Annotated in this window: 54 protein-coding genes; 15 read left to right on the top strand and 39 right to left on the bottom strand. The window is 55.0% G+C overall.

Annotated elements, in window-relative coordinates; genetic code table 11:
- The first annotated feature begins 147 nt into the window (after positions 1–147).
- Complete coding sequence (locus APU11_RS26205; protein ID WP_013097103.1) at positions 148–789, top strand: TetR/AcrR family transcriptional regulator; 642 nt, start codon at positions 148–150, stop codon at positions 787–789.
- A gap of 53 nt (positions 790–842) precedes the next feature.
- Here the strand turns inward: APU11_RS26205 and APU11_RS26200 are convergent, their stop codons facing one another.
- The 8 genes from APU11_RS26200 to hinT all read right to left on the bottom strand — a co-directional run bounded on the left by APU11_RS26200 (position 843) and on the right by hinT (position 6931).
- Positions 843–1382 (bottom strand): glycine zipper 2TM domain-containing protein, encoded by a 540-nt coding sequence (locus APU11_RS26200; protein WP_013097104.1) that lies wholly within the window; start codon positions 1380–1382, stop codon positions 843–845.
- Positions 1383–1575: 193 nt separating this feature from the next.
- On the bottom strand, positions 1576–2880 hold the full coding sequence (locus APU11_RS26195; RefSeq protein ID WP_038419114.1) for an NAD(P)/FAD-dependent oxidoreductase: 1305 nt from the start codon (positions 2878–2880) through the stop codon (positions 1576–1578).
- A gap of 238 nt (positions 2881–3118) precedes the next feature.
- Positions 3119–3661 (bottom strand): alpha/beta hydrolase YcfP, encoded by a 543-nt coding sequence (gene ycfP / locus APU11_RS26190; RefSeq protein WP_020689592.1) that lies wholly within the window; start codon positions 3659–3661, stop codon positions 3119–3121.
- Between the two features lie 34 nt (positions 3662–3695).
- Positions 3696–4721 carry a beta-N-acetylhexosaminidase gene (gene nagZ / locus APU11_RS26185; RefSeq protein ID WP_038979819.1) on the bottom strand — a complete coding sequence of 342 codons (1026 nt, stop codon included), beginning with the start codon at positions 4719–4721 and terminating at the stop codon, positions 3696–3698.
- An 11-nt stretch (positions 4722–4732) separates the two neighbouring features.
- On the bottom strand, positions 4733–5557 hold the full coding sequence (gene thiK / locus APU11_RS26180; RefSeq protein ID WP_058651567.1) for a thiamine kinase: 825 nt from the start codon (positions 5555–5557) through the stop codon (positions 4733–4735).
- Positions 5538–6185, bottom strand: coding sequence for a penicillin-binding protein activator LpoB (gene lpoB / locus APU11_RS26175; RefSeq protein ID WP_013097109.1), 648 nt, complete (start codon positions 6183–6185; stop codon positions 5538–5540). Before lpoB ends, thiK begins: the two co-directional genes overlap by 20 nt.
- Before the next feature lie 10 nt (positions 6186–6195).
- Positions 6196–6570, bottom strand: coding sequence for a YcfL family protein (locus APU11_RS26170; RefSeq protein WP_023621894.1), 375 nt, complete (start codon positions 6568–6570; stop codon positions 6196–6198).
- Position 6571: 1 nt separating this feature from the next.
- A complete protein-coding gene (gene hinT / locus APU11_RS26165; protein WP_013097111.1) occupies positions 6572–6931 on the bottom strand; it encodes a purine nucleoside phosphoramidase in 360 nt (119 codons plus the stop codon).
- Between the two features lie 351 nt (positions 6932–7282).
- Between hinT and fhuE the strand changes: the two genes are divergently transcribed.
- The gene (gene fhuE, locus APU11_RS26160) at positions 7283–9472 is read left to right on the top strand and encodes a ferric-rhodotorulic acid/ferric-coprogen receptor FhuE (protein ID WP_058651568.1); all 2190 of its coding nucleotides are present in this window, start codon (positions 7283–7285) and stop codon (positions 9470–9472) included.
- Positions 9473–9556: 84 nt separating this feature from the next.
- Here fhuE and ptsG read toward each other — a convergent pair whose 3' ends face one another.
- The 14 genes from ptsG to yceD all read right to left on the bottom strand — a co-directional run bounded on the left by ptsG (position 9557) and on the right by yceD (position 21883).
- Complete coding sequence (ptsG, locus tag APU11_RS26155) at positions 9557–10990, bottom strand: PTS glucose transporter subunit IIBC (protein ID WP_029881962.1); 1434 nt, start codon at positions 10988–10990, stop codon at positions 9557–9559.
- A gap of 297 nt (positions 10991–11287) precedes the next feature.
- A complete protein-coding gene (locus tag APU11_RS26150; protein ID WP_020689599.1) occupies positions 11288–12082 on the bottom strand; it encodes a metal-dependent hydrolase in 795 nt (264 codons plus the stop codon).
- 10 nt (positions 12083–12092) lie between these two features.
- Positions 12093–13097 (bottom strand): DNA polymerase III subunit delta', encoded by a 1005-nt coding sequence (gene holB, locus APU11_RS26145; protein WP_023621897.1) that lies wholly within the window; start codon positions 13095–13097, stop codon positions 12093–12095.
- Entirely contained in the window at positions 13094–13735 is a 642-nt protein-coding gene (tmk, locus tag APU11_RS26140) for a dTMP kinase (protein WP_013097116.1), read from the bottom strand. Before tmk ends, holB begins: the two co-directional genes overlap by 4 nt.
- Complete coding sequence (gene yceG / locus APU11_RS26135; RefSeq protein ID WP_023621898.1) at positions 13725–14747, bottom strand: cell division protein YceG; 1023 nt, start codon at positions 14745–14747, stop codon at positions 13725–13727. The genes tmk and yceG overlap by 11 nt, the downstream gene beginning before the upstream one ends.
- A 2-nt stretch (positions 14748–14749) precedes the next feature.
- Entirely contained in the window at positions 14750–15559 is an 810-nt protein-coding gene (pabC, locus tag APU11_RS26130; protein WP_029881960.1) for an aminodeoxychorismate lyase, read from the bottom strand.
- 121 nt (positions 15560–15680) lie between these two features.
- Positions 15681–16922: a beta-ketoacyl-ACP synthase II gene (gene fabF / locus APU11_RS26125; protein ID WP_028028098.1), complete on the bottom strand. Its 1242-nt coding sequence runs from the start codon at positions 16920–16922 to the stop codon at positions 15681–15683.
- A 91-nt stretch (positions 16923–17013) separates the two neighbouring features.
- A complete protein-coding gene (gene acpP / locus APU11_RS26120; RefSeq protein ID WP_003857954.1) occupies positions 17014–17250 on the bottom strand; it encodes an acyl carrier protein in 237 nt (78 codons plus the stop codon).
- Between the two features lie 154 nt (positions 17251–17404).
- The gene (gene fabG / locus APU11_RS26115; protein WP_013097120.1) at positions 17405–18139 is read right to left on the bottom strand and encodes a 3-oxoacyl-ACP reductase FabG; all 735 of its coding nucleotides are present in this window, start codon (positions 18137–18139) and stop codon (positions 17405–17407) included.
- Positions 18140–18151: 12 nt separating this feature from the next.
- The gene (gene fabD, locus APU11_RS26110; RefSeq protein WP_058651569.1) at positions 18152–19081 is read right to left on the bottom strand and encodes an ACP S-malonyltransferase; all 930 of its coding nucleotides are present in this window, start codon (positions 19079–19081) and stop codon (positions 18152–18154) included.
- Positions 19082–19096: 15 nt separating this feature from the next.
- A complete protein-coding gene (locus tag APU11_RS26105; protein ID WP_013097122.1) occupies positions 19097–20050 on the bottom strand; it encodes a beta-ketoacyl-ACP synthase III in 954 nt (317 codons plus the stop codon).
- A gap of 6 nt (positions 20051–20056) precedes the next feature.
- Positions 20057–21091 (bottom strand): phosphate acyltransferase PlsX, encoded by a 1035-nt coding sequence (gene plsX, locus APU11_RS26100; protein WP_060578773.1) that lies wholly within the window; start codon positions 21089–21091, stop codon positions 20057–20059.
- 80 nt (positions 21092–21171) lie between these two features.
- Positions 21172–21345 carry a 50S ribosomal protein L32 gene (rpmF, locus tag APU11_RS26095; protein WP_003857964.1) on the bottom strand — a complete coding sequence of 58 codons (174 nt, stop codon included), beginning with the start codon at positions 21343–21345 and terminating at the stop codon, positions 21172–21174.
- Between the two features lie 16 nt (positions 21346–21361).
- A complete protein-coding gene (gene yceD / locus APU11_RS26090; protein WP_013097124.1) occupies positions 21362–21883 on the bottom strand; it encodes a 23S rRNA accumulation protein YceD in 522 nt (173 codons plus the stop codon).
- A gap of 140 nt (positions 21884–22023) precedes the next feature.
- Here yceD and APU11_RS26085 point away from each other — a divergent pair, with 140 nt between their 5' ends.
- Entirely contained in the window at positions 22024–22608 is a 585-nt protein-coding gene (locus tag APU11_RS26085) for a nucleoside triphosphate pyrophosphatase (protein WP_028028074.1), read from the top strand.
- A 94-nt stretch (positions 22609–22702) separates the two neighbouring features.
- Here the strand turns inward: APU11_RS26085 and rluC are convergent, their stop codons facing one another.
- Positions 22703–23650 (bottom strand): 23S rRNA pseudouridine(955/2504/2580) synthase RluC, encoded by a 948-nt coding sequence (gene rluC, locus APU11_RS26080; protein WP_028028073.1) that lies wholly within the window; start codon positions 23648–23650, stop codon positions 22703–22705.
- A gap of 571 nt (positions 23651–24221) precedes the next feature.
- Here rluC and rne point away from each other — a divergent pair.
- Positions 24222–27326 (top strand): ribonuclease E, encoded by a 3105-nt coding sequence (gene rne / locus APU11_RS26075; RefSeq protein ID WP_040019482.1) that lies wholly within the window; start codon positions 24222–24224, stop codon positions 27324–27326.
- Between the two features lie 40 nt (positions 27327–27366).
- Here rne and APU11_RS26070 read toward each other — a convergent pair whose 3' ends face one another.
- A complete protein-coding gene (locus APU11_RS26070; RefSeq protein ID WP_058651580.1) occupies positions 27367–28305 on the bottom strand; it encodes a LysR family transcriptional regulator in 939 nt (312 codons plus the stop codon).
- A gap of 109 nt (positions 28306–28414) precedes the next feature.
- Between APU11_RS26070 and APU11_RS26065 the strand changes: the two genes are divergently transcribed.
- Positions 28415–29629, top strand: a complete 1215-nt coding sequence (locus tag APU11_RS26065) for an MFS transporter (RefSeq protein WP_013097130.1) — start codon at positions 28415–28417, stop codon at positions 29627–29629.
- 76 nt (positions 29630–29705) lie between these two features.
- Here the strand turns inward: APU11_RS26065 and flgL are convergent, their stop codons facing one another.
- The 11 genes from flgL to flgB form a co-directional block, all read right to left on the bottom strand.
- A complete protein-coding gene (gene flgL / locus APU11_RS26060; RefSeq protein WP_013097131.1) occupies positions 29706–30659 on the bottom strand; it encodes a flagellar hook-associated protein FlgL in 954 nt (317 codons plus the stop codon).
- Positions 30660–30673: 14 nt separating this feature from the next.
- Positions 30674–32311 carry a flagellar hook-associated protein FlgK gene (flgK, locus tag APU11_RS26055; RefSeq protein ID WP_058651570.1) on the bottom strand — a complete coding sequence of 546 codons (1638 nt, stop codon included), beginning with the start codon at positions 32309–32311 and terminating at the stop codon, positions 30674–30676.
- A gap of 75 nt (positions 32312–32386) precedes the next feature.
- A complete protein-coding gene (flgJ, locus tag APU11_RS26050) occupies positions 32387–33340 on the bottom strand; it encodes a flagellar assembly peptidoglycan hydrolase FlgJ (protein WP_020689612.1) in 954 nt (317 codons plus the stop codon).
- Positions 33340–34437, bottom strand: coding sequence for a flagellar basal body P-ring protein FlgI (locus APU11_RS26045; protein ID WP_060578772.1), 1098 nt, complete (start codon positions 34435–34437; stop codon positions 33340–33342). Before APU11_RS26045 ends, flgJ begins: the two co-directional genes overlap by 1 nt.
- A gap of 12 nt (positions 34438–34449) precedes the next feature.
- Positions 34450–35148, bottom strand: coding sequence for a flagellar basal body L-ring protein FlgH (gene flgH, locus APU11_RS26040; RefSeq protein WP_003857987.1), 699 nt, complete (start codon positions 35146–35148; stop codon positions 34450–34452).
- Between the two features lie 57 nt (positions 35149–35205).
- The gene (gene flgG, locus APU11_RS26035; RefSeq protein ID WP_008500810.1) at positions 35206–35988 is read right to left on the bottom strand and encodes a flagellar basal-body rod protein FlgG; all 783 of its coding nucleotides are present in this window, start codon (positions 35986–35988) and stop codon (positions 35206–35208) included.
- Positions 35989–35999: 11 nt separating this feature from the next.
- Complete coding sequence (locus APU11_RS26030; protein ID WP_013097135.1) at positions 36000–36755, bottom strand: flagellar basal body rod protein FlgF; 756 nt, start codon at positions 36753–36755, stop codon at positions 36000–36002.
- Between the two features lie 20 nt (positions 36756–36775).
- Complete coding sequence (gene flgE / locus APU11_RS26025) at positions 36776–37984, bottom strand: flagellar hook protein FlgE (RefSeq protein WP_013097136.1); 1209 nt, start codon at positions 37982–37984, stop codon at positions 36776–36778.
- Positions 37985–38010: 26 nt separating this feature from the next.
- Positions 38011–38721, bottom strand: coding sequence for a flagellar hook assembly protein FlgD (flgD, locus tag APU11_RS26020; protein WP_013097137.1), 711 nt, complete (start codon positions 38719–38721; stop codon positions 38011–38013).
- 11 nt (positions 38722–38732) lie between these two features.
- The gene (gene flgC, locus APU11_RS26015; RefSeq protein WP_013097138.1) at positions 38733–39137 is read right to left on the bottom strand and encodes a flagellar basal body rod protein FlgC; all 405 of its coding nucleotides are present in this window, start codon (positions 39135–39137) and stop codon (positions 38733–38735) included.
- Positions 39138–39557 (bottom strand): flagellar basal body rod protein FlgB, encoded by a 420-nt coding sequence (gene flgB, locus APU11_RS26010; RefSeq protein WP_013097139.1) that lies wholly within the window; start codon positions 39555–39557, stop codon positions 39138–39140. It lies immediately after the preceding gene.
- A 157-nt stretch (positions 39558–39714) separates the two neighbouring features.
- Between flgB and flgA the strand changes: the two genes are divergently transcribed.
- From flgA to flgN, 3 genes are all read left to right on the top strand, one after another.
- Positions 39715–40371 carry a flagellar basal body P-ring formation chaperone FlgA gene (flgA, locus tag APU11_RS26005; protein ID WP_013097140.1) on the top strand — a complete coding sequence of 219 codons (657 nt, stop codon included), beginning with the start codon at positions 39715–39717 and terminating at the stop codon, positions 40369–40371.
- 93 nt (positions 40372–40464) lie between these two features.
- The gene (flgM, locus tag APU11_RS26000) at positions 40465–40758 is read left to right on the top strand and encodes a flagellar biosynthesis anti-sigma factor FlgM (RefSeq protein ID WP_013097141.1); all 294 of its coding nucleotides are present in this window, start codon (positions 40465–40467) and stop codon (positions 40756–40758) included.
- A 4-nt stretch (positions 40759–40762) separates the two neighbouring features.
- Positions 40763–41188: a flagella biosynthesis chaperone FlgN gene (flgN, locus tag APU11_RS25995; RefSeq protein WP_028027944.1), complete on the top strand. Its 426-nt coding sequence runs from the start codon at positions 40763–40765 to the stop codon at positions 41186–41188.
- Positions 41189–41247: 59 nt separating this feature from the next.
- Here the strand turns inward: flgN and murJ are convergent, their stop codons facing one another.
- From murJ to rimJ, 4 genes are all read right to left on the bottom strand, one after another.
- A complete protein-coding gene (gene murJ / locus APU11_RS25990) occupies positions 41248–42783 on the bottom strand; it encodes a murein biosynthesis integral membrane protein MurJ (RefSeq protein WP_023620179.1) in 1536 nt (511 codons plus the stop codon).
- A 129-nt stretch (positions 42784–42912) separates the two neighbouring features.
- Positions 42913–43836: a Gfo/Idh/MocA family oxidoreductase gene (locus APU11_RS25985; RefSeq protein WP_029881953.1), complete on the bottom strand. Its 924-nt coding sequence runs from the start codon at positions 43834–43836 to the stop codon at positions 42913–42915.
- Between the two features lie 2 nt (positions 43837–43838).
- Complete coding sequence (locus tag APU11_RS25980) at positions 43839–44489, bottom strand: YceH family protein (RefSeq protein ID WP_058651571.1); 651 nt, start codon at positions 44487–44489, stop codon at positions 43839–43841.
- 9 nt (positions 44490–44498) lie between these two features.
- A complete protein-coding gene (gene rimJ / locus APU11_RS25975; RefSeq protein ID WP_013097146.1) occupies positions 44499–45083 on the bottom strand; it encodes a ribosomal protein S5-alanine N-acetyltransferase in 585 nt (194 codons plus the stop codon).
- A gap of 236 nt (positions 45084–45319) precedes the next feature.
- On the opposite strand from rimJ, the gene mdtH reads away from it, so the two are divergent.
- From mdtH to APU11_RS25940, 7 genes are all read left to right on the top strand, one after another.
- Complete coding sequence (gene mdtH, locus APU11_RS25970; RefSeq protein WP_023620180.1) at positions 45320–46528, top strand: multidrug efflux MFS transporter MdtH; 1209 nt, start codon at positions 45320–45322, stop codon at positions 46526–46528.
- A gap of 121 nt (positions 46529–46649) precedes the next feature.
- Positions 46650–47210: a lipoprotein gene (locus tag APU11_RS25965; RefSeq protein ID WP_058651572.1), complete on the top strand. Its 561-nt coding sequence runs from the start codon at positions 46650–46652 to the stop codon at positions 47208–47210.
- A 127-nt stretch (positions 47211–47337) separates the two neighbouring features.
- Positions 47338–48384 (top strand): dihydroorotase, encoded by a 1047-nt coding sequence (gene pyrC / locus APU11_RS25960; RefSeq protein WP_020689622.1) that lies wholly within the window; start codon positions 47338–47340, stop codon positions 48382–48384.
- A gap of 74 nt (positions 48385–48458) precedes the next feature.
- The gene (gene dinI / locus APU11_RS25955; protein WP_013097151.1) at positions 48459–48704 is read left to right on the top strand and encodes a DNA damage-inducible protein I; all 246 of its coding nucleotides are present in this window, start codon (positions 48459–48461) and stop codon (positions 48702–48704) included.
- A 272-nt stretch (positions 48705–48976) separates the two neighbouring features.
- A complete protein-coding gene (bssS, locus tag APU11_RS25950) occupies positions 48977–49231 on the top strand; it encodes a biofilm formation regulator BssS (RefSeq protein WP_008500827.1) in 255 nt (84 codons plus the stop codon).
- Between the two features lie 116 nt (positions 49232–49347).
- Positions 49348–50466, top strand: coding sequence for an N-methyl-L-tryptophan oxidase (gene solA, locus APU11_RS25945; RefSeq protein WP_044158660.1), 1119 nt, complete (start codon positions 49348–49350; stop codon positions 50464–50466).
- Positions 50467–50522: 56 nt separating this feature from the next.
- On the top strand, positions 50523–50636 hold the full coding sequence (locus tag APU11_RS25940) for a YceO family protein (protein ID WP_058651573.1): 114 nt from the start codon (positions 50523–50525) through the stop codon (positions 50634–50636).
- The last annotated feature ends 131 nt before the right edge of the window (positions 50637–50767 follow it).

The following is a 50767-nucleotide window of genomic DNA, read 5'->3' as shown; positions in this document are numbered from 1 at the left end:
GTTTTTATAACGACCATTAAATTAATTTTAATTCCGTTATTTTTCATGCCCATATGATTAATTTATTTTTCAGAAAACAGCACTGGTGGTTAAATGCGTTTATTTTTATAATGGTTATTCAACAAACCAACAGAGGACCAACGGCAAATGACAACCGATGTCACGAGTTGTGCGAAGAAAAGCCGTGGCCGACCAAAAGTGTTCGACAGGGATGCAGCGCTTGATAAGGCCATGACTCTCTTCTGGCAACATGGGTATGAAGCGACTTCGCTTTCCGATCTGGTAGAAGCCACCGGAGCCAAAGCGCCGACGCTGTATGCGGAATTCACGAATAAAGAGGGGTTGTTCAGGGCGGTACTGGACCGATACATCTCTCGCTTCGCATCGCGATACGAAGCACAGCTGTTTTGTGAAGAGAAAACGGTTGAGCAGGCACTTCATGACTATTTCACCGCCATCGCCACCTGCTTCACCAGCAAAGAGACGCCCGCGGGCTGTTTTATGATTAACACCTCCGCGACGCTTGCGGCCTCCTCGAAAGAGATCGCCAACACGGTGAAATCGCGTCATGCCATGCAGGAGGAGACGCTCAGCACCTTCCTGGCCCAGCGCCAGCAGCGTGGTGAAATTCCGGCGCATTGCCGCCCTCAGGAATTAGCACAATACCTGAGCTGTATTTTACAGGGGATGTCGATTAGCGCCCGAGAAGGGGCGACGCTGGAAAAACTGCAGCATATCACCGAGACCACCCTGCGACTGTGGCCCGAACTGCTTAAAATACAGGGCTAAAAAAAGCTCCTCAGCCTGAGCGCTTGAGGAGCTAAGTTCAGAGAACATCTTTTTTACGCTTTGTTATTCAGTACCAGCTGGCCATTTCCATCCAGCGGAATTTGTGTGCCAGGGTCTCTGTCCATACGGATTTTGCCCTGCTGGTCACCAATTTTGTACGTCACGTCATAACCCAGCATTTTTTCCGACTTGTCATAGACGGTTTTGCAGCGCTGCTGTGTCGTGGTGTACGTATCATTATCCTGCATTGCGCCCTGCACCTGGTTACCGGCATAGCCGCCACCCAGCGCACCGACCACGGTCGCCACATCTTTACCACGGCCGCCACCAAACTGGTGACCAATCACCCCGCCAGCTACCGCGCCCAGCACAGAGCCGGCAATACGGTTTTCATCCTGAACCGGACGACGATGGGTGACAGAGACGTTACGGCACTCCTGACGAGGCGTTTTAACTGTTTCTTTAATGGGGGTTGCAGAAACCACCTGCGCATACTGTGGGCCGCGATTCAGTACGTTGAGACTGGCAACGGCAGCCACACCTAACGCAGCAGCGACGCCAATCCCTATACCCGCCAACATTGATTTATTCACGGGACTTCCTCCTTTGTTGCTATTGGTAACAATTTTGCAATGCAGGCTACGCTTCGCCAATAAGACAAAGGCTCAAAAAAATAGCTTTCAGGAGAGTGACAGGGCGTTTAGGAGAACTCTTAAGCACTCAATCTGTGATGAGCAGCATGATATGCTAAAAAATCCCTCCGGAGGGCCCGGAGGGAGAGAAAAATTAGTGCAGCTTCAGACGTGGACGGATTACGCGGTTGATTCGTCCTACCAGCATCATCAACCCGGTTTTGAAGTAGCCGTGCAGCGCAATCTGGTGCATACGGTACAGGGATATATAGACAAAGCGTGCGATGCGCCCTTCTACCATCATCGAGCCGCGCATCAGGTTCCCCATCAGGCTGCCTACGGTAGAGAAGTTCGACAGCGAAACCAGAGAGCCGTGGTCTTTGTAGACGTAGGCCTTCATTGGCTTGCCTTTGCGCTGTGCCAGAATATTGTGCAGCACCAGGCTTGCCATCTGATGCGCTGCCTGGGCGCGAGGAGGCACGAAACCGCCTTCAGGACGCGCGCATGACGCACAGTCACCAATCGCGAAAATCTCTGGATCGCGCGTGGTTTGCAGCGTCGGCTCGGTCACCAGCTGATTAATACGGTTGGTTTCCAGCCCGCCAATGTCTTTCATGAAATCAGGTGCTTTGATACCCGCCGCCCAGACCATCAGATCCGCTTTGATGTACTCGCCATCTTTGGTGTGCAGGCCACCTTCGTCTGCGCTGGTCACCATCGTCTGGGTGAGAACACGTACGCCCAGTTTGGTCAGTTCGTTATGCGCCGCGCCAGAAATACGTGGAGGCAGCGCAGGCAGAATACGCTCACCTGCCTCAACCAGCGTTACGTTCAGCGCTTCATTGGTTAACCCTTTATACCCGTAGCTGTGCAGCTGTTTTACCGCATTGTGCAGCTCAGCGGAGAGCTCAACGCCCGTTGCGCCACCGCCTACAATGGCGATATTCACCTTGCCATTCGCACCCATGTTATTGGTGTACTTCAGGAACAGGTTCAGCATTTCCTGGTGGAAACGACGCGCCTGGTGCGGGTTATCCAGGAAAATGCAGTGCTCTTTCACACCCGGGGTGTTGAAATCGTTGGAGGTACTGCCCAGCGCCATCACCAGTGTGTCATAGGCAAGCTTGCGCTCCGGGACCAGCAACTCCCCTTTTTCGTCACGCAGCTCGGCCAGGGTAATGGTTTTGTTCTCACGGTTGATATCCACCACGGAACCCAGCTGGAACTGGAAATGGTGGTTACGTGCGTGCGCCAGATAGCTCAGCGCGTCCACGCCCTCATCCAGTGAACCGGTCGCCACTTCGTGCAGCAACGGTTTCCACAGGTGGCTGTGGTTACGATCCACCAGCGTGATTTTGGCTTTTTTGCCGCGACCCAGCTTCTTACCCAACTGTGTCGCCAGCTCCAGCCCGCCAGCACCACCGCCTACAATCACTATCTTTTTCAATGGCGTAGTCAACGTGACCCCCTCAAATTATTAACCAATTGTTAATTAAAAGTTATAAAAATAACCCTTAATTAACAACAGGTTACAGCACTGAAACCATTCAGGTGCATTGAGAATACCACGTCAGGCGCATTGGTCATACCAAAATTGATGTGCATCAAGTTTTGGTGGCTTAAAAGTAGACAATTCTGCAGAAAAAGAAAGCCCGGCACGCTTTCGCGGCCGGGCCCGGGAGATCTTATGCAGTATCTTAGCCCAGTGTTTTGAAGGCTTTGATGCGCTGCAGATGCGGGGAGATGTTCTTGAACTTGTGGGTCTGTTCTTCGTCCCAGACAATTTCATAGAAGTGATGCAACAGCTCAGCCGCACGGTGGCTGTTGAGCGCCTCATCATTACGCGAAAGGATCACCAGACAGCGGTCGCGGTTCTTTTCACGGAAATTGCTGACGCACTTGGTGGCAATATCGACATACTCTTCTGGGCGGTCAATCTTGCCTTCCATGTTCTCGTTCGGGAACAGGTTAGGATTGAATACCACCTGGCGAATATCGCACAGGAATCCAATCCGCTCCGCCCAGTAGCCACCCAGCCCCACGCCGCAAATCAGCGGGCGATCGTCGATGTTGAGCTGCAGCATCTTGTCCACTTCTTTGAGCAGATGCTGCATGTCATGTTTCGGATGGCGCGTGCTGTAGCTGATCAGCCGTACATCCGGATCGATAAACTGCAGTTGCAGTACCTTCTCATGATTACCAGGACTGTTTGAGTCAAAACCGTGTAAATAGATGATCATCGTCTTCTCACCACGCTACGCCTTCCGGGAGGATTTACAGGCTGGCTTTATGTGCCTGCCAGCGCTCATTCAGTGCTTCAAGCCGGGCGTTAACCGCTTTCCAGCGTGCCGAATCCATCAGCTCCTGACGGCTAAATGAACCTTTATGATACAAATGTGTAACACGCTCTGCATTGATCGGCGACAGGTTATCCAGCACGCTGACTGCGCCTTTACGATTATTGCAGACGAGGATCATATCGCAACCTGCGTCGAGCGACGCCTGCCCACGCTCCGCGTAGCTGCCCATGATCGCCGCCCCTTCCATCGACAAATCGTCGGAGAAGATCACGCCGTTGAAACCGAGCTCCTGACGCAGCACGTTTTTTAACCAGTGCGGAGAACCGCTCGCCGGGCGTGGGTCGACGTCACTGTAAATCACATGCGCAGGCATAATGGCATCCAGCTTGTTATCGCTAATCAGCGAGCGGAACACCGACATATCTTTGGCACGAATTTCCGCCTCCGGGCGCGGATCACGCGGAGTCTCTTTATGCGAATCCGCCGTCACGGCGCCGTGCCCCGGGAAGTGTTTACCGGTGGTTTTCATTCCTGCATCGTGCATGCCGTCGATAAAGCGGGTGGCCATCTCCAGCGCAATACGGGGATCGCTATGGTAAGAGCGCTCGCCAATTGCCGCACTGATATGCCCTACGTCCAGCACCGGGGCAAAACTGATGTCGATATCCATGGCAATCATCTCGCTGGCCATCAGCCAGCCGGCCTCCTGGGCCAGATTCCCGCCCTCTTCGGTGCCGAGCAGCGCCGCGAAAGACTGGGCCGCGGGCAGACGGGTGAAGCCCTCACGGAAACGCTGCACGCGCCCGCCTTCCTGATCGACGGCCACGACCAGATGATTACGCGACGCCGCGCGGATCTGGCGAACCAGCTCACGCAACTGCGCCGGATCGTGATAGTTGCGGGTAAACAGGATGAGCCCCCCCACCAGCGGGTGCGCCAGAATTTCACGCTCCTCCGCATCCAGTTCAAACCCTTCTACATCCAACATGACTGGACCCACAGCAACCTCTCTTATCCTTTAATGTGTAACTGACGCCAGGCATCATCTGCCAGCGCCATAAATTGTTTCTCGCCGGACTGCTGAAAACGCATTTCAAACCAGCCCGCCATCAGCATGACGACCCAGGGTCGCCAGCGTCTGACCTGACGCGCCAGCTGTCCCGCGTCCAGATGCGCAATGCGGGCGTAATCGCCGATCAGTCTTTGGCGTGCTTTATCATCTTCCACCCAGACGGCCGCCAGCTCCAGTGCCACATCCCCATCACCGGCATACTCCCAGTCGATAAGCCTGATGCCGGTGGACGTATGCACAATATTTCCGGCATGAACATCCATGTGCAATGGCGACAGCCGAAGCGGCTGAGGCTCTCCCGCAGTGCGTAACCGTTTAAGCTGCGCAAGCCACCGTGGGGTACGTCTGTCCGGTGAGGCTCGCTGCCAGTACTGTTCAAGCAAAGGGAGCAGCGTGACTCGCCACCCCAGACACGGCTGATGGTGCAATTGACAGAGCGTCGTCGCAAGCGTTGCGCTGTCGGGCAGCGTATGCCGGATCTCCCCTTCCAGATACTCTACCGCCATCCAGCCCTGTCTGAAAAAGCGCGGGGCTGGCACGAGATCCGCCGGTAGACGCTTCAGGGCACGAAACTGACGGCGAAAATGGGAAACGGGGGCTAAGGGATCGTGGTGATGACGCAACACCAGACGCTGCTCGCCCTGTTCCAGAATGCAACTCGCGCCGCCAAGCCCGGAGTGGGCCTGCGGCGCGATAAGACGATACTGCGGAAAATAACGCGTGAGGATCGCTTCACGCGTGCAGTCAGAGTTGCGTAACCGCACCTTTACCTGACCAGATAATCTCGCCTGTCTGGACCAGCATCAGCTGCATCTGCAGGGCTGGCGTATTCACGTTACCGGTGGCATTAGAGTACAGCACATACTGCGCACCAACGTTACGGGCAATCCCCATCGCCTTACTGCGCGTACCGAGGCTGTCCTGTGGCGACAGACCAAGCTGCTGTTTGGCTACTGCCAGCTGCTGTGCGGAAACCAGCGTAAATTTACCGTTATTGGCCAGTGCATTGCGCAGGGTTTCTGTCGCTTCCCCGGCATTGAGTGAACCGTTAGTCCGGTTATTTACGCTATCCACCAGCAGTACGCTGCCTGCCGTCACGCCCTGCGCCTGCAGCATTTTGCCCACCATCGGCTGCATCGCACCGTTCCAGTCATAATGACGCACGCGCGGCGTTGGCTGGGAGGTCTGGTCCGGATGTTCAATCGGGCCAGGCTGCGACGGGATCGTCGGTACAGACGGCACGGTTGGCTGCGGTTGCGTTGGCTGTGTCGGCTGCTCCGTACCCGGTTTTGCCTCGTCCACCGGCGCAGGCTGTTCGGTTCGCGTCACACATCCTGCAAGGAACAGTGCAAAAGCTGTCACGAGCGCATAACGGCTCATATTTTTAATCAAGGTTCACCTCTTACAGATAAAGATAAAGTCTCACCTTATGCGCACCCAGATAGTTGGCGCTACCATAGAGCGTTACCGACGATCCTGCCGGAATGGTCACGCTGCGCGGCGCTTCCAGCGGGTGCATTTCAAGACCCCGTACGTCATACCAGAAGAAACGGTAGTGCACCGTCACCGGTTCGTGTCTTTCGTTAAAGAGCGTAGAGGACGCAGAAGATTTAATTTCACTGATGGTCAACGTAGGTTGTTCTGCGGTGATGCCCGCGGCAAGTACCGAGGACTCCATCACCAGCGTCTGTTCATCACTGACGGGAATGGCCGGGCGCGTGCTGCATCCCACCATTACCAATGTCATTGCCAGCGCTGCAATACGCCCTTTTAACATGTCAAAGACCTTTATGTGACAGCATCGGTCCCAGAGGACGCCCACCCAGAAGATGCATATGAATATGATAAACTTCCTGACCACCATGGCGATTACAGTTCATGATCAAACGGTAACCGTCTTCAGCAATCCCCTCCTGCTCGGCGATTTTCGCGGCTACCGTCAGCATACGGCCTAACGCCACTTCATGCTCGGCTTTTACGTCATTGACGGTGGGAATCAGAATATTTGGAATGATAAGGATATGAGTCGGAGCCTGAGGAGAAATATCTCTGAAAGCCGTCACCAGCTCATCCTGATAAACGATATCCGAAGGGATTTCGCGGCGGATAATTTTACTGAAAATGGTTTCTTCAGCCATGACCTGTTCCTTTGTAGTTTAATCTGGCGTGGTGCGTCCGCTATTAACACAATCTCTGCATGAGTGTGTGGCACAATGGAAGAGTATGAGCGACTTTCTCCTGTCCTTTCAACCTTCTCCCCGGATTTCTTTCCTGAAAGCGTTTCAGCTGACTGAAGAGTAACCGCTCTCGACGCTTCCCCACCTGAAACATAATTTCATTTCCTTTTGACACATCTGTTTACAGTGCTAATCACAATGCGTATATTTCGCATTTGCATTTTCATGCGCATTTTTAACATAGAAAACGACGTCAGCCCATTCTCACGGGACTGTCGCACTCACCTTTCACCATTCAGTAAGGGTTTGATGATGTCTTTCATTTATCACACCAGGGATGGGCAACCGCAGCCAGCCGTCACGCCTTCGTTGCTGGCTGCCTGTATTGCTATGGCATTGATGCCAGCCGTCAGTTTCGCCGCCTCAGCGACCGAAGATACCGTGGTTGTTGAGGGCGGTTTTGATAACGCACAGGACCCGTCCGGCAGTCAGGATACGGACTACAGCGTTAAGACCACCACCACGGGGACGAAACTGTTACTGGTTCCCCGCGATATTCCGCAGTCCGTCAGCGTCATTAGCCAGCAGCGTATGGCAGATCAGAATCTGCAATCCCTCGGCCAGGTGTTAACTAACACCACCGGCGTCACCGCGCAGGTACAGGACAGCGACCGGACGGTATTTTACTCGCGCGGCTTCTTTGTCAGTAACTATGCGTATGATGACCTGCCAACCTCCATCAGCGAAGTATGGAACTTTGGCGACACCGCCGCCGATACCGCCATTTACGATCGTATTGAAGTGGTACGCGGCGCAACCGGCCTGATGTCCGGCACGGGAAATCCCGCCGCCTACGTCAACATGGTACGTAAGCATGCAGACAGCAATGAATTTAAAGGCAATGTCTCCGCCAGTTACGGTAGCTGGGACAAACAACGCTACGTGCTGGATCTGCAGGCTCCGCTGGTAGAGTCGGGTAATGTGCGCGGTCGTCTTATTACGGGTTATCAGGACAACGACAGTTTTGTTGATAACTACCACTACCGCAAAAAGTTCCTCTATGGCGTGGTCGATGCGGACGTGACTGACAGCACCACCCTGTCTGTGGGCTATGAATATCAGGAAAGCGATACCGATAACCCAACCTGGGGCGGCCTGCCAACCTGGTACAGCGATGGCAGCAAAACCCATTACAACCGCAGCCAGACCGTTGCACCAGACTGGGCTTATTCAGATAAAGACAACACCCGTATTTTCGCCAACCTCACCCAACGCTTCGACAACGGCTGGGAAGCCCACATCAACGGCATGCATGCCGACACCAACTTTGACAGCAAACTGATGTATATGTCCGGCTACCCGGATAAAGAGACCGGTGCGGGTATGGTCGGATATGGCGGCTGGAACCGCGGTGAACGTAAGCAGGATGCGGTGGATGCCTTCCTGCGCGGCGGTTTCGATCTTTTCGGTCGCCAGCATGAGATGATGTTTGGCGGTAGCTTCAGCCGCCAGCGTAACCACTATGACAACACCATGCCGGACGCGCTGTACGGCATGGTTGACGTGGGTAACTTCAAAAACTGGAACGGGAATATCGCCGATCCGCAGTGGACCCCCTGGAAGCTTTACAGTCAGGATGATATCCGCCAGTCTTCAGCCTATACCTCAGCCCGCTTCTCGCTTGCCGATCCGCTATCTCTGATCCTCGGTGCGCGTTATACCCATTACAACATTCGCTATAACCCGGCGGGCTCCCCGGACACCCGCCTGGAAAGCAGTAAGGACGATGTAACGCCATATGCGGGCCTTGTTTATGATATCAATGAAGACTGGTCAACCTACGTCAGTTATACCTCCATCTTCCAGCCTCAGGACAAACGTGACGCCAGCGGCCGCTACCTGGACCCGACAACGGGGAAAAGCTATGAAGCCGGGGTGAAAGCAGACTGGTTTAGTACGCGCCTGACCACCTCGCTCGCCCTCTTCCGCATTGAGCAGGATAATGTGGCGAATAATACCTACACCTACATGCCCAGCGGCGAGTCAATTTATGAATCTCTGGATGGGGTCGTCAGTAAAGGGATCGAGTTCGAGCTAAACGGCGCCCTGACCGATAACTGGCAGCTGACCTTCGGCGCAACCCGCTACATTGCTGAAGACAAGCGCGGCAACGCGGTAAGTTCCGATCAGCCTCGTACCACAATGAAGCTCTTTACCCGTTATCAACTGCCCATGCTACCTGCACTGGCAGTGGGCGGCGGGGTGAACTGGCAGAATAAAGTCTGGAACGATGTAGATGGCGGCCCGGCAGGCCGATCACGGGCAGAACAAGGCAGCTACGCGCTGGTTAACCTGTTCAGCCGGTATCAGGTTACTAAAGATTTTGCTGTCCAGGCTAACATCAACAACCTGTTCGACAAAGAGTATTACGACTACGTCGGCTCTTATGTGGTATATGGCGCGCCGCTGAACGTCTCTGTAAGCGCGAGCTACGACTTCTGAGTGTTCAGCCGCTACCCGGCATAACAAAACTGCAGGCATAAAAAAGGCAGCCATTCGGCTGCCTTAGTCTCCCCAGGTCACAGCTTAGCTGTTGCGGATGTATTCATCCATTTCGGTTTTCAGGTTATCGGATTTGGTACCGAAGATAGCCTGAACACCAGAACCTGCAACAACCACACCCGCTGCGCCCAGTTTTTTCAGACCCGGCTGGTCTACTTTCGCAACATCGGCAACGCTCACACGCAGACGAGTGATACACGCGTCCAGGTTAGTGATGTTCTCTTTACCGCCGAATGCTGCAACCAGTGCCGGAGCCATTTCGCTGGTCGCGCCTGCTTTGTTGTCTTCTGATGCATCTTCACGACCTGGCGTTTTCAGGTCCAGTGCTTTGATCAGCACGCGGAAGATGGTGTAGTAAACAACGGCGTAGCACGCACCCACGATTGGGAACAGCCACAGTTTGCTGCTGTTACCGGACAGAACGATGAAGTCGATCAGGCCGTGTGAGAAGGACGTACCGTCACGCATACCCAGCAGGATACAGATTGGGAACGCCAGACCCGCCAGAATCGCGTGGATAACGTACAGGATCGGCGCAACGAACATGAAGGAGAACTCGATCGGCTCGGTGATACCGGTCAGGAACGAGGTCAGCGCTGCGGAGATCATGATACCGCCCACTTTTGCACGGTTCTCTGGTTTAGCAGAGTGCCAGATTGCAATTGCCGCGGCTGGCAGACCATACATTTTGAACAGGAAGCCACCAGACAGTTTACCTGCAGTTGGGTCACCCGCCATGTAACGTGGGATATCACCGTGGAATACCTGACCCGCTGCGTTGGTGAATTCACCAATCTGCATCTGGAATGGAACGTTCCAGATGTGGTGCAGACCAAATGGCACCAGGCAACGCTCGATGAAGCCGTAGATACCGAACGCCACAACCGGGTTCTGATAAGCAGCCCACTGAGAGAAGGTCTGGATTGCCGTACCGATTGGTGGCCAGATGAAGGACAGGATCACACCCGTGAAAATCGCTGCCAGACCAGAGATGATCGGAACGAAACGCTTGCCCGCGAAGAAGCCCAGATACTCAGGCAGCTTGATGCGATAGAAGCGGTTAAACATGTACGCTGCAATCGCACCGGAGATGATACCGCCCAGAACACCGGTATCCGCCAGGTGTTTCGCTGCGATCTCTTCAGCAGGTAAATGCAGAACCAGCGGTGCAACCACAGCCATGGTTTTCACCATGATGCCGTAGGCAACCACAGAAGCCAGCGCAGAAACGCCGTCGTTATTGGTGAAGCCCAGAGCAACACCGATAGCGAAGATCAGCGGCATGTTAGCAAAGACAGAACCGCCTGCTTCGGCCATTACGTGGGACACTACGGCTGGCAGCCAGCTGAAGTTTGCAGAACCGACACCCAGCAGGATACCTGCGATAGGCAGTACGGATACTGGCAGCATCAGCGATTTACCGACCTTTTGCAGGTTAGCAAATGCATTCTTAAACATAATTGAGAGTGCTCCTGAGTATTTGTGCTTTTTTTACGCTTTCACGCATTGGCCCGGGGGGAGTACCGTGCCGTGGACAGGACATCTAAGCGCCCTTTATTTATTACACAGAGTAAAATAATTCCCTCTGAGTTTGTTTGACGGCTATCACGTTTCAGCTTAAGACGGTCGAAAAACTTTCAGTTATTTACAAAAAGCATTTCTGGATGTGTCTAAAAACACCATCACCGCCCCAAATGAGGCGGTGAACTTTACTCGTTTTAACTATTAATTACGAGCCTAAAAAAAACAGGTGTATCAAACAGATTGCAGGCGGGCGGGGTCAATATGGAACAGTGTAGAGAAGTTTTCCGTGGTGACGCGGGCCAGCTCTTCGATACTGACGCCCTTCAGAACGGCCATGTATTCAGCCACGTCTCTCGTCATTGCTGGCTGGTTTTCTTTACCGCGATGCGGTACCGGAGCCAGATAAGGAGAGTCTGTTTCCACCAGAATACGATCGAGCGGAACATAACGCGCAGCATCGCGAAGCTGCTCAGCGTTACGGAACGTCACGATCCCGGAAAACGAGATATAAAACCCTAAATCAAGCAGTTTTCCCGCCGTTTCTCTGTCTTCTGTGAAACAGTGTAGTACGCCACCGCAATCCGTCACGTTTTCTTCCCTGAGGATCGCCAGGGTATCGGCGCGGGCATCGCGGGTATGAACGATAACCGGTTTGTTAAGCTCACGGCCAATGCGAATGTGATGGCGGAAGGACTCCTGCTGACGCGCCATGGTCTCCGGCGTGTAGTAATAGTCCAGCCCGGTTTCCCCCATCGCTACCACGCCCTCTTCGGCCGCCAGACGACGTAACTCCTCGACGTCGTATGCTTCATCCTGATTGAGCGGATGCACGCCACAGGAAAAGACAACATTAGGGCGAACGCCCACCAGCTCACGCATGGTGCGATAACCCGGCAGCGTGGTAGCCACCGCAAGGCAAAATTTCACATCGCGGGCGGCGGCTTTAGCCAGCACGTCGTCCACGTCTTTATGCAGGGATTGATAATCCAGGCCATCGAGATGGCAGTGTGAGTCGACTAAAAACATAATGTCTCTCTCAGAGATGGGAAACAGGCGGAGTAACGCCTGGTTGCAGGTAATGTTCGATACGCAGTAACTGGTCGGTCAGTACAAGCTCGCGATTAAGACCGGTTACCGTTAAAAGTTGTTCGCGGCTCTGGCAAGTATCGTGCAGGATCGCACGCAACGTGGCGCCTGGCAGACGATTCGCCAGCGTGTTTACCAGTGGCCAGACATCGGGATTGGTCAGCAGCGTGGCCCCCTGCTGGATCTTGAGGGCATCCAGAAGTAAGGCAGCCAGCCAGTGCAGACGCTCGGCAGCCTGATCGCTGTTAAGTGCAGGCAGTACGCTCAACCAGTCACCGCTCTCCAGCGCAGAGGCAACGGCGCGGCAAAGCGCTTCTCGTTGCGACCAGACGTCCGCCTGCAGCAGAGCCAGCGCCGCGGCAGGTGCGCCGCTGCTGAGGCGCAATGCGGACAACGCGCTATCCTGTGACGTTGTCACCTCACGCTCCAGCCAGCTCAGCGCCCACGATTCCTGGGGAGTCGCAAGGTGATGAAGCCGACACCGACTGCGTAACGTCGCCAGTAATCGACCCGGATCGCGGCATGACAGGAAGAACCACGTTTTTTCCGGTGGCTCCTCCAGCGTCTTAAGCAGCGCGTTTGCCGCCGCCTCGGTAAGCAACGCCGCGTCTTTCAGCCAGACGACTTTTGCGCCACCCAGTCGTGCGTGCTCGTATAATTTTTCACTGACTTCACGCACGGCATCGATACCGAGCGCACTTTTGCCCTTCTCAGGCTCCAGCGTGTAATAGTCAGGATGCGTGCCCGCCTGCATCAGCTGGCAGCCGCGGCATTTACCGCAGCTTTTGTGACCTTCTGGCTGCTGGCACATCAGAAAACGGGTGATGGCGTAGATCAATGCATCTTCACCCATGCCCGGCAATGCCTGAATCAGTAACGCATGATGCCCCCGTCCGGCCTGATAGCTGGCGATCAGCTGTTCAAAGTGCGGGCGCAACCATGGGTACCATTTCATGCCTGTTGCTCCTGTAGCCAGTGTTTGACAGTTTCCTCAATGGAACGGGTCACCTCTTCCAGGGACTGCGTCGCATCAATGGTGCGAATGGAACTGTCCTGACTGGCGAGTTCAAGATAACGCGCGCGGGTGCGATTAAAGAAGTCGAGCGACTCTTGCTCAATGCGATCCAGCTCGCCGCGCGCGCGCGCGCGCTTCAGGCCCACTTCCGGCGTTACATCCAGATACAGCGTCAGATCGGGGCGGAAATCCCCTAATACTGCATCACGCAACGTTGCCAGCATTGTCTGGTCAATTCCGCGTCCCCCACCCTGATACGCCTGAGTCGACAGATCGTGACGGTCGCCAATGACCCACTTGCCAGCGGCCAGAGCCGGTTTGATGACCGTCTCCACCAGCTGCACGCGAGCGGCATAGAACATCAGCACTTCGGCTTTGTCAGTGATAACTTCATCGCCCACGGATTTGATATCCAGCACCAGGCTGCGCAGCTTTTCAGCCAGCTGCGTACCGCCGGGTTCACGGGTAAACACCATGTCCGCAACGCCGAGCGTTTTCAGCGTTTCGATTACCACGTTGCGGGCTGTGGTTTTACCGGCTCCTTCGAGTCCCTCAATGACAATGTATTTACTGCGCATTTTTTTCCTTAAGTGCCTTCAGATAATCCTGAACGGAGCGATTATGGCTGGCAAGGTTGGTGTTAAAGGTATGCCCCCCTTTTCCATCAGCCACAAAGTAGAGATACGGTGTTTTTGCCGGATGCGCGGCCGCCTTAAGCGAGGCTTCGCTCGGCGTGGCAATCGGGCCTGGCGGCAGGCCGCTAATAACGTAGGTATTATACGCCGTCGGCGTCTCCAGATCTTTTCGTGAAATCTTGCCGCTGTAGCTCTCACCCATTCCGTAAATCACAGTAGGGTCAGTTTGCAGACGCATGCCAATGCGCAGTCGGTTGATAAAGACCGACGCCACCTGGTCGCGCTCTGAAGCCACCGCGGTCTCTTTCTCAATAATTGAGGCCATGGTGACAAACTGGTTTTGATCTTTATACGGCAGGCCATCGGCGCGCCCTTCCCACGCAGACTCCACCGCCGCGACCATTTTTTTGTGCGCACGCTTCAGGATCGCCACATCGGTTGTTCCGGCTGTATACATCCAGGTGTCCGGCCAGAACCAGCCTTCAACCCACTCGGGATGTTCAAATTCAAGTACCGCGGCAACCGTCTGGTAACTGTCGTCTTTCAGCGTGTGTTTAATATACGGCGCATCACGCAGCTGTTTGAGGTAATCGCTAAGGCGCATCCCTTCAACAAACCGCAGCGGGAACTGCGCTTCTTTGCCGCTTTCCAGCAACTGCAGCATCTCTCTGACGGTCATCCCGGGCGTGAAACGATAGGTGCCAGCTTTAAAATGAGACAGCTCAGGTTCCACACGCAATAACCACTGGAACACGCGTGGACGATTAATGATTTTATCGCCATAAAGCTGTTCACCGAGCGCCAGTCGCCCGGTTCCCGCTTTCAGGGTAAAGATCGTTTCGTCCTTAATCAGGATCTTACTGTCCGCCAGCTGGCGAACTTTCCACATTCCCGCGCCGCCAGCGATACCCAGCGCAACGATTAGAAGGAGGACAAAGCGCAACATTTTCTTCATGACTATCTGGTTTGCTCACATATCGGGGCTAAAAAAGAGAACAGCTCGCGCGATGGCAAGCAAATTTGACCATAAGCGCGGACAGGTATGACCGGCATCAGCGCGTTGCAAATAACGATTTCATCTGCTGCCTGCAACGCCTCTTCGCGTGCGTTAACTTCGACAACGTGAAAGTCAGAGCGTGCCAGCTGCTGCAAACAAAACTGACGCATAATACCGTTGACTCCCGCCTGTTCCAGCGAAGGCGTGAAAACAGTGTTGCCCTGCCTCCAGAATAAATTAGCCGCACAGCATTCCGTAATGAACCCTTCGCTGTCAAGAACCAGCGCTTCATCGGCTGCCGTCTGCTCAAGATGAGTACGGATTAGCACCTGCTCAAGACGATTGAGATGTTTTATCCCGGCAAGCATGGGGTTTCTTCCCAGACGTACCGGGCTGAGCGTCAGGGTAACGCCCTCTTCACGCCAGCGCGGATACTGGGCAGGATACGCAGAAACCGACAGGATCCGGGTGGGATGTTGGCAACTGACACCGCTATAACCCCGTCCACCGCTGCCGCGGCTGATAATGACCTTGAGTACCCCACTGGGCTTTCCGGACGCAAGCTGGCGCATTTCCTGGCGCAACGTGTCCCATTGCGTAAAGGGGATCAGTAACGTTTTGCAGGCCGTTTGCAGACGACGTATATGCGCATCCAGCAGACACACGTCGCCATCCGCAATGCGCGCCGTGGTAAAGCAGCCATCACCAAACTGAGTCGCCCTGTCGCTTGCAGGCAGAGATTCTTGCTCAAGGCCATTGATTAAAAACATGGTGGCTCCTTATGCGTGGGCGTTTAGTCTGGCAGGATGTCGTGCAGCCGACAAGAAGATTAGCCTGAATAAAAAAGGCCCGACAAGCGGACCTTTTTTCACAGCCATAGGGTACGTAGACTCAGATCTTTTTGAAGATCAGAGAACCGTTAGTACCGCCAAAGCCGAAGGAGTTACACAGGGTGTACTCCATTCCACTCACCTGGCGCGCTTCGTGAGGAACGAAGTCCAGATCGCAACCTTCATCCGGGTTATCCAGGTTGATGGTTGGCGGAACAGCCTGGTCGCGCAGCGCAAGAATAGAGTAAATAGACTCTACTGCTCCCGCTGCACCCAACAGGTGACCGGTCATGGATTTTGTGGAGCTGACCAGTACGCGGCTGGCAGATTCACCGAAGATAGACTTAACAGCCTGAGCTTCTGCTTTATCGCCCGCAGGGGTAGAGGTACCGTGTGCGTTAACGTAGCCGATTTGCGCTGGGGTAATACCCGCATCGCGAATCGCGTTTTCCATGGCCAGCGCGGCGCCCGCACCATTTTCTGGCGGTGACGTCATGTGATAGGCATCGCTGCTCATACCAAAGCCAACGACTTCAGCATAAATTTTCGCGCCACGTTTTTTCGCATGTTCGTACTCTTCCAGAACGAGCATACCTGCACCATCGCCCAGCACGAAACCGTCACGGTCTTTGTCCCAAGGACGGCTTGCCGCCTGAGGATTATCGTTGCGGGTAGACAGCGCGCGCGCAGCACCAAAGCCACCCACGCCAAGCGGGGTACTGGCTTTTTCAGCACCGCCCGCCACCATAGCATCTGCATCGCCGTACGCAATCATACGCGCGGCCTGGCCGATGTTATGCACGCCAGAGGTACATGCGGTCGCGATAGAAATGCTTGGCCCACGCAGACCGAACATGATGGTCAGGTGACCCGCCACCATATTAACAATCGTGGACGGAACGAAGAACGGGCTGATTTTACGCGGTCCGCCATTCATGAGAGATGAATGGTTTTCCTCGATCAGACCAAGACCGCCAATCCCGGAGCCAATAGCGGCACCGATACGGGTTGCGTTCTCTTCCGTAATTTCAAGGCCAGAATCCTGCATGGCCTGAACGCCAGCGACAATTCCATATTGAATGAAGGCATCCATCTTGCGCTGTTCTTTGCGCGAGATGATCTCTTCACAGTTAAAATCCTTTACTAAGCCAGCAAATTTCGTTGCATAGGCGCTAGTATCGAAATGGTCGATTAGGCTGATGCCGCTCTGACCGGCAAGGAGAGCTTTCCAGGTGGACTCTACGGTATTGCCGACAGGAGACAACATGCCAAGTCCGGTCACAACTACACGACGCTTAGACACGTTTGTCCTCCAGGGAGGGATAAAAAAAGAGATTCGTGGGACTAAAAAAGATAAAACTCAGGCGGTCGAATGACCGCCTGGAGATGTTCACTTACGCCTGGTGGCCGTTGATGTAATCAATGGCAGCCTGAACGGTGGTGATCTTCTCAGCTTCTTCGTCCGGAATCTCAGTATCAAACTCTTCTTCCAGAGCCATTACCAGCTCAACGGTGTCAAGAGAATCTGCGCCCAGGTCTTCAACGAAGGAAGCGGAGTTCACAACTTCTTCCTGCTTAACGCCCAGCTGTTCGCCGATAATTTTCTTAACGCGTTCTTCGATAGTGCTCATACTCTTAAATTTCCTATCAAAACTCGCTTTCGCGATGGTTTTCGTAGTGTATAAAATGTTGAAAAATTTGCAACTAAATCCCGGCAGGTCTTACCACGATTTTACGTTATTTTGAGGCCAATCCCCCCAATAACGCAAATATTTTCGATCGTGATTAAACCATATACATCCCGCCGTTGACGTGGAGGGTTTCACCAGTGATGTAACCCGCTTCGTCAGAGGCTAAAAATGCAACCGCGCTGGCAATTTCTTTAGGGTCGCCTAAGCGGCCCGCAGGAACAGCTGCCAGCGTACCCGCACGCTGCTCATCAGTCAGCGCACGCGTCATGTCCGTTTCAATAAAGCCCGGAGCAACAACGTTTACAGTAATCCCGCGGGACGCGACTTCACGCGCCAGCGACTTACTGAAACCAATCAGACCTGCTTTCGCCGCAGCGTAGTTAGCCTGACCAGCATTTCCCATGGTACCAACCACAGAACCGACAGTGATAATACGACCATGACGCTTTTTCATCATAGCGCGCATTACCGCTTTTGACAGACGGAATACAGATGACAGGTTGGTTTCGATAATATCGTTCCACTCGTCGTCTTTCATTCGCATCAACAGGTTATCGCGAGTGATCCCGGCATTATTGACCAGAATATCCACTTCGCCAAACTCTGCGCGAATATTTTCCAGAACAGATTCGATAGATGCAGGTTCGGTCACATTCAGTACCAGACCTTTACCGTTCGCACCCAGATAGTCGCTGATGGCCTTCGCGCCATTCTCGCTGGTTGCTGTACCAATCACTTTCGCGCCGCGCGCGGCCAGTGTTTCAGCAATTGCACGCCCGATACCGCGGCTTGCGCCAGTGACCAGGGCAATTTTTCCTTCAAAACTCATGGTATTCCTCTTTTATTGCGAGAGTGCCGCTTCAATGGCTTCCGGCTCGTTAATCGCCGAGGCAGTCAGGGTGTCAACAATACGTTTTGTCAAACCAGTCAGGACTTTCCCTGGGCCGACTTCGTACAGGTGCTCAACGCCCTGAGAGGCCATAAACTCAACGGTTTTGGTCCACTGTACCGGGCTATAGAGCTGGCGAACCAGCGCGTCACGGATAGCCTCCGGCGTGGTTTCACATTTCACATCGACGTTGTTCACAACGGAAATCGTCGGTGCGTTAAAGGTAATTTTTTCCAGTTCAACCGCCAGCTTGTCAGCAGCAGGTTTCATCAGCGCACAGTGGGACGGAACACTCACTGGCAGCGGCAGCGCACGTTTCGCGCCCGCGGCTTTACAGGCTGCACCTGCACGTTCAACCGCTTCTTTATGACCCGCGATAACCACCTGGCCTGGCGAGTTGAAGTTAACCGGTGAAACCACCTGACCTTCTGCTGATTCTTCACACGCTGTTGCGATGGAAGCATCGTCGAGACCGATAATAGCAGACATGCCGCCCGTGCCTTCTGGCACCGCTTCCTGCATGAATTTACCACGCAGTTCTACCAGGCGTACTGCGTCAGCAAAGGCGATCACACCGGCACAGACCAGTGCAGAGTATTCACCCAGGCTATGGCCCGCGAGCAGGGCTGGCGCTTTGCCGCCCTTCTGCTGCCAGACGCGCCACAGCGCAACGGAAGCGGTAAGCAGTGCTGGCTGAGTCTGCCAGGTTTTGTTCAGCTCTTCGGCCGGACCTTGTTGGGTCAGCGCCCATAAATCATAACCCAGCGCATCGGAAGCTTCACGGAAAGTCTCTTCGATTACCGGATAGTTTGCTGCCATTTCAGACAACATCCCAACGGTTTGAGAGCCCTGCCCCGGAAACACAAAAGCAAATTGCGTCATCTTTTAATCCTTATCCTAGAAACGAACCAGCGCGGAACCCCAGGTGAACCCGCCACCGAAGGCTTCAAGCAAGACCAACTGGCCCCGTTTGATTCGTCCGTCACGTACCGCTTCATCAAAGGCGCACGGTACTGACGCCGCAGAGGTATTGCCGTGGCGATCGAGCGTCACCACAACGTTATCCATCGACATGCCCAGCTTTTTCGCGGTTGCACTGATAATACGCAGGTTCGCCTGATGCGGCACCAGCCAGTCGAGTGCGGTGCGCTCAAGGCCATTCGCCTCCAGCGTTTCATCAACAATGTGGGCCAGTTCCGTCACCGCGACCTTAAACACTTCGTTACCTGCCATGGTCAGGTAGATAGAGCTGTCCGGATTCACACGGTCGGCATTAGGCAGCGTTAACAGTTCGCCATAGCTACCGTCAGCATGCAGATGCGTGGAGATGATGCCCGGCTCTTCAGACTGACCCAGCAGTACGGCACCCGCACCATCGCCAAAAATAATGATCGTTCCGCGATCGGTTGGATCGCAGGTACGCGCTAGCACGTCAGCACCGATCACCAGCGCATACTTCACCGCGCCGGATTTTACATACTGATCGGCAACGCTCAATGCGTAGGTGAAACCCGCGCACGCTGCGGCAACGTCAAACGCCGGGCAGCCTTTAATACCGAGCATATTCTGCACCTGGCACGCTGCGCTTGGGAAAGCATGCGTGGCCGATGTCGTGGCAACCACGATCAAACCAATCTGATCTTTATCGATGCCCGCCATCTCGATAGCACGCTGTGCGGCTTCATAACCCATGGTGGACACGGTTTCGTCTGGCGCGGCGATACGACGTTCACGGATACCTGTGCGCGTGACAATCCACTCGTCAGACGTATCTACCATTTTTTCCAGATCGGCGTTGGTTCGCACTTGTGTTGGCAGATAGCTGCCGGTACCAATAATCTTCGTATACATGTACGCTCAGTCACTTTTAGCTAATACAGATTCCAGGCGAGCGGCAATCCGCTGAGGGACTTGTCGCTGCACCGCCTGCACTGCCTGTTCAATGGCGACAGTAAATGCTCGCTGATTGGCGGCACCGTGACTCTTGATCACAATGCCGCGCAATCCTAACAGACAGGCGCCATTATACTGGTCGGGGTTGAGGTGACTGAATCGCCGCGTCAGGCTTTTTTGTAACCAACGCTTTAATAAAATCAGCCACCAGGCGCTTTTTTTACCTTCTCCCTGCGATTTGAGGAGAGAAAGGAACATTCGCACAACCCCTTCCATGGTCTTCAACGTCACGTTTCCAGTGAAGCCATCACACACCAGAACATCCGTTTTCCCCGTCAGCAACTCATTGGCTTCGAGATAACCAATATAGTTGATGGAGGGAACCTGTTTAAGCAATTCGGCAGCCTCGCGAATGCTGTCCAGGCCTTTGGTCTCTTCTTCACCTATGTTCAGTAACGCAACACGGGGAGTCTTGATCCCGACCACTTCTTCTGCCAGCACCGACCCCATCACGGCAAACTGAGCCAGCATTGTACTATCACAATCGACGTTAGCGCCCAGATCGAGCACCACCGTTTTGCCCTTTTGCTGATGCGGGAGTACCGTCACCAGCGCCGGACGCTCAATGCCCTCAATAGGCTTGAGCAGTAATTTCGACAGCCCCATCAGCGCGCCGGTATTCCCCGCGCTGACGCAGGCCTGCGCACGTCCTTCTTTTACCAGCTCCAGCGCCATTCGCATAGAGCTGCCACGGCTATTGCGAATCGCCTGCGATGGCCGGGCATCACTGGCAATAACTGACTGCGCAGGAATAATCTGCAGACGTGAACGTTGTTCGAAGTCAGCTTTTGCAAGTAATGGCGTGATTGTGTCGGGATTGCCGACTAAAAGAAGTGTGAGTTGCGAATTAGAATTCAGTGCCTGCAATGCTGCAGGCACTGTCACGGAAGGCCCAAAATCTCCTCCCATGACATCTAACGCCAGGGTTAGACGTGTCAAGGTATCGTCGCAGCCTGGTTCGGTAAATTCCCCGTTTGCACGGGGAGTTCCTCACTAAGCCTAATCACGCAAACGCGTGATTACTTAGTGATAACCTTGCGGCCGCGGTAGAAACCGTCAGCAGTGATGTGGTGACGCAGGTGTTTCTCACCAGAAGTCTTGTCTACAGACAGGCTGGTAACTGCAGTCAGCGCGTCATGGGAACGACGCATGCCACGTTTGGAACGGGTTGGTTTATTCTGTTGTACGGCCATGGACCTTACTCCTCAATTACTTACGCTTTAAGCTGGCTAATACGGCAAATGGGTTTGGTTTTTGCGCTTCATCAGGCAGTTCCCCAAAGACCATGTCCGCCTCGGACACTTCACAGTGTTCAGAATCATGCACCGGAACCACTGGCAAGGTGAGGATGATTTCATCTTCAACCAGAGCCAGAAGATCGATTTCACCGAATTCGTTAACCTCAATCGGCTCATACGCTTCCGGGAGTGCCTCAGCCTGTTCGTCAGAACGAACCGGACTGAAACAATACGTTGTGTGAACGTGCTGTGTGAACGGTTTCCCGCAACGCTGACATTCGAGCGTTACCGTCACCTTTGCATCACCGGTTAAAACGGCAAGGCGCTGGTTATCGATAGCGAACGACATGGAGCATTCCACATCACTGTCCACACTGACTACGGATTCGGCAATACGCTCAGCCTGATCGGAAGTATAGATACCTTCGTAATCGAGGCGTTTTTGAGCCGTACGAACCGGATCAAGAGTCAGGGGTAATTTTACCTTTTGCATAGGGCGCGCATATTAACTTTGTAACGTCATATAGTCAAAGAAAAAGGCAACCAGGGCTGCCTTTTGCCAATTATTCGCACACATTGCGGCCTGTAGTTTAAAATGGCAGGCATCGATACGCTATATCTGGTGATAAAAATATGCCAAATCTCGTTCTCGCTTCCACTTCTCCCTACCGCCGAATGTTGCTGGAAAAGCTCGGGATCCCGTTTGTGTGTGCCGCGCCGGACGTTGACGAGACGCCACAACCTGGCGAGTCGCCGCGTCATTTAGTAACGCGTCTGGCGAAAGAGAAAGCACAATCGCTTGCCGCACAATACCCTTCGCATTTGATTATAGGCTCCGATCAGGTTTGCGTGCTGGATGGTGTCATCACCGGTAAGCCACACACCGAAGAGAATGCCTGTAAACAGCTTATGCAGGCGCGCGGCAATATTGTTACCTTTTATACCGGCCTCGCGCTCTACAACTCCGCCGTGGGCCACCTGCAGACCGAATGCGAACCGTTTGATGTTCACTTCCGACACCTGAGCGAGCAAGAAATCACTGATTATGTGCGTCGTGAACGGCCTCTCAACTGCGCCGGCAGTTTTAAAAGTGAAGGTCTTGGGATTGCGCTCTTCGAAAAGCTGGAGGGGCGTGATCCGAACACGCTGGTGGGCTTACCGCTGATTGCGCTGTGCCAGATGTTAAGACGCGAAGCGTGTAATCCGCTGACGGCGTGACCGTTGCGGCCTGATGCCCTCACCCCGGCCCTCTCCCACAGGGAGAGGGGGCAAACATTAAAAACGGCAATTCCGTTGCCGTTTAACTTTTACCTTAGCCGCGCAGAACTTTCAGGCAGCGTTTCAACTGCTCATCCAGCGGCGCTTCAATACGTATAGTCTCGCCGGTATTTGGATGGGTAAACTTCAGCGCTGCCGCATGCAGGAACAGACGCGACAGCCCCGTCCCCGCCAGTTGCTTATCAAATTCCCTGTCGCCATAGCGATCGTCAAACGCAATCGGATGGCCCGCAAACTGGGTATGCACGCGAATCTGATGGGTTCGGCCCGTCACCGGGCTACAGCGCACCAGGGTGGCAAACTCATAGCGCTCTTCTACTTTAAAGCGCGTCTCAGACGGTTTACCTTCCTGGCTGACGCGAACAATTCGCTCACCGCTTTGCAAAATATTTTTCAACAGCGGGGCCTGCACCACTTTCACGTGGGACTGCCACTGACCACGCACCAGCGCCAGATAATCTTTCTGCATCCCTTTTTCGCGCAACTGCTCGTGCAACGAGCGCAGGGCTGAACGTTTTTTGGCGACCAGCAGCACGCCAGAGGTGTCACGATCGAGACGGTGAACCAGTTCGAGGAAACGGGCTTCCGGGCGCAGCGCGCGCAGCCCTTCAATCACGCCGAAGCTGAGACCGCTGCCGCCGTGTACCGCCGTACCCGACGGTTTATTCAGCACCAGGATATGATCATCTTCATACAGGATCACATCACTCAGGGCGGCCACCTTCTGCAGCTTAGGCGACACGACCTCTTCTTCACGTTCGGCAACACGCACCGGCGGGATACGCACTTCGTCACCGGCTTCGAGCTTATACTCAGGTTTCACGCGTTTTTTGTTAACCCGCACCTCGCCCTTACGCAGGATGCGGTAAATCATGCTTTTTGGTACCCCTTTCAGCTGGGTGCGCAAAAAGTTATCGATACGTTGCCCCGCTTCATCATCGGCGATAGCAACCATTTTTACGGCTGGAGTCTCTGTTTTCATGGTTGGCGATTCTAAATATCGTCAGGCATTAGCGCCACTCATTTTTCTATGCTTATATTTACTTTTATCCGGCCTGCCCCGGTTTCGCGCAATCGATTTGGTGGTTATTAAACCAATCACCATACTGAAGTGAAGAAACTGTGAGTAACCGGGTGATAATTGGTAAAAGTCATCTTGCTATAACCCGGCGAGCAGTGGAATAATGAAGCCGTTTTCCGCGTTAAATCCGGGTTTTGTAAGGATGTCGACGGAATGACCAATTTTGTCTGACCGATCATCCACGCAGCAATGGCGTAAGACGTATTGATCTTTCAGGCAGTTAGCGGGCTGCGGGTTGCAGTACTTCCCGGTATAAGGATTGTTCTCTGGAGAGTTCTACCCAGGCAATTCCCCTGATAATTGCGCTGTGTTTCCGTATGAAACACAGGCAACCGACACTCTGCGCCTCTTAAGCGAGCGACAACCGTGAGGTTGGCGACGTGAATAGACACGAGGCCATCGGTTCATACCCCGGAAAGCGTCACCTTGCCCGCAGCTTTGTCGTCAATGTAAGAATAACGAGTAAGTTACGATGAAAAGAATGTTAATCAACGCAACTCAGCAAGAAGAGTTGCGTGTCGCCCTTGTGGATGGGCAGCGCCTGTACGATCTGGATATCGAAAGTCCTGGACACGAACAGAAAAAAGCGAACATTTACAAAGGTAAAATCACCCGCATTGAACCAAGCCTTGAGGCTGCATTTGTCGATTACGGTGCTGAGCGTCATGGTTTCCTCCCTCTGAAAGAGATCGCCCGCGAATATTTCCCTGCTAACTACAACGCTCATGGCCGTCCGAATATCAAAGATGTTCTGCGTGAAGGTCAGGAAGTGATTGTTCAGATTGATAAAGAAGAGCGCGGCAACAAAGGTGCCGCACTGACAACCTTTATCAGCCTGGCGGGAAGTTATCTGGTGCTGATGCCAAACAACCCGCGTGCGGGTGGTATCTCTCGCCGTATCGAAGGCGATGACCGTACCGAACTGAAAGAAGCGCTGGCCAGTCTTGAACTGCCGGATGGCATGGGTCTTATCGTGCGTACCGCCGGTGTGGGCAAATCTGCCGAAGCGCTGCAGTGGGACTTAAGCTTCCGTCTGAAGCACTGGGAAGCTATCCAGAAAGCAGCAGAAAGCCGCCCTGCTCCGTTCCTGATCCACCAGGAAAGTAACGTTATTGTACGTGCCTTCCGCGACTATCTGCGTCAGGATATCGGTGAAATTCTCATCGACAACCCGAAAGTGCTTGAGCTGGCTCGCCAGCACATCGCCGCACTGGGTCGTCCGGACTTCACCAGCAAAATCAAACTGTACACCGGCGAAATCCCGCTGTTCAGCCACTATCAGATTGAATCCCAGATTGAGTCCGCCTTCCAGCGTGAAGTCCGTCTGCCATCCGGCGGTTCTATCGTTATCGATACCACAGAAGCGCTGACCGCTATCGACATCAACTCCGCACGTGCGACGCGCGGCGGCGATATCGAAGAGACCGCCTTCAACACCAACCTTGAAGCCGCTGATGAAATCGCCCGCCAGCTCCGCCTGCGCGACCTGGGTGGTCTGATTGTTATCGACTTTATCGACATGACCCCTGTTCGTCACCAGCGTGCGGTTGAAAACCGTCTGCGCGAAGCGGTGCGCCAGGATCGTGCGCGTATCCAGATTAGCCATATTTCACGCTTTGGCCTGCTGGAGATGTCCCGCCAGCGCCTGAGCCCGTCTCTGGGCGAATCCAGCCATCACGTTTGCCCGCGCTGCTCCGGTACCGGGACCGTTCGTGATAACGAATCTCTGTCTCTCTCTATTCTGCGTCTGATTGAAGAAGAAGCGCTGAAAGAGAACACCAAAGAGGTTCACGCCATTGTTCCGGTGCCAATTGCCTCCTACCTGCTGAACGAAAAACGTGCCGCGGTGAGTGCCATTGAAGCGCGCCAGGGCGGCGTTCGCTGCATCATCGTGCCAAACGACCAGATGGAAACGCCGCACTATCACGTGCTGCGTGTCCGTAAAGGCGAAGAGACCAGCACACTCAGCTACCTGCTGCCGAAGCTGCATGAAGAAGAGATGGCGCTGCCATCTGATGAAGAGCCAGCCGAGCGTAAACTGCCAGAGCAGCCTGCATTAGCGACCTTCATCATGCCGGAAGCTCCGCCAGAAAGTGCCCTGGAAAAACCAGCGGCTAAACCTGCGGCACAAAAACCGGCAGTGGCGGCAAAAGCCGAGCCAGCACAACCGGGTCTGCTGAGCCGTTTCTTTGGCGCGCTGAAGAAAATGTTCGCAGGTGAAGAAGTTCAGCCAGAGCAGCCGAAAGAAGAACCTAAAGCGGCTAAACCTGAGCGTCAGCAGGACCGTCGTAAGCGTCAGAACAACCGCCGCGATCGTAATGACCGCAGCGACCGTAACGAGCGTCGTGACAACCGTTCGGACAACAATGAAGGCCGTGAGCAACGCGAAGACAACCGTCGCAATCGTCGCGAGAAACAACAGCAGAACGTTGAAGATCGTGAAATTCGCCAGCAGGCGGGCGATGAGTCCGAGAAGAGCAAACAGCGCGACGAGCAGCAGCCTCGCCGTGAGCGTAACCGTCGCCGTAACGACGAAAAACGCCAGGCGCAGCAGGACGTTAAAAACCTGAATCGCGAAGAGCCTGCTGAGCAGCAGGAGACCGAGCAGGAAGAACGTACTCAGGTTATGCCACGTCGTAAGCAGCGCCAGCTGTCTCAGAAAGTGCGCGTCGGTGCTGTTCAGGCAGAAGAAACCGCAGCTGTCGCAGCCGAAGTGACAGAAACCACAACGGGCACGCAGGTTGCGAAAGTTGACCTCCCGGCCGTCGTGGAAAATCAGGTAGAGCAGGATGAAAACGGTGAAAACCGTGACAACGCGGGTATGCCGCGTCGCTCGCGCCGTTCTCCGCGTCATCTGCGCGTGAGCGGTCAGCGTCGTCGTCGCTACCGTGACGAGCGTTACCCAACGCAGTCCCCAATGCCAATGACCGTGGCGTGCGCGTCACCTGAAATGGCATCCGGTAAAGTCTGGATCCGCTACCCTGTTGCTCGCCCGGAACAGGCTGTTGAAGAACAGGCAGTGACCGAAGAGGTGATTGCACCAGCACCAGCAGCAGCGGTAGAAGAGGTTGTAACGGAAGCGGCAAACGTGGTTGAACCACAGGTTGTTGAAACTGAAGCACCTCACGCTGTGGACGTCGAAACCACCCATCCAGAAGTGATTGCCGCGCCGGTTGATGCCGCGCCGCAGCTTATTGCCGAAGAAGATGCCGTGGTGGCTGAAGAAGTCGCTGAAGAGGCTGAACCTGTAGCCGCAGTGGAAGAAACCGCTGAAACCATCGTTGAAACCACGACCGAAGAGGTTGTGCAGGACGTTGAGATTCAGGTTGAACCTGTTGTTGAAGAAGCGAAAGCGCCGGAAGTGAAACCCGAGCCGGTGAAGGTTGCCGTCGCGCCTGCGCACGTTGCCACAGCACCGATGACTCGCGCCCCTGCGCCTGAGTATGTGCCTGAAGCACCGCGTCACAGCGACTGGGTTCGCCCGGAGTTCAACTTCGAAGGTAAAGGTGCTGCCGGTGGTCACAGTGCTACGCACAAGGCTACTGCACCAGCAACCCGTCCGCAGTCAGTTGAATAACGCACGCTAAGTGTGAAAGCCGACCTTCGGGTCGGCTTTTTTATGGCTGCTGTAGCGGCTTTCTCATTCCAGTGACCTCCGGCATGATCTGCCGCATCAACTCCAGAAAACGCCGCAAGCGCGCCGGATAGTAACGGGACCAGGGGTAAACCAGATGCACCGGTAACGCCGCCGGCTGCCACTCGGGAAGTAAATGCACCAGCCGCCCTTCCCGAATATCCTCCTGCACTGTCCAGCTTGATACCACCGCCACGCCAAGCCCGGTGAGAGCCGTATTACGTGCGACATACAGACTGTCGGTACTGAGGCGGGGAGTAATCGCCACGCGCGCGGTGGCTGGCGAGGCATCGTGAAAAAGCTCCACATGGCGCTGGTAGAAAGAGCTGATGGCTATCCAGGGAAGCTGCTGCAAATCTTCCGGGGTGTTAACCGCCGGAAAACGGGCCAGCAATGCCGGAGAAGCCACCACTGAGCGCGGCACCTCAGCCAGCAGCACGGACACGGTCGCCGGGTCAACCTCGACGCCCACCCGAATCGCACAGTCAAGGTTGTCGCCGAGGAAGTCAGCCGACCGGTCGTTGAGCATCCACTCAATAGAAAGCTGCGGATAACGCTGCAGAAATTCGGTTAACGGTTTCAGGAGCTGATCCTGACCAAACGCGTGCGGGGCGCGTACCCGCAGGACGCCTACCGGTTCGTCTTCTGTCTGCCCTACCTCATCTTCCAGTGCCAGCCAGCTGTCAATCACCCGACGGGCGTGCTGATAGCAGCGCTCGCCGTCATCCGTCAGACGCGTCGTGTGAGTAGTGCGCAATATCAGGCGCACACCGAGCATCGTCTCAAGCGACTGCAACCGTCGGCTCACCGTGGCCTGGGTGGTTGCCAGCTGCCGTGCCGCCGCAGAGAGGGATCCGGCCTCAACAATACGAACAAACGTCCGCATTAGCTCCACCCTGTCTATACGTTCAACTCTTTTCATCATCTTTTTGCCTATACGCTAAACGTATAAGAGTTTTACCACCGGGCCCGCTACCGCTGCAAGGCTTGCTGATAAAAAATAGCCACACACGATGAATGAGGAACATCTTATGAACACAACATCCGCCGCCCATGCCGTAAGCCGCTGGGTCATCTTAATGCTGGCGCTCGGTGCGGGCTTCAGTGTGGCATCCATCTATTATGCCCAGCCTCTGCTGCCGCTGATGGGCGCTGACCTGCATCTGAGTATCGAAGGAATGGGCATGGTCCCGACGCTTACCCAGGCAGGATATGCTCTGGGGATCCTGTTCCTGCTGCCGCTCGGCGACCGCCACGACCGCAGAACACTGATCCTGATAAAAAGTGCAGCCCTGGCGCTATTTCTGCTTGGCTGTAGCCTGACCGGACAGATCCACTCCCTGCTGCTGGCAAGTCTGCTTATTGGCATGGCCGCCACCATGGCGCAGGATATCGTTCCTGCCGCGGCAATCCTTGCACCGGAAGGCAAACAGGGGAAAACCGTCGGTACGGTGATGACCGGCCTGTTGCTGGGTATTCTGCTCTCCCGAACCGTCAGCGGCGTGGTAGGTGAGGCTTTTGGCTGGCGCGTCATGTACCAGCTGGCTGCCGCAAGCATTGCGTTTATCGGCGTTGTGATGTGGGCCGTACTCCCGCGGTTTGCCATCCACTCCACCCTGAGCTACCCGGCGCTGCTGCGTTCTATGGAACACCTGTGGCGTCGTTATCCGGCTCTGCGCCGCGCGGCGCTGGCTCAGGGTTTTCTGTCGATTGCCTTTAGCGCCTTCTGGTCCACGCTGGCGGTGATGCTGCTGGAACGTTATCACTTAGGAAGTGCGGTCGCGGGGGGATTTGGTATTGCAGGTGCTGCAGGTGCCTTAGCCGCCCCGCTGGCGGGAGGTCTGGCCGATAAGCTGGGTGCCGGAAAAGTCACGCAGCTCGGTGCGCTTCTCGTGACCGTCTCATTTGCCCTGATGTTCCTGATGCCCGCGCTGGGCCTTCATGGACAGCTCATCCTGATTGCCCTCTCCGCCGTCGGGTTCGATCTGGGTCTGCAGTCAAGCCTGGTGGCGCATCAGAATCTGGTGTATAGCCTTGAGCCGCAGGCCCGTGGACGCCTGAACGCCCTGCTCTTTACGGTAATCTTTATCGGCATGGCACTGGGCTCTGCGCTGGGCAGTAATATCTATACGCTGGCAGGATGGACTGGGGTGGTCGCGCTTGCGACGGTATGCGGCGTCATTGCGCTGGTCATTCGCCTGATTGAGAGCGCTCGCGTCAGCGCCGTGCAGGCAGACATCGCCTAAAAAAAATGCCCAATCCAGACGGATTGGGCAGTCAAAACATGCCCAGTTTCAAGACATGTTCTAAGAGGTAAAGATGTTATTTGTTCAACTGGAACAGCGACATACCCTGCATATCGCTAAACGCTTTATAGGACGCCTGCAAGGCAGCCTGCTGCATAATGTAAGAAGAAATGGCACTGTTCCAGTCAACATCGACCAAATCGCTCATCTGCTGAGTCTGCCCCAGCGCACGGTCATCGCCCAGGTTATCGAGTTTTTCCAGTTCGTTCATCTTGGTACCCACATCCGCCACGACGGTAAGGACATTGTTCTGGGTATTGGTGATGCCGATCTGTGCGTCAGAAATCGCTTTGTTCTGCACTTCCGCCGCCGCAGAGTCGTTATCAACAGGAACCTTCAGCGCGGAAATGGCCGAGTCGAGGATCTTGAACATATTCGTCTCGCCATAACCGCCGCCAGGCAGTTCTTTGGCGTTACTGGTAATACTTTCGAAGATCTGCTGACCAGTGTGGCTAATCACCATATTACGGGCGGTATCAACCTGCTGAGAGATGGCCTGTGTTCCGCCGTTGTAATCACCGGTAACGGAATCAAACGGTGGCGCTTCGGTCTTATAGCCAGCAAAAATATACCGACCATTACCATCCGCTGAGTTTGCCAGGTTCATCAGCTGATCGCGGATACCCTGCAAGTCACTCGCCAGTGACAGACGATCGTCATCACTTAACGTGCCATTTCCTGCGTTGACGAGTTTCTCTTTCGCACTGGTAATTGCCGCGTTAACCTGGCTCAGCACGTTATCTTCCAGAGAGACTTTTTGCGTGGCGAACGTTCTCGCCAGGGCAAACTGGCTATTCTGGGATTGAGATTGTGACAGCACAACCGCCTGCGACGCCGCAATAGGATCGTCCGACGGACGGTTAACACGCTTGCCGGTGGACATTTGCTCACCGTAGCTCAGCCACTTGCTCTGGGAATCGGTGATTCCCCTCATGTTCTGGTCGTACATCATCTGGGTGCTAATACGCATTTTTCACCTCAGCCTTAGCGAATATTGATAATTGCATCAAAAAGCGTGCTGGCAGTTTGTAAAACCTGCGCATTGGCAAGGTAATACTGCTGATAGCGCTGCAGGTTGCCATACTCTTCGTCGAGGTTTACCCCAGAGATGGACTGCTGCTGCTTAGTCAGTTGCGTCGCCACATTCGCTTTCGTTTCGCTGCTGGTTTTCAGCGCGGCGGTTGAGCTGCCGACCGTACTGACAAGGGATGCATAGGCATCGTTGAAAGTCTTATTGCCGCCAACAACCTTACTGTTTTGCAGATCGAGCAGTTTTTGGCCATTGCGGTTGTCGCTCTCGCCACCGTTGCTTGCGGATGCCATAGCCAGTTTGGACTCATCTTTGAACTTGAGCTCCATATTGACGATGACATCAGAAACAGGCTTGACGATGAAACTGTCTTTGGCGTTCGCACTACCGGTCACGTTGACGCTCAGGCCATCAAAGGAGAGATTGCCACTTGCGTCCGGGGCCATGGTGAAGCTGGTTTTATCCGAACGGGTGATAGTCCAGTCGGTGCCGTTAAACTGCAGCTTATAATCGGTGGCCTGCACTTTGGTGCTGTCTGCCACAGTGGCCGTCATTGCGGCCGTACCGGTATTGCGACTGTTGGTTACCACGACTGGCGAACCAAAGTCGAACAGCTTGCCACCGGCATCGCCATTGGCATCAAACCCGGCTTCATGCTGCTTATTCATCGCGTCCGCAAAGGCCAGTGCCAGCTGGTTGAGGTTGTTACGCGCTTTATCCAGATCTTCTGAGCGGAACGTAAACAAGCCCCCCAGCGAACCGGTGGTGACCATTTTCTCGGGAATTTCGACGTTGCCGGACACCTCATCGCTGTAGGCGATAGTCGTCCGGGTCGGATCGGCGCTGGATTTCACCGCAGCTAACTGGTTTGCTTTGCTCCCCTGCACCAGGCTGTAACCGTTGCCAAAGGAGACGTTATAGGTGCCACCATCCTGAACAGCCACTTCAACACCCACAATTTGGTTCAGCTCACTCACCAGCTGATCGCGCTGATCCAGCAGATCATTTGGCGATGCCCCTGCCCCTACGCCGGTGAGACGGGAAATCTGATCGTTCAGATTCGCAATCTGTTTTGCGTAGTTGTTGATCTGCTCAACGCTTGAAGCGATGGCGGTATTAACCTGAGAATCCTGATCGCGAAGATACTGGTCGTTCGTTTTAAACTGATTGACCAGACCATCCGCTTTTCCCAGCACCGTCTGTCTTGCGGCCGGGTCTTCCGCGTTGCTCACCAGCGTTTGCAGGCTTTTGAAGAAATCCTGAAGCGTCGTCGAAAGTGAGTTGGTAGAATCAGAGAGCACATCGTCAATTTTTGACATCTGCTGATAGCGCGTCGTCAGACCGCTACTCTGCGTTTGCGCGGCGCGGAGTTGGTTGGTGATGAAAGCATCATATTCACGCTGCACACCAGACACATACACCCCGTTGCCCACCCAGCCACCGCCGGTCAGCGTGCTGTTAGACGCACCCAGCACGGTCGTCTGGCGGGTGTAACCTGCCACGTTATAGCTTGAAATGTTATTACTGACGGTATTGAGTGCCGCCTGAGCAGCACTGAGGCCACTCATGGCGCTGTTAATCAAACTGGACATGGAGGTTCCTTTTATTCGTTCAGACACGAGTCCTGATGAAAGTTATCGGCAGCCTCCACCGGGACTTGAGAAGTTTCAGAACAGATTTTCGATATCTGTGCTATAGGCTTTGCTGACTTTCTCGCCCATCGATTTAAGCTGCTGAATCATGCTGGTGAGCTTACGCGCATAGTTCGGGTCGGTGGCATAGCCCGCATTTTGCAAGGCCTGCGCGCCCTGCTCAGGCGTAGCCGCCTGCGTAACGGCGGCATAACGCGGGTTGCGGCTCAACAGGCCTACATAATCGGACAACGCTTCCAGATAAGAGCTGTAAACGCGGAATTTTGCTTTGATCTTCACCGCCGCACCGTTTTCATATTCGGTGGTGGTGATCTCCGTTGTCGGCCCCTTCCAGCTGGCATTCGCCTTCACGCCAAAGATGTTGAAGCTCGGCTCGCCGTTTTCCTTACGGATCTGGCGCTGACCCCAGCCCGATTCCAGCGCGGCCTGCGCCAGAATCAGGTGATGTGGTACCCCACTCTGTTCACTGGCAAGACGGGCCGGCAGCGAAAGCTGTGCCAGGAAGTCTTTGCTGTCGCCGGAGAGCGGCTCATCGCTGCTCACCGTCGCCTTCGGTATCGCTTTACGCACCATTTGCGTCAGCGCCTGGTTCTGATAGCTGGTCACCGTTTGCAGGTCGAACTTCATCGGCACCTGCTGCGGCTCATCCTTCGGCTGGATCCCCTGCGCGGCTTCGGTCTGTTTGACTATCATGTCAGCCAGACCGAGCCCTTTACCGGCGGTCATCTGCTGCGCAATCTGTTGGTCATACATGCTGGTATACAGGCGCGTTGAATCACTGCTGAACATGCCGTCTTTAGGCAGAGTTTCACGCATGCTCTTCAGCATCATCTGTACAAACATCCCCTCCACCTGGCGGGCGACCGGGCGGATATTCGCCGCCGGGTCTTTGCCTGCCTGGGTTTTCAGTTCGTTAAGCGACTGGGCATCCCAGGCCGCGCTGGTCAACAGTTTGCTATCGGTCAGCATCAGATGATTTCCAGTTTGGCGCGCAGACAGCCCGCACTTTGCATGGATTGCAGAATAGACATCAGATCCATCGGCGTTGCCCCCAGGACATTCAGGGCACGCACCACGCTGTTGAGGTTGGCACTGGAGCGTACGCTCTGCAGCGAGCCTCCGCTCTGACGCAAATCGATCTGGGTTTGCGGCGTTACCACCGTCTGCCCACCACCAAACGGGGTATCCGGCTGGCTGACGTTGGCGGAGCGGTTGACCGTTACCGAGAGGTTACCCTGCGCCACGGCGCAGCTGTCCAGCGACACTTCACGGTTCATCACCACCGAACCGGTACGGGAGTTGATGATCACTTTGGCATCCTGAACAGGGACATTCACCTCCATGTTCTGGATATCGGCCAGCATGCGCACCTGGTTGCTGCCGCCCGTTGAGGTGCGGATCTGCACGGTACGAGCGTCCAGCGCCGTCGCACTGCCATAGCCGCGGCTGCGGTTGATGGTGTCGGCGATCTGCTGCGCCATGGTGAAATCTTCGTTGTTCAGCTGCAGGTTGATGGTATTCCCCGCGCCGAACTGGGTCGGCAGTTCACGCTCAATGATTGCACCGTTAGTGATACGCCCGCCGTTCAGCTGGTTGACCTGCACACTGCTGCCGCCTGCAGAGGCCCCCGCGCCGCCCACCAGAATGTTACCCTGCGCCAGGGCATAAACCTGGCTATCCACCCCTTTCAGCGGAGTCATCAGCAGCGTACCGCCGCGCAGGCTTTTGGCGTTACCCATGGAGGAAACCACCACATCGATGGTCTGCCCCTGACGCGCAAACGCCGGGTAGGAAGCGGTTACCATGACCGCCGCCACGTTTTTCAACTGCATGTTGGTGCCCGCCGGTACGGTGATACCGAGCTGGGACAGCATGTTGTTCAAGCTCTGGGTGGTGAATGGCGTCTGGGTGGTCTGGTCACCCGTGCCATCCAGGCCAACCACCAGACCATAGCCAATGAGGGAGTTTTCACGCACGCCCTGAACGCTGGTGAGATCGCGAATGCGGTCAGCCTGGGCAAATGTTGCCACCAGCATCAGTGCCACGGCGAAGATCGATTTAAACATGGGTCACCTCGCTTACATCGGCGATAAATTAAGGAAGAAGCGCTGCAGCCAGCCCATATTTTGCGCTTCGTTGATATAGCCGTTACCGACGTACTCAATGCGCGCATCCGCCACCTGAGTGGACGGAACGGTGTTGGTGCCGCTGATGGTGCGAGGGTTAACCACACCGGAGAAGCGAATGAATTCAGTGCCCTGGTTAATGGCGATCTGTTTTTCACCCACCACATGTAAATTGCCGTTAACCAGCACCTGGTCAACCGTTACCGTCAGCGTGCCGCTGAAGGTATTGCTGGCGTTCGCGCCACCTTTACCGTTAAAGGTATTGCCGCCAGACGCCTCAACATCCGCACGTGCATTGCCGAAGAGTCCCTGCAGATAGCGCGGTACGGTATCGAAGCCAAAATTGGTTTTGCCATCGCGGCTGGCATTCGCCGACGAGCTCTTGCTCGCGCTGACGTTCTCCTGCAGCACAATGGTCAGGGTATCGCCGACGTTACGCGGGCGACGGTCTTCAAACAGCGGCTGATAACCATAGTTGATCGGCTGCGCGGTCTGGAAAATGGAGCCGTTCACCACTGGCGCAGGGCCAGGAACGGGTTGGGCGGTCGTCGCACCCTGGACCAATGGTTTAGACGGGATCCAGGCACATCCGCTAAGGGTGACGGCCAGAACAGTCAGAATCGGATAACGAAACGCCGCGTTTTTTTGCATTGCCTTCATCTTCGAAAACAGGGAGCCGGTGCGGCGTTCACCGCACCGGGCTGCGCCTTAGAGTTGCGTCAGTTTCTGCAGCATCTGGTCGGTCGTCGACACTGCTTTACTGTTAATTTCATACGCGCGCTGGACCTGGATCATATTCACCAGCTCTTCCGCCACGTTCACGTTCGAGGTTTCCACATAACCCTGATACAGCAGCCCTGCCCCGTTCAGCCCCGGGGTGCTCTCATTCGGCGTACCGGAGGATTGCGTTTCGGTGTAGAGGTTCTCGCCAATGCTTTCCAGACCGGTATCGTTCATGAAGGTGGTCAGGTTGAGCTGCCCCACCTGAACAGGCGCGGCCTGTCCCTGCTGGGTAACGCTCACCACGCCGTCACGCCCGATGGTGATGCTCAGGGCATTCGCCGGGATCGTGATAGCAGGCTGAACCTGGAAACCACCGGCCGTGACCAGCTGGCCGTTCTGATCGACCTGGAACGAGCCGTCACGGGTATAGGCAGAGGTCCCGTCAGGCAACTGCACCTGGAAGAAACCCTGGCCTTTAATGGCGACGTCTTTGCTGTTGTTGGTCTGAGACAGGTTGCCCTGGCTGTGCAGACGCTCGGTGGCGACCGGACGAACACCGGTACCGATCTGCAAACCTGACGGCAGCGTGGTTTGCTCAGAGGACTGTGCACCCGGCTGACGAATGGTTTGGTAAAGCAAATCTTCGAAAACGGCACGCTGACGCTTGAAACCATTGGTGCTGACGTTTGCCAGGTTGTTGGCAATCACATCCATATTGGTTTGCTGCGCGTCCAGGCCAGTTTTCGCGATCCATAAAGAACTGATCATAGGGAGTCCTGTTAACTCATAGCCAGAAGTTGGTTAGCTTTGCCCGCGTTTTCATCAACGCTGCTGATAATCTTCATCTGCATTTCAAAACGACGGGCGCTGGCGATCATGTCGGTCATGGCCTCGACCGGCTTGACGTTGCTGCCTTCCAGAACACCGGACATCACGCGAATGGTCGGGTCGGCCTGAAGCGTGGCGCCACGGGTGGCCTGAGCCGCCTGGGTCAGACGGAACATACCGTCATCACCACGCTGCACCTCTTTGCCATCCGCTTTGACCAGCTTCAGACGCCCGACGGGCGCAACGGTATTGGCCGGGTCGCCTGGGTTCAACGCGGAGATGGTACCGTCTGCGGCGATGGTCAGCTCTGAACCTTCCGGCACCGTCAACGGACCCGCTTCACCCATTACCGGGTGCCCCTGAATCGTCAACTGGCCCGTGGCACTGACCTGGATATTACCGTTGCGGGTATAGCCTTCGCCGCCGTCTGCCGTTTGCACGGCCAGCCAGCCGTCCTGCTGCAGAGCAACGTCCAGAGGACGGGCGGTGTAATCCATCTGCCCTGGCGTCATGTCTGCACCCGGCGTGGAGGCGGTCACCAGCGTACGCGTCGGCAGGGACAACCCTTCTACCGGCACCGCACGCAGCGCATTGAGCTGTGCGCGGAACCCCGGCGTAGAGGCGTTCGCCAGGTTGCTGGCGGTAACGGCCTGCTGATTGAGCGTCTGACTTGCCGCGCCCATCGCGGTATATATTGCGTGATCCATTGCGCTTTCCTGTTAGCCGCTTAACGCAGGTTAACCAGCGTGTTGAGGATCTGATCCTGGGTCTTGATGGTCTGCGCGTTCGACTGATAGTTACGTTGCGCGACAATCATGTTCACCAGCTCTTTACTCAGGTCGACGTTAGAGGCTTCCAGAGCACCGTTGGTCAGCGTACCGAAGTTACCGGAACCCGCGGTACCCAGCAGCGCGACGCCGGAGGACTGCGTGGCAGACCAGACGTTGTCACCTTCAGACTTCAGACCTTCGTTGTTGGCGAAGTTTGCCAGCACGATCTGGCCCAGAACCTGGGTCTGTTCGTTGGAGTAGTTACCGACCACGGTGCCGTCGTCGTTGATCTGGTAGCTCACCAGGTCGCCCGGTTTAAAACCATTCTGGCTGGTTCCAACGATGTTGTTCGCACCGGTGTTCTGCTGCATAGAGTTCGCAAAACTCATGGCGAAGGTCGCAGGCGTGGCACCAGGAATGGTCGCGGTAGTCAGGTTGATGTTGCCACCGCCGATCAGCGTACCGTTGTTGTTGAAGGTCAGCGTCGTGGCGAGAGAGGCCGTGCTGCCTGCCACGCTACCGTCCTGGGCATACACTTTCCAGGAGTTAGCCGGGGTCGCATCTTTGACGTAAAACAGGTTCATGTTGTGCGCATTACCCTGGCTGTCAAAGACGGTGACCGTACCTTTTTTGTTGTAAGTATCCGGGTTGGCCGGATCAAAGGCGGTGGTCGGTGCGGTATCGGTGGAGTTGAGGTTAATCTGCTGGGAAGCCGTGGTGGTGGCCTTCGCGGCCATCAGCGTGGTCGGGATATTAATAGGCTGTGGGTTCGCACCGGTCTGAACCGTTGATGGCGTCCCGGCAACCGGATAACCGGTTAATTGCATCCCCTGCATGTTCACCAGGTTACGGTTTTCGTCCAGCTTGAACTGGCCGTTACGGCTGTAGAACACCGAGCCGTTAGCATCGACCATACGGAAGAAACCGTTCTGGCTGATGGCAACGTCCAGGCCACGACCGGTATTGGTGGTGGTGCCGTCGGTAAAGTCCTGGGTAATGCCTGCAACTTTTACGCCCAGACCCACTTTGGAACCGGCAAACATATCTGCAAATGAAGCAGAACCGGATTTAAAACCATAGGTCGCGGAGTTGGCGATGTTGTTGCCAATGACGTCCAGGTTGGTGGCCGCAGCATTCAGGCCGCTGACCGCTTGAGAAAAGGCCATGACTTACTCCTGATAAGTGTTAAGGCTTAGATAATCTGCCGAACTTCGTCGAGTGTGGTGGTACCAGAAGTACCCAAATCCAGTTTGTTGCCATCGCTACCTTTAATGACGCCCTGGACCAGCGCAAACTGCAGCGGCTGAGCCACCAGCTGGGTAGAGCCATTGCTGGCACTGATTGCCACTTTGTAAGAACCGTTTGGCGCTTTGGTGCCGTCGGCCAGGCTGCCATCCCAGGTAAAGGTATGAACGCCCGCCTTCAGTTCGCCGATATCAATCGTGCGAACCACGGCGCCGGTAGCGTCGGTGATCGTCGCGGTGACTTTGTCGGCCGCCTGCTGCAGCTCAACGCCAAACGGCGTGGTGGTGGTGGTCGTGTTGCCTTCGGTGGTGCTGGTGCCCGCCAGGATCGTGGTGCCCGGGATCATCACCCCGTGACCAATCAGGCTCGCAGCCTGCAGGGACTGGCTGTTATCAATTTGCCCGGAAACAGAGCCGAGGGTGGTATTGAGTTTCTCAATGCCGCTGACGGTACTGATCTGCGCAAGCTGCGTGGTCAGTTCGTTGTTCTGCATGGGGTTGGTGGGATCCTGGTTCTTCAGCTGTGCCACCAGCAGCGTCAGAAAGCTGCTTTGCAGATCGGAGGCGTTACTTCCCGTCAGGGAGCTGGAACCCGTCGAACTTTTGGCGCCACTGACGCCCGAGTTCGTTGGATCATTCACATTAACGGCGATGGACATGCATGTCTCCTTTACTGGCCGAGAGTGAGGGTTTTGAGCATCATGCTCTTCACGGTATTAAGCACTTCGACGTTTGCCTGGTAGCTACGTGAGGCGGACATGGAGTTCACCATCTCCCCCACCACATCCACGTTTGGCATTTTCACGTAGCCGTTCGCATCCGCCAGCGGGTTGCCGGGCTCATACACCAGCTTGTCCGGTGCCTGGCTTTCCACCACGTCAGAGACTTTCACCCCGCCCGTCGCCGCGCCTGGTGCAGCATCCACCTGGAACACCACCTGCTTTGCACGATAAGGCTGTCCGTCAGGTCCGGTCACGCTGTCGGCGTTCGCCAGGTTACTGGCAGCCACGTTCAGGCGCTTGGACTGCGCGGTTAACGCCGAGCCGGCGATATCGAAAATATTCAGCAAGGCCATTTATCCGTTGCCCCCCTGCAGGACGTTCATCATGCCTTTGATCTGTCCGCCGAGTACGGTCAGGCCCATCTGGTATTTCAGGCTGTTATCGGCAAACTGCGTACGCTCCCGGTCCATATCCACGGTGTTACCGTCGAGTGAAGGCTGGTCGGGAATGCGATAAAGTAAATCGGTCGTGGGCGCCGTCATCGCCTGAGCAGGAATATGGCGTGAGGAGGTCAGAGCGAGCGCGACACCGCTCCCTTCTGCACGTCCACGCTCCATCACTTTTTTAAGCTCACTGGAAAAATCAATATCGCGCGCCTGATACCCTGGCGTATCGGCGTTGGCAATATTGGCGGCTAAAATCTCCTGCCGCTGGGCACGTAAATTGAGCGCTTCCTGCTGAAAACGTAACGCGGCGTCGAGTTTATCGAGCATGTCTCCTCCGCTGATGGCAAAATTTCAGTTCACAGCTTAAATCTCACCCCGTCACCCCTATCGACGGAATAAGCGCAAAATGCGTCGCTATTTATTCCGTTGATGCAAAACCACTGCAGGTAGAATCCTCTCAATTCGGGTAACGGTGGAATGTGCGATGCAAACGTTAAAACGCGGCCTGGTGGCTACGGCCCTGCTTTTCAGCCCCCTGGTACAGGCTGAAGTACAGGATCAACTGACGGCTTTCTTTGCTCAGCAACTGGCGGGCTTTAGCGATGAAGTCAACGTCACCGTGCGCACGCCACCTAATCTCTATCCCTCCTGTGAGCAGCCGTCGTTCAGCGTAACGGGCACCACAAAACTGTGGGGGAACGTGAACGTGCTGGCGCGCTGTCCGGGTGAAAAACGCTATTTACAGGTTGCGGTACAGGCGACGGGCAATTATGTTGTGGCCGCCGTTCCCATTGCTCGCGGCAGCATGTTGCACGCCAGCAGTGTGACTCTGAAACGCGGTCGTCTGGATCAGCTTCCGCCGCGCACCATGCTTGACATTAACCAGGCACAGGATGCCGTCAGCCTGCGTGATGTCGCGCCAGGCCAGCCGATACAGCTCTCCATGCTGCGTCAGGCATGGCGGGTTAAAGCGGGTCAGCAGGTGATGGTGGTGGCCAACGGCGATGGTTTTCAGATAAACAGTGAAGGGAAGGCATTAAACAATGCCGCGGTGGCGCAAAATGCCCGCGTCAGGATGTCCTCAGGCCAGGTGGTTAGCGGAACCGTCGATTCTGATGGGAATATTCTGATTAACCTATAATCTTTTTAAAGAAATCGCTGCGACTGCCGATAAATAATCAACTAATGATGATGTCAGGCGCCAACGCCGCGAACCCTCGATGAGGACAACACTATGAGCATTGATCGTACATCAGCCCTGAAGCCGGTAAGCGCTGTACAGCCTCGCGAAACGAATGACGCCACGCCGCAGAAAACGCGTGTGGAAAAACCGTCAACGTCCAACAGCACCAGCGTCACCCTGAGCGATGCTCAGGCAAAACTGATGCAGCCAGGCAGCAGCGATATCAATATGGAACGCGTGGAAGCGCTGAAAACGGCTATTCGTAATGGTGAGCTGAAGATGGATACCAGCAAAATTGCTGACGCCCTGATTCAGGAAGCACAGAGTTTCTTACAGAGTAACTAACCGTATGAGTCGACTGTCAGAAATACTGGATCAAATGACGGTTGTCCTGAACGACCTGAAAACGGTCATGGACGCGGAGCAACAGCACCTCTCTTCCGGTCAGATCAACGGCAGCGCGTTGCAGCGTATTACGGAAGATAAAAGTTCGCTTCTGGCGACGCTGGATTATCTGGAACAACAGCGTCGCGCTGAGCAAGATCCTAAGCGCAGTGCGAATGACGATATTGTAGAACGCTGGCAGACCATTACAGAAAAAACCCAGCATCTGCGCCATCTCAATCAGCACAACGGCTGGCTGCTGGAAGGCCAGATTGAGCGTAATCAGCAAGCGCTTGAGGTGTTAAAGCCGCATAAAGAGCCCGGGCTGTACGGTGCGGATGGTCAAACATCAACGGCACGTGTCACGGGCGGGAAAAAGATTTCGATTTGAAGCCCAGGCGACAAATCAGGCAGCGGGGAGCACCCTAAGGTGAACTCCCCTTTTGGCGTTTATGCGGTACGGCGGGCAAACTCTTTCACTTTGAAGCCCAGCACCGCGAGCGTCGCAAAGTAGGCCACAACCCCAACACCCACAACGGCCATCAGCCGCATCAGACGGTAAAGCATGGTGCCCTGCGACCATTCCGGCATGACATGCAGCATGCCAAGCAACGCCGCAGCCATAACCAGCACCGCAACGATCAGACGCACAAAGAAACTTTTCCAGCCCGGCTGCGGCGTGAAGATATCCTGCTTACGCAACTGCCAGTACAACAGCCCGGCGTTGAGACAGGCCGCAAGACCAATAGACAAGGCCAGACCGGCGTGCTTCAGCGGGCCAATAAAGGCCAGGTTCATCAGTTGAGTCATAATCAGCGTTACAATGGCAATTTTCACCGGCGTTTTGATGTCCTGGCGCGAGTAGAACCCTGGTGCCAGCACTTTAACGACGATCAGCCCCATCAGCCCCACCGAATAGGCAATCAGCGCCTGCTGCGTCATCGACGCGTCAAAAGCGGTGAATTTGCCGTACTGGAACAGGGAAACGGTCAGCGGTTGCGCGAGGATCCCCAGCGCTACCGCACTCGGCAGCGCCAGCAGGAAGCAGAGACGCAGCCCCCAGTCCATCAGACGGCAATATTCGTCATGGTTTCCGCTGGCAAAACTTTTCGACAGCGACGGCAGGAGAATGGTCCCCAGCGCCACCCCCAACACCCCGGAGGGAAACTCCATCAAACGGTCCGCGTAATACATCCACGAAACGGAACCAGATTTGAGGAAAGAGGCGAAGATAGTGTTGATGATAAGCGAGATCTGGCTAACCGAAACCCCGAGAATGGCAGGCCCCATCTGCTTAATCACGCGCATCGCACCGGCGTCACGGAAATTAATTCGCGGCAGAACCAGCATGCCGATTTTCTTCAGATGCGGCAGCTGATACGCCAGTTGCAACACGCCGCCCGCCGTCACCGCCCAGGCCAGCGCCAGCACCGGCGGGTTGAAATGGGGCGCGGCGAACAGCGCAAAGCCAATCATGCTGATGTTAAGGAAGGTTGGCGCAAAGGCCGGAACGGAAAAACGGTTCCAGGTATTGAGGATTGCCCCCACCAGCGAGGCCAGGGAGATCAGCAGGATATAAGGAAAGGTAATACGCAGCAGTTGAGTGGTCAGGGCAAATTTATCTGCCGAGTCCGCAAAGCCGGGTGCCGTCACCATAATCACCCAGGGCGCAGCCAGCATCCCGAGCACCGTTACGATCGCCAGGGCCAGCGTCAGGAGGCCTGAAACGTAAGCGACAAATACGCGCGTGGCGTCTTCACCCTGCTTGCTTTTATATTCCGCCAGGATAGGAACGAAAGCCTGGGAAAATGCCCCCTCGGCAAAAATGCGACGCAATAAATTCGGCAATTTGAACGCGACGAAAAAGGCGTCCGTTGCCATCCCTGCACCAAATACTCTTGCCACAATCGCATCGCGCGCAAAACCCAGCACGCGGGAAAACATGGTCATCGAGCTGACTGCCGCCAGCGATTTTAATAAGTTCATTAATGAGAATTCCCACAACCCTACGGATTTCCAGGACGGGTAAGCGAAAGCGCCACCCATTGAAACCAACAAACGGCGCTTAGTCTACCCGGATTTAAGGGAATTACTATCGGCAGATGTTACAGAGAATTATTCGCTCATGGCCTCTCGCCAGAGCCGCTCCACAATGCGTTGTGCCATGATGGCCTGCTCACCGGATGTTTCCGGAACCGTCTGATTTTGCACACAGGCGATAAAGTGGCGGGCGCATCCGTCAAAGCCGCGCTGCTCAAGGGTGCTTTGCCAGCCAGGCGCCGGTAGCGTGACCACGCCGCTGCCTTTCTCTTCGCGCCATTCGCGCATGTCGGTAATGTCATACAGAGCCCCCTCAGTGACCGCCTGCACAGACTCCCGCTGACTGCCGGCCCGGCGATGCATGCTGGTGGTGACCTGCAGATGCTCAAGAGCAAAATGGTGCTCAGCGTAAACCATCTGGCCCTGATCGTTGGTCAACAGGGTGCCGCTTTTAAGCTGGGCTTGCCCGTTGGTTAGCCAGAGCGCCGTATCTACCACGTGCAGGTAATCATCCAGAAGGGTAAAGCGCAGATCGTTCGGTCCAACGCTGTCGGTACGATGCTTGTCCATTCGCAGGGACGCGAGCCCACCAGACCGGGCCTTCAACTGCTGGTAAAGCGGCGCAAAACGGCGATTGAAGCCCACCATCAGCGTCAGTTTTTTGCGTGCAGCGAGTTCAATCAGCCGTTCGGCATCCTGAATGTTTTCCGCCAGGGGTTTATCCACACAAACGTGGACCCCGGCATTCAGTAATTCGCTGACCACCTGATAATGGGTGGCGGTAGAGGTGTGCACAAAGACCGCATCGCAGTCGCGCGCCAGATCCTGAAGCGATGCCGCATACGGCATGCGCCAGGTTTCGCAGATCCGCTCGGCCTTCTCGCGGGTAGGTGACCACGCCCCTTGCAGCGTCCAGTCCGTCGCGGCCCCCAGAACAGGCAGCCAGGCCTTTTGCGCAATACCGCCCAGCCCTACCACGCCAACGCGTAATTTTTTCACCGTCAGTCTCCTAAATGTGCCAGCAATGCATCCAGGCGTTGTTTCAGCCCGGCCACCTCTTCCTCCAGCGCCTCTAGGCGTGCTGCGAGGCTGTCATGCGCGGCGGGGGCAGCCGAATCTGCTAACACCGTTGACGTATCAACCTCACCGCTAAACAGGTGCATATAGCGGCTTTCACGTTTCCCCGGCTCACGCGCCAGACGTACCACGTAAGGGCCATCCTCGCGGGTGGCAAGCCCATCCAGGGTCTGCTCAACCTCCTGCATATCGGCGAACTCATGCATGCGGGAGGCCCGGGTGCGCAGTTCACCGGGTGTTTGCGCGCCGCGCAGTAACAGCGTGGTGATCACCGCCACCTCGGCGGCACTCAGCTTCAGATCGCCGAACTCAGAATTGCAAAACCGCTGCTCGTACTTGGTCACGCGGTTACCGAAACCGCTGACCGTGCGCAGGTAATGGCGTTTAACCAGCTCATCGAGAATATCCTGCACCTCATGTTCGCCGAGATTCATCACCGGCTCACGGTTGGTTTTCTGGTTACACGCCATCGTCACGGCATTGACGGAGAGCGGATACTGTTCCGGCGTGGTGACCTGTTTTTCCAGCAGGCAGCCAATCACACGCGCTTCTGTTGCGCTTAACTGATATTTCATCTCTTCTCCTTAGCGGCCTGCCGTCCAGTCCCGGGTGGTTAATGCTGTCAGTACGTGGTCGCGCCACTCTCCGTCTATCAGCAGATAATCTTTGGCGTACCCCTCTTTCTCAAACCCCAACCGCGCGAGCAAATTACCGCTGCGCTGATTGTGTGGCATGTAGTTCGCCATAATGCGATGGATATGTTGCGTGCGCTGCATATAACGGATCGCCACCGTTAGCGCCTCATACATCAGCCCCTGCCCTTGCCATTTCTGGCCGATGGAGTAGCCGAGGTAGCAGGCGTGAAACGATCCGCGCACCACGTTGGAAAAGTTGGCAATGCCGATGATCTCTTTTTCCTCCGGATCCAGCAGCGCGAAATAGAACGCGCTTCCCTGCTTGTGGAATTCTGCAATCATGCTGAGGCGCGCCTGCCAGCCGGAAGGGTAGCAGTGGCTCTCATCCCGAACGGGTTCCCAGGGTTTTAAAAACTGGCGATTCTCGGCGTAATAATCCGCCAGACGCCAGGCATCACGCTCGTGCACCAGACGAACAACCAGCCTGTCCGTTGTCAGACGCACTTTTGGCACATTACTGCGATAGCCAAACATCGATACCACTCCTTCCCGTCACTTCTGCTTACCCATTAGCTTTACTATACCTGCGCCTGTGCCGTCTGTGAAAACAGTGACATACCATTTTGACCTCTTTTCACATTTTTCGATGAGAACTCTCTATCAAAGCGCTCTTTTGATAAAAAAATATTGTCACGCGCGGGGGTGGGAAAAAACGTGGCGACACCGCAGAATGTTAGCGTGCTCACCATCCTGTTTTCCCTGGAGGGAAAATGTCCCGCGTATCACAGGCCAGGAGCCTGGGTAAATATTTCCTGCTAGTCGATAACATGCTGGTCGTGCTCGGCTTTTTTGTTGTGTTTCCCCTCATCTCGATCCGCTTTGTCGATCAAATGGGCTGGGCGGCACTGATGGTCGGTATCGCGCTCGGGTTACGCCAGTTTGTCCAGCAGGGTCTGGGCGTGTTTGGTGGTGCCATCGCCGACCGCTTTGGTGCCAAACCGATGATCGTGACGGGCATGCTGCTACGCGCGGCAGGCTTCGCCACCATGGCAATTGCCCAGGAGCCGTGGCTGCTGTGGTTTTCCTGCTTCCTCTCCGGTATCGGTGGCACCCTGTTTGACCCGCCGCGCACCGCGCTGGTGGTTAAACTCATTCGTCCGCAGCACCGGGGACGCTTCTTCTCAATTCTGATGATGCAGGACAGCGCCGGGGCGGTGATTGGCGCCCTGCTGGGAAGCTGGCTGTTGCAGTACGACTTTCGTCTGGTCTGCGCGGCGGGTGCGCTGCTCTTTATTCTGTGTGCGCTCTTTAATGCCCTGTTTCTGCCGGCATGGAAACTGTCAACGGTCAAAGCCCCGGTACGCGAAGGTCTTGGCCGCGTGCTGCGAGACAAACGCTTTGTTACGTACGTGCTGACCCTGACGGGGTATTACATGCTGGCCGTTCAGGTCATGCTGATGCTGCCGATCATGGTAAACGACATTGCGGGCACCCCGGCCGCCGTGAAATGGATGTACGCCATAGAAGCCTGCCTCTCTCTGACCCTGCTCTACCCGATCGCCCGCTGGAGCGAACGGCGTTTTCGCCTGGAGCATCGCCTGATGGCCGGGCTGTTATTGATGACGCTCAGCATGATGCCCATCGGGCTGGTGAACTCGCTCCAGCAACTGTTTACGCTGATTTGCACCTTCTATATCGGCTCCATTATTGCCGAACCGGCTCGTGAAACGCTGAGCGCCTCGCTTGCCGACGCGCGCGCTCGCGGCAGCTATATGGGGTTCAGCCGCCTGGGGCTGGCCTTTGGCGGTGCATTGGGTTACGCCGGCGGCGGCTGGCTGTTCGATGCCGGAAAAGCCCTAAGCCAGCCGGAACTGCCCTGGGTCATGCTCGGCGTGGTCGGCTTTATGACGCTCCTTGCGCTGTGGTGGCAATTCAGCCAGAAGCGCAGCGCGAGCGGCATGCTCGAACCTGGGGCATAATATTCCCTGCGGCGGGGCCTCTCCCGCCGCCATTATCAGTTTTTTCTGCTGGTTTCCGCTATTTCACCCTGACATACTGGCGTAACAGGACAGTAGCGCCGATTTTTCGTTGAGGAACACTATGAAAAAAATTGTCATTGCCGCCGCATTCATTGTCAGCGGCCTGCTGGTAGGTTGTAACCAGCTTACGCAATACACCGTCAGTGAGCAGGAAATTAATCAGGCGCTGGAAAAACATAATAACTTTTCAAAAGACATTGGTGTGCCGGGGCTTGCCGATGCGCATATCGTCCTCAGCAACCTCACCAGCCAGATTGGGCGCGAAGAGCCGAATAAAGTCACTCTCGCCGGGGATGCCAATCTCGATATGACCTCTCTCTTCGGTAACCAGAAAGCCAACATTAAGCTGAAGCTCAAGGCGCTGCCGGTCTTTAACAAAGAGAAAGGGGCCATTTTCCTGCAGGAGATGGAAGTGGTAGATGCGGACGTCACGCCGGACAAGATGAAACCGGTGATGCAGACCCTGATGCCCTACCTGAACCAGTCCCTGCGCAACTACTTTAACCAGCAGCCGGCCTATGTCTTAAGTGAAGACAAGAGCAAGGGTGCGGCGCTGGCGAAAAAATATGCCAAAGGCATCGAGCTGAAACCGGGAGAGATCGTTATTCCATTCACCGATTAACCTGAAGGGGCGCAAAAGCGCCCTTTTTTTTACGGAAAAGTGTGCAAACGAAAACGTTTCCGCTTATGATTTGTGTCCGGCAAAAACAGCCATCCTAATGACTGATTCCTGACAAGCCGGAGCTTCCATGACTGCACAACCCCAGGTTCTTAAAATCCGCCGCCCTGACGACTGGCATATCCATCTGCGTGATGGCGATATGCTGAAAACCGTCGTACCGTATACCAGCGAAATTTATGGCCGCGCGATTGTCATGCCTAACCTGGTTCCACCAGTCACCACCGTTGATGCCGCTATGGCTTATCGCCAGCGAATTCTTGATGCCGTGCCGGCAGGACATGATTTCACTCCGCTGATGACCTGCTATCTGACCGACACCCTCGATCCGAATGAAGTGGAACGCGGCTTTAACGAAGGCGTGTTCACCGCGGCGAAACTCTACCCGGCTAACGCTACCACCAACTCCAGCCACGGTGTCACCAGTATTGACGCCATCATGCCGGTTCTGGAACGCATGCAAAAACTGGGCATGCCGCTGCTGGTACACGGTGAAGTGACCCACGCCGACATTGATATCTTCGACCGTGAAGCCCGCTTTATCGAAACCGTAATGGAGCCGCTGCGCCAGCGTCTTCCTGCGCTTAAAGTGGTGTTTGAACACATCACCACCAAAGATGCCGCAGAGTATGTCCGCGATGGCAATGAACTGATTGCCGCCACCATTACGCCGCAGCATCTGATGTTTAACCGCAACCACATGCTGGTTGGCGGCGTTCGTCCGCATCTCTATTGCCTGCCCATTCTGAAGCGTAACGTTCATCAGCAGGCGCTGCGTGAACTCGTTGCCAGCGGTTTCTCCCGCGCCTTCCTCGGCACGGACTCCGCGCCTCATGCACGCCACCGCAAAGAGGCCAGCTGCGGTTGCGCAGGCTGCTTTAATGCCCCTACCGCACTCGCCAGCTACGCCACCGTGTTTGAAGAGATGAATGCCCTGCAACATTTCGAAGCGTTCTGCTCGCTCAATGGACCACGCTTCTACGGGCTGCCGGTCAACGAAACGTTCATTGAACTGGAGCGTAAAGAGAGCCGCGTGGACGAGGCCATTCCGCTGACGGATGACACGCTCATCCCATTCCTTGCCGGTGAAACCGTCAACTGGACGGTAAAACGCTAAAAAAACAGTGCCCCTTGTTGTCAAACCCATAATATACCTGTATAAATAAACAGTATATTACACAGGGGGCATTTATGCGTATTGAAGTCACCATAGCCAAAACAACCGTTCTGCCTGCTGGCGCGCTTGATGCGCTGGCCGGTGAATTATCCCGCCGTATTAACAGTACTTTCCCTGACAACGCTGGTGCCGTAACGGTTCGTTATGCGGCGGCAAACAACCTCTCCGTCATTGGCGGCGCGAAAGAAGATAAAGACCGTATCAGCGAAATCCTGCAGGAAACCTGGGAAAGCGCCGACGACTGGTTCATCACAGATTAATCTTGCTCCCTCATTGTTCTTTTTTGCCGGGTCGCCCCGGCTTTTTTTCGTCTGAAATCCGGTTCGTTCAAATTAATTCGGCAACAAATTTAAAAATCGTGAACAAGGTGGTGTTTTATTGTTCGAACAATCCTAAAAAGCAGAAAAATGTGTTGCCAACTGTTTATTTTTCCCTTGCGAACCCTTATTACTTGTATACTGAAGATGCTTTCAGAAAAACATGCATTGAACCTCGGAGCCGTTGTCTTCTAACACGCATTAAGGGGGTTATAATGGAAAAGAATAGCGAAGTCATCCAGACCCATCCGCTTGTTGGCTGGGATATCAGTACCGTAGATAGCTACGATGCGCTGATGCTGCGTTTGCACTACCAGACCCCGAATCAACTCAACCGTGAAGAAGCGGAAGTTGGACAGACGCTGTGGCTTACAACAGACGTCGCCCGTCAGTTTATTTCTATTTTAGAGGCAGGTATTGCCAAAATAGAATCTGGCGACTATCAGGAAAATGAGTATAAACGGCACTAGGTTTATACCTATTCTTCGCTCAACAGGCACCCTCCGGGTGCCTTATTTATTTCTCCCTTGTGTCAGCCCGCATAGTTAATTACTCTGCTAACAAAGCGTGAGTTCGAGAGATGGATATGAGATACGACTTAATCATTATTGGTAGCGGATCCGTGGGGTCTGCCGCCGGTTATTACGCAACGCAAGCGGGTCTGAAGGTCCTGATGATCGATGCCCACCGTCCTCCCCATGCAGAGGGCAGCCATCATGGCGACACCCGGCTTATTCGCCACGCCTACGGTGAAGGCGAGCGCTATGTTCCGCTGGTGCTTCGCGCCCAGACGCTATGGGATGAACTGGCGAAGCTGACGGAAGAACGCATTTTCGAACGCACGGGCATCATCAACCTGGGCCCTGCCCGCTCTGATTTTCTGGCCAACGTTGAACAGAGTGCGAAAGCGTTTAATCTTGATGTGGAGAAGCTGGACGCAGCAGGCATCATGGCCCGTTGGCCAGAGATTGCCGTCCCGGACGATTATATCGGCCTGTTTGAAGCCAATTCCGGGGTCTTGCACAGTGAAACGGCCATCAAAACCTGGATCGATCTTGCGGAAAAAGCGGGCTGCGCTCAGCTCTTTAACTGCCCGGTGGAATCCCTCACTCATCACGCTGACGGCGTAACGGTCACCACTGCGGACGGAGAATATTCAGCGTCCCGTCTGCTGATTAGCGCAGGCACCTGGGTCACCCGTCTGCTGCCCGATCTGCCTGTTCAGCCGGTGCGCAAGGTCTTCTCCTGGTTCCAGTCGGATGGCCGTTACAGCGCACAGAATAAATTCCCGGCATTTACCGGGGAGTTACCGAACGGCGATCAGTTTTACGGCTTCCCGTCTGAGAAAGACGCACTCAAAATCGGAAAACACAATGGCGGGCAGGCGATCTCCTCCCCAGAAGAGCGTAAACCGTTCGGTGCATACCCACAGGATGGCTCCGAAGCGTTTACCTTCCTGCGCAATATCCTGCCGGGCGTAGGCGGCTTACTGTATGGTGCTGCCTGCACCTACGACAACACGCCGGACGAAGACTTCATCATTGACACCCTGCCGGGGCATGACAACACGCTACTCATCACCGGCCTCAGCGGTCATGGCTTTAAGTTCGCCTCCGTGCTGGGCGAGATTGCTGCGCAGTTTGCCCAGGGGATCGCACCGCAGTTTGATCTCACCCCCTTCTCACTTTCGCGTTTTAGCAGATAATCCGCCGCGGGTTTCGGACGTCCGGAACCCGTTTTCCAGACAGAAAACGGGACATTATGCGCAGGATCGTTGGCTTTCTTATCAATAACATTCGTGAGCATTTTATGCTCTATATTTTATTATGGGGGCTGCTGGCACTCATCGAGATTATTTACATTGTATTTTACTGAAAAGTGAAGCTGACAATTACTGACATTACTTTAGGTTAGCTTAATCTTTTGCTTGCTGCTTATTCCGCCTTGGACGAAGCGATTGAATTACATTTGCGGATCATTTTCAAAACTGCTGAAATAAATAAAAT

It is taken from the genome of Enterobacter sp. 50793107, from assembly GCF_001463365.1.
Lineage (GTDB): Bacteria > Pseudomonadota > Gammaproteobacteria > Enterobacterales > Enterobacteriaceae > Enterobacter > Enterobacter cloacae.
Note: the sequence above shows the minus strand (reverse complement) of the source record. Positions and strands in the feature narration are given on the sequence as shown.

Coding starts and splice junctions, on each gene's coding strand:
- pabC (WP_029881960.1), bottom strand. CDS start 15,559: ATGTTTTTAATCAATGGCCTTGAGCAAGAATCTCTGCCTGCAAGCGAC.
- flgK (WP_058651570.1), bottom strand. CDS start 32,311: ATGTCCAGTTTGATTAACAGCGCCATGAGTGGCCTCAGTGCTGCTCAG.
- ycfP (WP_020689592.1), bottom strand. CDS start 3,661: ATGATCATCTATTTACACGGTTTTGACTCAAACAGTCCTGGTAATCAT.
- acpP (WP_003857954.1), bottom strand. CDS start 17,250: ATGAGCACTATCGAAGAACGCGTTAAGAAAATTATCGGCGAACAGCTG.
- flgH (WP_003857987.1), bottom strand. CDS start 35,148: ATGCAAAAAAACGCGGCGTTTCGTTATCCGATTCTGACTGTTCTGGCC.
- rluC (WP_028028073.1), bottom strand. CDS start 23,650: ATGAAAACAGAGACTCCAGCCGTAAAAATGGTTGCTATCGCCGATGAT.
- flgL (WP_013097131.1), bottom strand. CDS start 30,659: ATGCGTATTAGCACCCAGATGATGTACGACCAGAACATGAGGGGAATC.
- yceD (WP_013097124.1), bottom strand. CDS start 21,883: ATGCAAAAGGTAAAATTACCCCTGACTCTTGATCCGGTTCGTACGGCT.
- flgG (WP_008500810.1), bottom strand. CDS start 35,988: ATGATCAGTTCTTTATGGATCGCGAAAACTGGCCTGGACGCGCAGCAA.
- APU11_RS26045 (WP_060578772.1), bottom strand. CDS start 34,437: ATGTTTAAATCGATCTTCGCCGTGGCACTGATGCTGGTGGCAACATTT.
- hinT (WP_013097111.1), bottom strand. CDS start 6,931: ATGGCTGAAGAAACCATTTTCAGTAAAATTATCCGCCGCGAAATCCCT.
- APU11_RS25940 (WP_058651573.1), top strand. CDS start 50,523: ATGCGCAGGATCGTTGGCTTTCTTATCAATAACATTCGTGAGCATTTT.
- fhuE (WP_058651568.1), top strand. CDS start 7,283: ATGTCTTTCATTTATCACACCAGGGATGGGCAACCGCAGCCAGCCGTC.
- ptsG (WP_029881962.1), bottom strand. CDS start 10,990: ATGTTTAAGAATGCATTTGCTAACCTGCAAAAGGTCGGTAAATCGCTG.
- solA (WP_044158660.1), top strand. CDS start 49,348: ATGAGATACGACTTAATCATTATTGGTAGCGGATCCGTGGGGTCTGCC.
- rimJ (WP_013097146.1), bottom strand. CDS start 45,083: ATGTTTGGCTATCGCAGTAATGTGCCAAAAGTGCGTCTGACAACGGAC.
- flgM (WP_013097141.1), top strand. CDS start 40,465: ATGAGCATTGATCGTACATCAGCCCTGAAGCCGGTAAGCGCTGTACAG.
- pyrC (WP_020689622.1), top strand. CDS start 47,338: ATGACTGCACAACCCCAGGTTCTTAAAATCCGCCGCCCTGACGACTGG.
- APU11_RS26150 (WP_020689599.1), bottom strand. CDS start 12,082: ATGTTTTTAGTCGACTCACACTGCCATCTCGATGGCCTGGATTATCAA.
- APU11_RS25980 (WP_058651571.1), bottom strand. CDS start 44,489: ATGAAATATCAGTTAAGCGCAACAGAAGCGCGTGTGATTGGCTGCCTG.
- rpmF (WP_003857964.1), bottom strand. CDS start 21,345: ATGGCCGTACAACAGAATAAACCAACCCGTTCCAAACGTGGCATGCGT.
- flgA (WP_013097140.1), top strand. CDS start 39,715: ATGCAAACGTTAAAACGCGGCCTGGTGGCTACGGCCCTGCTTTTCAGC.
- APU11_RS26070 (WP_058651580.1), bottom strand. CDS start 28,305: ATGAAAAGAGTTGAACGTATAGACAGGGTGGAGCTAATGCGGACGTTT.
- APU11_RS26170 (WP_023621894.1), bottom strand. CDS start 6,570: ATGTTAAAAGGGCGTATTGCAGCGCTGGCAATGACATTGGTAATGGTG.
- APU11_RS26030 (WP_013097135.1), bottom strand. CDS start 36,755: ATGGATCACGCAATATATACCGCGATGGGCGCGGCAAGTCAGACGCTC.
- APU11_RS25965 (WP_058651572.1), top strand. CDS start 46,650: ATGAAAAAAATTGTCATTGCCGCCGCATTCATTGTCAGCGGCCTGCTG.
- flgC (WP_013097138.1), bottom strand. CDS start 39,137: ATGGCCTTGCTGAATATTTTCGATATCGCCGGCTCGGCGTTAACCGCG.
- flgE (WP_013097136.1), bottom strand. CDS start 37,984: ATGGCCTTTTCTCAAGCGGTCAGCGGCCTGAATGCTGCGGCCACCAAC.
- APU11_RS26105 (WP_013097122.1), bottom strand. CDS start 20,050: ATGTATACGAAGATTATTGGTACCGGCAGCTATCTGCCAACACAAGTG.
- APU11_RS26085 (WP_028028074.1), top strand. CDS start 22,024: ATGCCAAATCTCGTTCTCGCTTCCACTTCTCCCTACCGCCGAATGTTG.
- tmk (WP_013097116.1), bottom strand. CDS start 13,735: ATGCGCAGTAAATACATTGTCATTGAGGGACTCGAAGGAGCCGGTAAA.
- dinI (WP_013097151.1), top strand. CDS start 48,459: ATGCGTATTGAAGTCACCATAGCCAAAACAACCGTTCTGCCTGCTGGC.
- mdtH (WP_023620180.1), top strand. CDS start 45,320: ATGTCCCGCGTATCACAGGCCAGGAGCCTGGGTAAATATTTCCTGCTA.
- APU11_RS26065 (WP_013097130.1), top strand. CDS start 28,415: ATGAACACAACATCCGCCGCCCATGCCGTAAGCCGCTGGGTCATCTTA.
- rne (WP_040019482.1), top strand. CDS start 24,222: ATGAAAAGAATGTTAATCAACGCAACTCAGCAAGAAGAGTTGCGTGTC.
- yceG (WP_023621898.1), bottom strand. CDS start 14,747: ATGAAGAAAATGTTGCGCTTTGTCCTCCTTCTAATCGTTGCGCTGGGT.
- APU11_RS26205 (WP_013097103.1), top strand. CDS start 148: ATGACAACCGATGTCACGAGTTGTGCGAAGAAAAGCCGTGGCCGACCA.
- flgN (WP_028027944.1), top strand. CDS start 40,763: ATGAGTCGACTGTCAGAAATACTGGATCAAATGACGGTTGTCCTGAAC.
- holB (WP_023621897.1), bottom strand. CDS start 13,097: ATGAAATGGTACCCATGGTTGCGCCCGCACTTTGAACAGCTGATCGCC.
- fabD (WP_058651569.1), bottom strand. CDS start 19,081: ATGACGCAATTTGCTTTTGTGTTTCCGGGGCAGGGCTCTCAAACCGTT.
- flgD (WP_013097137.1), bottom strand. CDS start 38,721: ATGTCCATCGCCGTTAATGTGAATGATCCAACGAACTCGGGCGTCAGT.
- flgJ (WP_020689612.1), bottom strand. CDS start 33,340: ATGCTGACCGATAGCAAACTGTTGACCAGCGCGGCCTGGGATGCCCAG.
- bssS (WP_008500827.1), top strand. CDS start 48,977: ATGGAAAAGAATAGCGAAGTCATCCAGACCCATCCGCTTGTTGGCTGG.
- fabG (WP_013097120.1), bottom strand. CDS start 18,139: ATGAGTTTTGAAGGAAAAATTGCCCTGGTCACTGGCGCAAGCCGCGGT.
- flgB (WP_013097139.1), bottom strand. CDS start 39,557: ATGCTCGATAAACTCGACGCCGCGTTACGTTTTCAGCAGGAAGCGCTC.
- murJ (WP_023620179.1), bottom strand. CDS start 42,783: ATGAACTTATTAAAATCGCTGGCGGCAGTCAGCTCGATGACCATGTTT.